The following is a 57,671-nucleotide window of genomic DNA, read 5'->3' on the forward strand; positions in this document are numbered from 1 at the left end:
GTTTGTTTATGGTGGGGGGGGGGGGCGGCGCACGGCGGGCCCCCCGACACGCCCGCCGGACCTTCGGGAATATCGCTAGGACGCGAGGCCTGCACCGTCTGCGGATACAGCACGAGCAACGCGCGCAGCACGCCATTGGTCCAACCGAAACCATCCTGCAGCGGATACTCGCCACCACCCGCCGAAACGCCGGGCGTGGCCGCGTCGATATCGTATTTCTCGACGAGCTTGCCGGTGTGCTGGTAGTACGACACATTGGTCTTGATCCAGCGCGTGGCGATGGTTTGCGCAAGCGCCGCTTCGCTGTAGCGCCGCAAGCCGATCACCGCCAGGTACTGCAATGGCGCCCAGCCGTTCGGCGCGTCCCACTGCTGGCCCGTCGCCGCCTGCGTGGTGGCGAGTCCGCCCGGGCGCAGCAATTCGCGCTGCAACGTAGCGGCGACCGTTTTCGCCTGCTGACGGCTGGCTATCCCCGTATACAACGGATAGACCGTCGCGGCAGTGAGCCTGTGCGTGAGCGTGTGATGCACGAAGTCGTAGTCGCCGAATGCCTGCAATTGCGGGTCCCACAGCAAGCGGCGAATGGCTTCGGCGCGCGAGGCGGCGCGCTGCTCCATATTTTCCGCATGCGTGACGTCGCCGCGCAGACGATAAGCCTTGGCCAGCGTGCGCTCAAGATCGGCGAGCAGGCAATTCAGATCGACGGGCACGAGTGAAGTCACCTCCACGGTAGCGAGCGTCTTGCCGTCCGCGAACCAGCGCGAGCTGAAATCCCAGCCGGTTTCGCCGCCGGCGCGCAGATTGCGCCAGAGATCCGCGGAATCCCGTTGTGGGGTCTGCTGCGCGGTGAGGACATCTTCGCGATACGACTCGTCGCGCGGCGTGGCGCGTTCGTCCCAATAGCGGTTGAGCAACGTGCCGTCAGGCATGCGCACCACATGCCGGTTGGCGTGGCCGGCGGCCAGGCCATCGCTGCCGTCCATCCAGTAGGCGTACTCGCGCTGCAACTCGGGCAAATACTGCGCGTAGACGGCGTCACCATCCTTTTCGGCGACGAGCCGCACCATCTGCGCGAAGAACGGCGGCTGCGAGCGGCTCAGGTAGTAGGTGCGATTGCCGTTCGGAATATGGCCGTAGCGGTCGATCAGGGTTGCGAAGTTCTTCAGTTCGTCGACGACCAGCGCATGCTGTCCGCTCTGTTCGAGGCCGAGCATGATGAAGTACGAGTCCCAATAGTAGATCTCATCGAAGCGGTCGCCCGGCACGATATACGCGTACGGCAGCGGCAGCAGCGAGGACCATGGGCTTGCGGTCGCATCCGGCTCGCGGCGCAGCACGTTCCAGAGTGTATCGATATGGCCCACCACGTCCTGATTCGGATCGGATACATAGACCTTCGCCGTGCGCGTGGGCAGCGTGAAATTGTGCTTCACGAAGTCGGCGAGATTGAAGTTGGGCTGTTGCCTGGCGGTGCTATACGCAGCCGCGATCTGCGCGGGCGCCGAAAGCGGCACCATGTCCGCGAAAGTTTTGCTGTCGGGATAGAGATGCGCGAGCTGCACATCACGATAGAGCGTCGGATATTGCTCGGACGGCGGGATGGGCACGACCGGCGAAGCTTCCGTGGGCGCCTCGACGTGCACGGTGGCGGCCACGATGCTGCCGTGTGCCGAGGGCGGCTCGGCAACCTGCGCCGCGCCGCTCAACGAGGCATGCCAGATGAACGCGGCGGCGAGGGCGATACGCAAGGGCGCGCGGGAGAAATCGGTGAGGGCGTGAGAAGGCATCGGCTACCGGAAGAGAGTGGACGGCGATCGGTTGATCGAAGAAAGCGGATTTGTATTCCTCGCACGATTGACCCGCGTGGGCGGCGCAAAGTTGCGTGAGTCGGCAACAGGCCCGTCCAGCAAGCCTGAACCGCTGACCCGCGCCTCAAAAACAACCCTCATCCTGTATGATTACGCGCGTCGCATCGCGACAAAATGAATCACGCGAAATACCCGAAAAATATTCCGAATCGACTCGATTCGGCAAGCCGAAGACAGAAAAAATGACCGCATCTCAGGCCGTCGACCAGAATCGTTTTCGCAGCATCATTCGCCGCAACATTGCCTTGCCTCTGGGTGTCGGCCTGGTCACGATGGCCGTCTTCGTTGGACTGATTGCCTACCTGGTCTCGACCATGAACTGGGCCGAGCATTCCGAACGCGTGATCGGCCAGGCCAATGAAATGCTGCGCCTCGCGGTCGACCGCGAGACCGCGATGCGAGGCTTCCTGATCACGGGCGACGAGAGCTTCCTCGCGCCTTATGAAGCCGGCGGCCCGCGCTTCAAGACGCAGATCGAGGCCTTGCAGGAGATGGTCGCCGACAACCCGCCGCAAGTCGAGAAGCTCAAGCAGATCGAGGCCATTCAGCAACGCTGGAGCCGTTTCGCTGAAGAGATGATCGACGCACGCCGTCGGAATCAGAATTTCGAGGACGCCTTGGCGAGCGGTCGCGGCAAGACCGAATTCGATGAAACGCGCCGTGAATTTGCTGAGTTTCTCGACGTCGAGTTGCGCTTGCGTCAGGAGCGCAGTGAAGCGACGCGCCGAGTCACCACCACGCTGGTGAGCGTGTTCCTGCTGTTCAGCCTGAGCGTGAGCGGCCTGCTCGCGTGGATGGGCCGGCGCGAACTGATGGGCTTGTCGACCACGTATGACGGCGCGCTGCGCCAGCAGGCCGAACAGACCGAGATGCTGCAAGGGCAAGTGTGGTTGCGCTCGGGGCAGCGCCTACTTGCGGAAAAGGTGGTCGGTCAGGCGACCTCGCCGCTGGTGGGCCGTGCGATGCTCGACTTTCTCGCGCAATATCTGGACGCCGCCGTGGCCGCGCTCTACGTGCGCGACAGGCAGCACGGCGCGCTACGGCGCATCGCGACATACGGTTTCAGCCGCGAAAGCGAGCAGGCCAGCGCGCGCAATTTTGCCGAAGGCGAGACGCTGATCGGCCAGGCGGCTCTCGCGCGCCGCACGCTGATCTTGCGCGACTTGCCGGCGAATTACGTGCAAGTGGTCTCCGCGACCGGCAGCAGCGCGCCGAAGAACCTGCTCGTCATGCCGATCGAAAACGACGGCGAGGTCAATGGCGTCGTCGAACTGGGCTTCATGCGCGAGTTGACCGCGCGTGACCAGGAGTTCATGGAACTGATCGCCAAGGGCATGGGCGACTTCGTCGAAGCCGCGTTGTATCGCGAGCGTCTGCAGGACGCGCTGGCCGAAACGCAGCAGTTGAACGAAGAACTGCAGGTGCAGCAGGAGGAATTGCGCGTCTCCAATGAAGGACTCGAAGAGCGCGGCCGCGCGCTGATGGAATCGCAAACGCGGCTCGAGGCGCAGCAGGCCGAGCTCGAACAGACCAACGTGCAGCTGGAGGAATACGCGCAACGTCTCGAGCGGCAGAAGTCCGATCTGCTGCGCGCGCAGGACGACCTCGCGGCCAACGCGGCGCGCCTCGAACAGTCGAGCCGCTACAAGTCAGAGTTCCTTGCCAACATGTCGCACGAACTACGTACGCCGCTGAACAGTTCGCTGATTCTCGCGAAGCTGCTGCAGCAGAACCGCACCGGCAATCTGACGGAAGAGCAGGTGCGCTACGCGGAAACGATTCATGCTTCCAACAGCGACTTGCTGGTGCTGATCAACGACATTCTCGATCTGTCGAAGGTCGAAGCCGGGCAGGTCACGGTCGAACTCGAAACGGTGTCGATCGACGCAACCCTGCAGGCGCTGGAGGAACTGTTCAGGCCGATGGCCAGCGCCAAGCATTTGCGTCTCGCGTTCGACCGCTCGCCGGGCACGCCGGATACCTTCATCACCGACGGCCAGCGCGTTACGCAAATTCTGCGCAACCTGCTTTCGAACGCGGTGAAATTCACCGAACGCGGCGAGGTGGCGCTCTCGGTGGCACCGGCCGAAGGCGACATGCTGCGTATCGACGTGCGCGACTCCGGCATCGGCATCGCGGCCGACAAGCTGGACATGATCTTCGAGGCGTTCCAGCAGGCCGACGGTTCCACCAGCCGTCAATACGGCGGCAGCGGCCTGGGTTTATCGATTTCGCGCGAGTTTTCGCGCTTGCTGGGCGGCCGGATCACCGTCGCCAGCGAAGTCGGCAAGGGCAGTGTGTTCACGCTGTGGTTGCCGCTCGATGCAGAGGCGGCCTTGAACGCAAGCCAGGGCGCGCACCCTGCGCCGGCGCCGGCCGTCGCCTCGGCTCAGACGTCAGCCGACGCACCGGCCGCGGCCGAATCGACGATGGAACCGTTGCTTGTGCGCCCGTCTTCGGGCGGCAGCCAGCCCACGGTGATCACGCCGGCCAATGGCCTGACGAGCGGCTTCATCAACGGCAACGCGCCCGAAACCACCAACGGCCCGATTGCCGACGACCGCGACAACCGCACGCGCGCCGGCCGTCTGATCGTCGCGGTGGAAGACGATCTCGCCTTCGCCGAAATCCTGCGCGATCTGACGCACGACCTCGACTTCGACTTCGTCCACGCCAGCAGTGCCGCCACCGGTCTCGCCCTCGTGCGCGACATGCGCCCGGCGGCGGTGTTGCTCGACGTCGGCCTGCCGGACCGTTCCGGCCTGACCGTGCTGGAATGGCTGAAGAACGATCCGCTCACGCGTCATATCCCGATCCACATCGTCTCGGCTACCGATCACGCCGACAAGGCGCTGCACCTCGGCGCCATCGGCTATACGCTCAAGCCGACCGCGCGCAGCACGATGGAAGCCGCGATCCGCCGCCTCGAAGCGCGTCTGCAGCAGCGCCTCAAACGCGTGCTGGTGATCGAGGACGACGCGCCGATGCGCGAAAGCATTCGCGCGCTCCTGCAAAGCGAGAACACCGAGATCGTTGCAGTCGCAACCTTGGCCGAAGCGCTGGAGTATCTGGGCAAATTCACCTTCGACTGCGTGGTGACCGATCTCGCGCTGCCCGACGGCACCGGCTACGATCTGCTCGAACGGCTCGCCGCGAACACCGCGCATGCCGCGCTGCCGGTGATCGTCTACACGGGCCGCATGCTGTCCGACGAGGAAGAGCACCGCCTGCGCCGCTATTCGAAATCGATCATCATCAAGGGCGCGAAGTCGCCCGAGCGCCTGCTCGACGAGGTGACGCTGTTCCTGCATAGCGTGGAGTCGTCGCTCGCGCCCGAGCAGCAGCGCATGCTGCGCACGGTGCGGCAGCGCGACAATGCCTTCGAGGGCCGCACGATCCTGCTGGCCGAAGACGACGTCCGCAATATTTTCGCGCTCTCGCACGTGCTGGAGCCGCTCGGTGCGAAACTGCAGATTGCGCGCAACGGCCGCGAAGCGCTCGAAGCGCTGGAAAACGGGCCCGAAGTGCATCTGATCCTGATGGACATCATGATGCCGGAGATGGACGGTTTGACCGCGATGGGCGAGATTCGCCGCAATCCGCGCTTTGCTCATCTGCCGATCATCGCGCTGACGGCAAAGGCCATGGCGAACGACCGCACGCGCTGCCTCGAAGCCGGCGCGGACGACTACGTCTCGAAGCCGATCGACGTGGACAAGCTGGTCGCGCTGTGCCGCGTCTGGTTGCGGCAACGGTAGCAGGAACACGGGAACAGAATGAGCCAGTCAGAATTCGACGCACCGCAACGCATCAGCGACTTCGACATCGAGTTGAAGCTGCTGCTGGAGGCGGTGTATCTCAAGTATCAGCACGACTTCCGGCACTACGCGATGTCGTCGCTGCGGCGCCGCCTGTCGCAGGCGCTCGAGGAATTCGGGCTGAAGACACTGTCGCAGTTGCAGGACCGCATCATGCGCAACGGCGACGAGTTTTCGCGGCTGTTCCAGTACCTCACGGTCCAGGTCAGCGAGATGTTTCGCGACCCGGCGTATTTCCTCGCGCTGCGCGAACACGTGCTGCCGCGCTTGCGCACCTATCCGTCGATCAAGGTGTGGGTAGCGGGATGCAGCACGGGCGAAGAACTCTGGTCGCTGAAAATCCTCTTCGACGAGGAGGGCCTGACCGAGCGCACGCTGTTCTACGCGACCGACATCAACCCGGACGCGCTGGCGCGCGCCGAGTCCGGCATCTACGCGCTGGACCGGATTCAGGGCTTCACGCAGAACTATCTGGCGGCCGGCGGCAAGCGTTCGCTGTCCGACTACTATCATGCTGCCTATGGCGGCGCGCGCTTTGCGGGCTCGCTGAAGGAGCGCGTGGTGTTCGCCGACCACAGCCTGTCCACCGACGAGGTCTTTCTCGAAGCGCATCTGGTGTCGTGCCGCAACGTGCTGATCTATTTCGATCGCGGCTTGCAGGATCGCGCGCTGGGTCTGTTCGAGAACGCGCTCGTGCGGCGTGGTTTTCTGGGCTTGGGCAGCAAGGAAAGTTTGCGTTTTTCCCGTCATTACGAAGCGTTCGACGAATTCCGTCCGAGCGAACGCATTTATCAGAAGCGCTAGCACGCTCACCATGCCACGCTCAACTGTCCAGCCAGCTGTCGATTCCGAACCGCGCGCCGAAGCGGCGCGCGGCTACGAGCTCGTCGTGATCGGCGGGTCGGCGGGCGGCATCGAAGTGCTGAACGTGCTGCTCGGCGCGCTGCCCGCGGACTTCGCGCCGGCCGTTTTGATCGTCACGCACCTGCCGCCCGATCCGCCGAGCTACCTGGTGGATGCGTTCGCGCATCGCTGCGCGTTGCCGGTGCTCGAGCCCGATGCGGGCGAACGCATCATGCCGGGCCGCGTGCACATTGCGCCACCGGGCTACCACATGCTGGTGGAGGTGGACCGCACCGTCGCGCTGTCGACCGACGCCGCCGTGCGCTTTTCGCGTCCCTCGATTGACGTGCTGTTCGAGTCGGCCGCCCCCGTGTATGGCGAACGCCTGCTGGCGCTGCTGCTCTCCGGCGCCAACGACGACGGCGCGCAAGGCTTGAAGCGCGTGCGCGCGTTCGGCGGCACGGCCTGGGTGCAGGCGCCGGACACTGCTGCTTCCCCCGAGATGCCGCGCGCCGCGATTGAACGCGGCGTGGCGGATTTTATTTACACTCCCGAAACCATGGCCCGGCGGCTTGCCGCATTGCCGGCCTCTTTCTGACCCGATGCCATGACGAACTCACCTGTGAACATTCTGATCGTCGACGACATCGTCCACAACATCACGGCGCTCGAAGCCTTGCTGGCACGGCCTGATCTCGCCGTGCTGGTGGCCGACTCGGGCACGGCGGCGCTCGACCTGCTGCTCAAGCACGAAGTTGCGCTGGCGATTCTCGACGTCAACATGCCCGGCATGAACGGCTTCGAACTGGCCGCGCTGATGCGTGGCAGCCCGCGCACCTCGCACGTGCCGATCATCTTTCTGACGGCGACCGCGCAGGATGCGTCGCGCACGTTCCGCGGCTACGAAGCCGGCGCGGTCGACTTTCTCTACAAACCGTTCGATCCGCGGATTCTGCAATCCAAGGTCGATGTGTTCGTGCAGCTCGAACAGCAGAAGCGCCAGCTCGCGGCGCAACTCGTCACCACGCGGCAGATGCTCGAAGCCAACGAGATGCTGATGGCGGTGCTGAGTCACGACTTGCGCACGCCGCTCGGCGCGGTGCTGGCGTCGGCGGAATATCTGATGCGCACGGCGGCCGACGAACAGTCGGTGACAGTGGCCGCGCGGGTGAAGAACAGTTCGCTGCGCATGGCGCGCATGGTCGACCAGTTGCTCAATCTCGCGCGTTTGCAGGGCGGGCGCCTGCCGTTGCAACCGCGCTCGATCGAGCTGGCGACGCTGTGCCGTTCCGTGATCGACGAATTCGCGTCGCGCGAGAACGGCAAGCAGATCGTGTTCGCGAGCCGCGGCAATACATCGGGCGCGTGGGACACGGACCTGGTCTGGCAGGCTGTGTCGAATCTGGTGAGCAACGCGCTGCATCATGGCGCGCCGGGCAGCGATATCGGCGTCGAGGTGGATGGCGAAGCGGTCGAGTCCGTGCGTCTGAAGGTCGCCAATCGCGGCACGATTCCGGCCGAGGTGTTTCCGCATCTGTTCAAGGCGTTTGGCCCGAACAACAGCGGTGCGCGCTCGCGCGAAGGGCTGGGGCTCGGCCTGCATATCGTGCAGGAGATCGCGCGGATGCACGGCGGCAATGTCAGCGTGCATTCCGACGAAGCGATAGGGACGATCTTTACGATCGAGTTGCCGAGAATGGTGACGTTCCAGCGCGGGTCGTTTACGGGCAAGTAAGCGCCCGATGTCACCGGCAGGGTCCGGTAATCAGCGGGCGAGATGCGTCACGGGGGCCGGCTTCACGGTAGGAAATGCCCAGGCCGTCGATCTCGATGCTGCGATAGCGCATGTCCGCGCATGTCGATGTGATGCCAGTGCTCCTTGCTCAGTCAGTGAGATCACGCGTTCTGGACAACTGTAGGCGTTCTTGCAGACCACCGGAAACAGTCCCGCGTTGCGCTGTGCTACGCTTGGCGAACCGAACCCCTTGCACAGCGACCCGACTCTCATCATGCGTTCCTGGCGCATCTCTGCACCGCACCGCAACGAACAGATCAGCACCTCGCGCGCGACCGAGCTCGTCATGTCGATCTCGCACGCGGATGCCGACGCGCTCGCCGCCAGCATCCTCAGAACCGTCGGCGATACGCTGCCTGTCTCGCAGTGCACCATCTTCGCCTATGAATTCGACGCGAGGCCGCGCACCGTGTCAGCCGCCGATCATCGCGGCGGCCGCTTTCTGCGCGACGTCGCCGATCGCTACGCCACGCACTTTTATGCCCTCGACGGCAATCGCGCGATTATCGGCCGTTCGCATGAAAAACCGGCGCGCGACGCGTTGGTGCTGCACCAGCAACAAAGCGAAGAGATCGAAAACGAAGCGTATCGCGCGGCCTGTTACGCGCAGCCGAATGTGTCCGACCGGCTATCGCTGCTCGTGCAGCCGATGGAAAGCGTCTGGCTGTCGATCAATCTGTATCGCGACCGCGCCTATGGCGTGTTTCAGCCGGGCGAGCTGGAACGCGTCGAAAGCCTCGCGCATCTGTTCGCGCACGCGGCGAAGAGTCATTACGCGCTGAATGGACAGCATCAGCAGGGTTCGGCCGCCGCGATGCTGGCGCGGGTCAGACGCGCTTGCCCGGCACTCACGCCGCGCGAACTCGATGTGTTGCGCGGCACGCTCGAAGGCGCCGGCGCCGCGGAAATCGCTGTGCAAATGGGCGTCAAGCCTGCCAGTGTGGTCACCTATCAAAAGCGCGCTTACGCGCGCCTTGGCATCTCTAGCCAGCGCCAGTTGTTCGCGCTGTGCATGGTGCCCGAGCGGGCTTGAGCCGACGCGTTCAGCAGTCGCCTGTCACGCACGCTTAGGCCGCACATCGGCCTGCGTCTCGCGATCCCAGCGCTTCAGCCACGGCATGATGAAATCCGCGAAACCATCGGCGGGCGGCGACAATGCGCGCTCGGTGGAACGATACACGCACACCTCGCGGATCGTTTCGGGATCGACGATGCGCTTCATTACCAGCCCGAAGGTCCGCGCCAGCGGCGCGACATAGGCGGGCGCGAGCGTAACGGCCAGCCCTTGCGAGGCCAGGCCGAACGCCGTGGTGACGTTGTCCACCACGTCCACCGGAATGATGCGCGCCTCCGCCGGCAGATTGGCCAGCATTTGACCGACCGCGCGTTCGTGGTCGCGGCCGGTGGCGACGATCGGCACCTCGCGCAAATGCGGCCACAGCACGCGGCGGCGCGCGTTCAACGGATGGCTCGGCGCGCACCACATCACCCACGGACTCGCGAACGCCGGGTCGCATCGCACGCGTGTGCCGCTTGGCCGGTCGGGGCCGATCGCGAGGTCCACGTCGCCGCTTTCCACGCGTTCCACCAGTTGCTCGACCACGGTGTCGCAAATGCGCACGACCACCTTCGGCTTGTCGCGCGCATATTCGGCGATGGCCGCGGGCAGCGCGGTCGCCGCCAGCACCAGCGGCGCGCCGATCCGCACGATGCCCGCGGCGCGGTTGCGGATATCGTCGGCGGATTGCGCGGCGGCGCGCACGTGGCGCAGCACCGATTCCGCCGACGATAGAAAATCCTGCCCCGCGCTCGACAGATTCACGCGCCGCGTGGTTCGGTCGAAGAGGCGAAAGCCGAGTTCCGCTTCGAGGTCGGCCAGCAACTGGCTGACCGCCGACGAAGTCAGGCCGAGCCGGTCCGCCGCCGCGCCGATGCTATGCAAATCGACGATGGCGAGAAACGCTTCGAACTGACGGATGGTGACGCGCGTGAGTGGCATTCGGCGATTCTAAAGAAAAACTAACGAATCGTGAAAAATCGATTGATTGTGCGCCGTGCGCCATGCGCGGAGACTTCTCCTAATCGACGCACCGAGCCAAACCCGCTTAGACTTCGGTCTCGCTCTGTCGACCAGAGTTGGCGCTTTCGTGCTTACTCCGGTCCCATGCAAGTGGATTGCCGTCTGAGCCAGGCCGGCACGCAAGCCGGTTCACGCCGGGCTGTCGTTACGCCACACCAAGCGTCACACCAAGGCCGCAGCGCGGCCGCATTCAAGGAATTGCCATGTTCGACCACATTCCCGCTTACCCAGGCGACCCGATTCTGAGCCTGAACGAAGACTTTCAACTCGACCCGCGCACCAACAAGGTCAATCTGAGCATCGGCATCTATTTCGACGACGCCGGCAAGCTGCCGGTGATGGACGCCGTGCGCCGCGCCGAAACCGCGCTGCTCGATTCGATCGGCCCGCGCTCGTATCTGCCGATGGCCGGCCTGCCGCTCTATCGCGACGCGGCGCAGGCGCTGGTATTCGGCGCGGACAGCGAGGCGCGCAAGGCGGGCCGGATCGCGACGCTGCAAACCATCGGCGGCTCGGGCGCGCTCAAGGTCGGCGCCGATTTCCTGAAGCGCTATTTCCCCAGCTCGCAGATCTGGATCAGCGATCCGAGCTGGGAAAACCATCGCGTCGTGTTCGAAGGCGCGGGGCTGACGGTCAACACCTACCCGTATTACGACGAACACACCGGCGGCTTGCGTTTCGCCGACATGATCGAGACGATCGGCCGCTTGCCTGAACAGAGCGTCGTGCTGCTGCACGCGTGCTGCCACAACCCGACCGGCGTCGATCTGAGCCCGGCGCAATGGGCCGAGCTGGTGCCGGTCTTGCAGCGCCGCAAGCTGATCGCTTTCCTCGATATGGCTTATCAGGGTTTCGGAGCCGGTCTGGAAGAAGACGCCGCCTGCGTGCGTCTGCTGGCCGACGCGGGCATTCCGTTGATCGCCGCGAATTCGTTCTCGAAGAATTTCTCGCTGTACGGCGAGCGCGTCGGCGCGTTGAGCGTGGTTTGCAAGAGCGCGGAAGAGGCCGGCCGCGTGCTCGGTCAATTGATGTCGACGGTGCGCGCGAACTACAGCAATCCGCCGACGCACGGCGCGCGGCTGGTCGCCAACGTGCTCGCGGATGCGTCGTTGCGCGCTTCGTGGGAAGCGGAACTCGCCACCATGCGCGAGCGGATTCTCGCCATGCGCGGAACGATTCACGCCGGACTCGCGGGCCGTGTGGACGAAGTGATGCGCGCGCGCTATGTCGCGCAGCGCGGCATGTTCACTTATACGGGTTTGAGCGAAAGCCAGGTGGAACGCCTGCGCAGCGAATACGCGGTGTATGTGCTGCGCTCCGGGCGCATGTGCGTGGCCGGTCTGAATGAACGCAATGCGGAGTATGTGGCGACGTCGATCGTGGCCGTGGTGTCGGGCGCATAAGCGCGTTTTTTCGATCAACAGAACGATAACAGCAACGATCTTGCATGGGACTGGAGTAAGGCGCTAAAGCGCCAACTCTGGTCGACCGCTTTGCATGGGACCGGAGTAAGCGCTAAAGCGCCAACTCCGGTCGACCGCTTTGCATGGGACCAGAGTAAGGCGCTAAAGCGCCAACTCTGGTCGACAAGGGAGACCCAAATGACCACCCTCGACATACAAGCGCCGAGCGCGCCGAAGGCCCACTCGATGCATCCGGACGAATGGCATGCACGCGTGCAGCTTGCGGCGTGCTATCGGATCTTCGACATGCTCGGCTGGACTGAGATGATCTATAACCACATCACGCTGCGCGTCCCCGCCAGCGTGAGCGGCGGCGAGCGGCAGTTCCTGATCAACCCGTTCGGGCTGCACTACAGCGAAGTGACCGCGAGCAACCTCGTGAAGATCGATGCACAGGGACGCGTGCTCGATCACTCGCCGTATCCGGTGAATCCGGCCGGCTTCGTCGTGCATGCGGCGATTCACGAAGGCTTGCCCGACGCGCACTGCGTGATGCACACGCATACCACGGCGGGCGTCGCCGTGGCCTGTCTGGAAGACGGTCTGCAGCAGACCAATTTCTACAGCGCACAATTGCACGACCGCATTGCGTATCACGACTTCGAGGGCATCACGGTTCACGCCGAAGAAGGTCCGCGCCTCCTGAAGCACATCGGTGACAGGCAGGCGGTGATCTTGCGCAATCATGGCCTGCTTGCGTGGGGGCACACCTTGCCGCAAACTTTCGCGGTCCTGTGGACGCTCAACCGCGCCTGCGAAATCCAGATGGCGACATTCGCGATGGGCCGCGCGCGGCCGGTGCCGGAAGACGTGGCGATTCGCTGCTCGCGCGACGCGCTGCAGTTCGATCCGCGTCACGGCGCGGGGCAAGACGTGTTCGATGCGTTGGTGCGGCGAGTGGACCGCATCGACGCCAGTTACAAGGATTGAAACAATGAAAGTAGCTATCTACGGAGCAGGCGCGATCGGCGGCTGGATGGGTGTGAAGCTCGCCCAGGCCGGCCACGACGTGAGCGTGGTGGCGCGCGGCGGGACGCTGAACGCGCTGCGCGAGCACGGCCTGCGTCTGATCGAAGGCGGCGTGACGCATGCCGTGAAGGTGATGGCGAGCGACAAGCCCGCGGACCTCGGCGTGCAGGATCTCGTCGTGGTCGCCGTCAAGGGACCGGCGATGGCGTCGGTGGCCGCGCAGATCGCGCCGCTGCTTGGCGCGCAAACGATCGTATTGACCGCGATGAACGGCGTGCCCTGGTGGTTCTGCGACGGGCTCGGCGCGGACTTCGCCGGCAAGCGCCTGAAGTCGATCGATCCCGACGGCGCGATTGCCGCCGCGATTCCGTCTGCGCAGACCGTGGGCTGCGTGGTGCACGCCAGTTGTCTGGTCGAAGCGCCGGGCGTGATCCGCCATCATCAGGGCAATGGGCTGATTATCGGCGAAGCGTCGGGGCAGTCGAGCGAGCGTGTCGCGGCGCTCATGGCCACGCTTGCGGCGGCGGGCTTCAATGCGTCGGTGTCGGCGCAGATCCAGCGCGACGTCTGGTACAAGCTGTGGGGCAATATGACGATGAATCCGATCAGCGCCATCACCGGCACGACCACCGACCGGATTCTCAGCGACGAGCTGGCGCGCAACTTCGTGACGAGCATCATGCTGGAGGCAAAGGAAATCGGCGCGCGCTTCGGCATTCCGATCGACCAGGAGCCGGCGGATCGCCACGAGGTCACACTGAAACTCGGCGCGATGAAAACCTCGATGCTGCAGGACGTGCAAGCGGGTAAAGCGGTCGAACTCGACGCGCTGGTGGCCGCGGTGCGCGAACTAGGACAACTGACAGGCGTAGCTACGCCATATACAGATGCGTTGCTCGGTCTCGCGCGTCTGCACGCGAGCACGCTGGGTTTGTATCCGAAGCAGTGACACCAGCCTCGATGAAAAGCCGCCGTGCCATGAGAGGCGCGGCGGCTTTTTTACGCCTTATGCCGTCACCGCGGTCGAAGCCGGCAGCCGTGCCGCTTCGATCAACGACAACGCGCGCCGCGGGTTGTCGAGTTCGGTCAGGCACAGCATCGCGAGGCGGGCCAGATACAACGGCGCCTGAGCTTCGCCTTCGTTCGTGAGGGTCTTGCAGAGCGTCGTGTAGACGAGATCGAGATCGCTATCGGTCATGAGGTGGGTCTCCTTTTGTTAAGTCGTCAGCGCCGTGCTGATGGCGCGCTGCGTGGCCGCGGCGCTGCCGTCCCGCCAGCGGGCGAGTACGTGGCCGTCGGGGCGGATCAGATAGACGGTGCCGGGCGTGGCGTCGAGCATGTCGTGCAGACGGCCGGTGTGGTCGATCACGTTTGAGCTCGTAGCGTTTTGCGTGTCGTTCCTGACCAGCATGACGGCTTTGAACGGAATCCCTTGTTCGGCCAGCGTGGTTTGCAATGGCTGCCACGCTGTGTGTTGCGCGGAGTCGTCGTTCGCGTTCGCGTTTGGACCGAAGCACAGCGCGGTGAAGCAAGGCCCGAGCAGATCCGTCAGATGAATATCGACGACCACGCCATCTTCCGTACGTTTGAGCCGGCATTCCGGCAACACCGTGCCGGGCACCGGGCCTTGCTTGAAAGCGTCGGCCACGTCGCCCGCGGCTTCGTTGAGCGGCGACTTCACATAGGCAATCGCATGTGTCTGCCGAGGATTGATCAGCGGACGCACGGCCGCATGATGCTCGGCGAGGCCAAGTACCGCGCGGCGCATCAGATCGAAGGCGAATGAGGGCGGCGCCATGAACTCCGTGCTCTTCATGCCGTAGCTCAGGTTCTCGCGTGCCGCGAACACGCGCTCGTCGCTGTAGCTGTCGAGCAGTCGCGGCGATGCCACGCCGTTCACCACCCAGGCCAGTTTCCAGCCGAGGTTGTCCGCGTCGTCGATACCGGAATTGGCGCCGCGCACGCCGAAAATCGGCACGAGATGCGCGGCGTCGCCCGCGAACAGCACCCGGCCGTGCCGGTAGCGTTCGAGCGTTAGCGCGTTGGCCTTGTAGACGGTGACCCAGATCGGCGACCATGCGCCGGTTTCGCCCATGGAGTCGAGCACGCTCTGTACGCGCGGCATGACGTTCTCGGGCTGCACGGCGGCTTCCGGATCTTCGTCGTCGCGAAGCTGATAGTCGATGCGCCAGACGTTGTCGGGCTGCTTGTGCACCAGCACCGTCGAGCCGGGGTTGGAGGGCGGATCGAAATACGCAAGACGCTCGGTGGCGCGTGCGCTGTCCAGTTCGATGTCCACGATCACGTAGCGGCCTTCATATGTGGTGCCGGTGAGCTTGAGGCCGAGCGCCTCGCGGATCGTGCTGCGGCCGCCGTCGCAGGCGACCACCCAGTCGGCGTGCATCTGCCATGCGGTGTCGCCGGTGCGCAGCGCGAGCGTCGCGCCGCTCGTGCATTCCAGGTTCCCGCGGCCGCCTTCCGCCGCGTGCTGTTCGATGCCGGTCACGCGCGTCTGCCAGCGGATCTCGATCAGATCGGCATGCCGTTCCACCTCGTCGAGCAGCAACTGTTCGATCTGGTATTGCGCGATGTTGATCATGGGCGGCAGCGATTGCTCGTCGTCCTGATGCATGGCGAAGCGGAACACTTCGGTGTCGCGGTAGAAGCTGCGGCCGCCCGTCCACGGCAAGCCTTTTTGCAGGAAGCCTTGCACGACGCCGAGTCGCTTGAATATCTCCAGACTGCGCCGCGAGATGCAGATCGCGCGGCTGCCGGTGCACACGCCGTCGTCGGCTTCGATCAGCACCGAGCGCACGCCCTGGCGAGCCAGCGCGAGCGCCAGCGTCATGCCGACCGGCCCGCCGCCGACGATCGCCACGGGCCGCTTGAGCGGGTCGCGCCCGTCGACGAGCGATGGCACCACGCCCTCATAGTGACGAGGCGAAAACGGATAGGGTTTGAAGGGGCGGCTCATGCGTGTCTCCTGGATCTTCGATGCCGGGAATTGCCCGCCGGGGCTGGTTAGCTCTTCAAGGCGGTGCGAATCGATAACGAAGTATGAAGGAGGGCGCGCGTGCGGCTGTCCTCATTTTGGGTACAAAGAGCGGGGCAAGGCCGTGGCGGCGAAGCAGGCTCTCAGTCCGCTCCGCCCACATGCGATGGCTGGCGCGCATGCTGCAGGCTCGAGGCCGCCTGGCATTCCTCGATCATCGCGCGGAAGGTGGGGGCCGCGTGCGAAGCGCCGGTTGCGCCCGCCTCCGGCCCGCCTTCCGGCGCGCCGCCGACGCCGACCACCAGCGTCGCCCGCGGCCGCCATTCGCGCGTGCGCCGCAGCATGTTGCGCAGATACGGCGGCGATTCCGGCGCATCGAGCGAGACGATGCAGATGATCGGCGCGTCCTTGAAGCTCGGTTCGTCGGCGCGTGCGCTGCGATAACCCGAGTGCGTGGCCATCATCGGCGCGAGGCCCTGGCGGCCGAGCAACTGCACGGCGATCGCGGTGGTGACTTCGTCGAACGAACCGCGTCCGGGTACGCACAGCACGGACGTTTTTTCGGTTTCACGGCGCATCTGTGGCTGCGCTGAAATGTGGCTATCGTGGCGCTCGGAAAGATCGGCCGAGGCCGAAGCGAGCAGCGCGCTCGCGGTGTCGGCGGGTTCGCTGCGCGCGAGGCGGTCCGGCAAGCCGTCGGCGATTTCCAGGTTTTCGACGATGTCCACCAGCGCGTCGTTGATACGCTGCAACTGGTCCGGCATCAGCACGCCGCGCATCGCGTCGTTGCGGGCGAGCTTGAGGCCTTCGAGCGCGACCTTGTCGTAGTAGTCGATCAGCGACATCTCGCGCAACAGGCGCTCCGCCTGCACGATGGCCTCGTGCGGATCGTCCGCGAGCAGCCGCTGATAGAAGTTCTGCGCGGGCGTGAGCGCGGGCTGATCGCCCAGCAGCACCGTGAGAAAGTTCAGGCGGTCGGCGTAGCGGCCCAGCGTGACCACGCACAACGTGAGCGGCGTCGACAGCACGAGGCCGACCGGCCCCCACAGCCAGCTCCAGAAAATCGCCGCCACCACCACCGCGAGCGGCGACAGGCCGGAGCGGTGGCCATACAGCAGCGGCTCGGCGATCTGCCCGGCCACCACGTCGACGACGATGAACAGGATCAGCGTATAGACCGCCATGGTCCATTGCGGCTGAATCGCGGCCGCGAGGAACACGGCGAGAATCGCGGCGATCCAGATGCCGATATACGGCACGAAGCGCAGCAACGCGGCGATCACCCCGAACAGCAGCGCACCCGGCACGCCGATGATGGCCAGACCGATAGCGATTACGCCGCCCGCGCTCAGATTCACACCGAGTTGCGCGACGAAGTAGCGGGAGAGGCGCACGGCGGCGTCGTTGATCGCAGTGGTGGTGCGGTGCAGATCGCGCGAGCCGAACAGGCTGATCAAACGGTCGCGTAAATCCTCGCGTTGCAGCAGGATGAAAATCGTCACGACCAGCACGATAAAGGTCGTTTCGATCGGCGCGATAGCCGGCGACAACGCGCGTTGCGCGAGTTGCATCGGCGTGGGCGACGGCTCGTGCACTTCGACCTGCTGCGGCACGGCGGGCGCGTTGCGCGCGGCGCGTCCGGTGGGACGCGGCGGGTTCGGCTTGGGCGGGGCCACGCGCTGCAAGGCGACGGCGGCGCGGCTCATCAGCGAATCGGCGCGGCCGACGGTTTTCTCCTGGACCGTTTCGATTTTCTGCTCGATCGCCTCCTGATACTGCGGCAGATCGGCCGCGAGTTGCACCAGTTGCGCACCGATCAGCGCACCCACCGCGAGCAGGCTGGCCAATGCGAACAACACGGCGATGAAGATCGACGGCAGTTGCCCCATATGGAAACGCCGCAACATCTGCACGAGCGGAGCGAGCAGGAAGCTGAGCAACACCGAGAGCGTGATCGGGATCAACACCGCGCGGCCGAAGTACAACCCGCACACCACCACCACGCCGGTAATCACCGACGCGAGGCCATGCAGACTGGGCGTGCCCGGCGGGTAAACGCGGTTTGGCCGCCCGTGCGGCGGTAAGGATATTTTCATGAGCACACTTTCCGATTGAGACGCGCTGTCGTTCTTATGCTCGCCGCTCGCGGACACATTGAGGGAGTCCGGGCCATACGCATGAGCAATTCATATGCCCGGATTGTAGGCGCTTTGACGCAGGACGGCCTATTGCTCAGCCCATGTGCAGACGCAGCAAGCCGAGCAATTGCGAGCTCGCATACAGCAGCAGGCCGATAAAGCCGCCGACAATCGTCCCGTTGATGCGGATGTATTGCAGATCCTTACCAATGTTCAGTTCGATCTGCCGTGACATCTCGTGCGAGTCCCAGTTCTTGACGGTGTCGCTGATATGGCGCGTCAGGAACTGCGCGAAGTCCGGCGCCATCGCGCGTGCGGCTTCCTCAAGGTGGTCATTGAGCGACTGGCGCAACGCCGGATCGTGCGCGAGTTCGCGGCCGACCCATTGGCCCATCGCCACCACGCGCGCATGCAGCGCCGAGTCGCTGCTTTGCAGATCGCGCTTGAGCCACGCGCGCAATTCGCCCCACATGTCTTTCACATAGGAACTGAGCGCGTCGCCTTCCACCAGATAGCGTTTCAGCTCCTCGCCTTTTTGCAGGAACGCGGGATCGGTTTTGAGCTTGACGATCAGCTTGTGCGCGGCGTCGTCGAACTTCTGGCGCAGCTGATGCGTGGGGTTCTCGCTGATCTGTTCGAGCATGCGGTTCACCGCCTTGGCGATGGCTTCGGCGCCTTTCTCGCCGAGCCATGCCGAAGGCAGAATCTTTTCGATCGTTGGGTACTCGCTTTTCACCCAGTCGACGATCCGTTCGGCGATGAACTCGCGCGCATGCGGTTCGCGCAGCAGCGCCACCACCTGTTCGATGCCGGCGTCGAGCAGTTCCTGATGACGGCCGTCTTTGGTGAGCGTGTCGAGAATCGCGCCCATCGATTGCGACAGATCCACCTTGGCCAGCACGTCGCGCAGCGCGTCCTTGATGAAGACCTGGATACGCACGTCGTCGGTCAATTCCAGAATGCCGCTGGTGAGCTTGACGACGTAGTCGCCCAAACGCGCGGTGTTGGCCGGCTGCGTCAGCCAGCCGGTGATGCTGCGCGCCGGATCGTGCTTCTGGATCAGGCCGACTAGCGAAGGCACATCCAGAAACTTGTCCTGCACGAACACCGCGAGGTTGTCGGCGATCTTGTGCTTGTTCCTCGGAATGATCGCGGTGTGCGCGGAGACGATCGGGATCGGCACGCGGCGAAACAGGGCGACCACCGCGAACCAGTCGGCGAGTGCGCCCACCATCGCGGCCTCGGCGATCGCCTTGATGCCGTCCACCCAGATGCCGCGCGGCATGAACGCGGTCACCACGAAAACGCAGGCGGCGGCGAGCAACAGCAGTAACGGCGTGCGCTTGGCCTTCTTCAGTTCGATTGCTTTGTTCATCGGCGGCAGGGCAGCGGGTCGAGGTCGATTGAAATAATGTGGAGCGCTTGGCTCGCGCTTCCGGAAACGCGAGTGTAGCGCCGCTCGTCAGCGCATGGGCCAGGCCGCGCTGGCCGTCAAGGGCTAGCTTTGCCGCGTGGGCACGGTAACATCTGCGGTTAGACTGCGCCGCCTTGCCCGGCGAGGCAGATTGCAATTGAATGGAAGGGAGGCACAGTGATCAGGTTTCTGCACACCGCGGACTGGCAGATCGGCACGCAATTCGGCCAGTTCGAGCCGGACGAAGCGGCGCATCTTGCCGAGGCTCGCTTCGAGACCGTGCGCCGGATCGCCGGAGAAGCCGCCGCGCGCAAGGTCGACGCGGTGCTCGTGGCCGGCGACGTATTCGATCTGCAAACGGTCTCGGACACGGTGATCCGCCGTCTGTTCGGCGCGCTGCAAGCCTTCACCGGGCCGTGGATCATGCTGCCGGGCAATCACGACGCCGCGCTCGTCGAGAGCGTGTGGACCCGCGCGCAGCGTCTGAACTGCGTCGCGCCGAATGTGCGCCTGGTGCTCGAACCCGGCGTGGTGCTGCTGGACGAGTGCCGCTGCGCGCTGCTATGCGCGCCGCTCACGCAACGCATCACGTATGACGACACCACCGGTTTCTTCGATACGACGGAGACGCCGCCCGGTTATCACCGCATCGGGCTCGCGCACGGCAGCGTGAGCGGGATTCTGCAGGAAGGCATCGACTCGTCGAATCCGCTCGCGCCGTCGCGTGCCGCGAGTGCGCGTCTGGACTATCTGGCGCTCGGCGACTGGCACGGCCATCTGCGTGTCGATGAGCGCATCTGGTATGCCGGCACGCACGAGCAGGACCGCTTCCGCGCCAACGATCCCGGTTTCATGCTCGACGTCACGCTGAACGAGCCGGGCGCGTCGCCGCTGGTCGAGCCGGTACGGGTCGGTCAATATCAATGGCATCGCTGGGACGAAACCATCGCCGTGCCGACCGATGTGGATGCGCTGAAGGCGCGCCTCGCCACGCTGGGCAGCCACGACGTGCTGCGCGTGACGGTCGAAGGCACGGCCGCGCTGGCCGACGCCGAAGCGCTTCACGTCGCGGTGGAAGAAGCGCGAGCCCGCGTGCGGGCCTTGCGCGTCGACCTGAGCGGCCTGCAAGTGCTGCCCACCGACGACGACCTCGCCGAACTCGGCGCGCAAAGCGGCTACCTCGCTAAGGTGGTGGCGCGTCTGCGTGGCTTGCAGGAAGACCCGCAGTGCGACCCGCAAGAGGTCAAGCGCGCGGCCGAGGCATTGCTGCTTCTGGCGCGTTTTCAACGTGAATTGCCGCGCGAAGCGAGGTCCGCATGAAGCTGCAAAGTATTGCGATTCAGGAATTCAAGCAGTTCACCGGCAAGCTCGTCATCGACGATCTGCAGCCTGGGTTGAATCTCTTTGTCGGTCCGAACGAGGCCGGCAAGAGCACCATTGCCGAAGCCGTACGCGCCGTGTTTCTGGAGCGCTACAAGGCCTCGCATCTGAAAGACCTGTTGCCGTGGGGCAAGGCGAGCGGACAGCCGTCGGTCGAAGTGAGTTTCGATCTGGACGGCACGGCGTGCCGATTGTCGAAGCAGTTCGTCACGCGGCAGCGCTGCGAGTTGAAGATCGGCCAGAGCGCGTTCGGCGAAGATGAAGCCGAAGACAGGCTCGCGGCTTTACTCGGTTTTTCACGCGCCGCGCGTGGGCCGTTGAAGGCCGAGAACGCGGGCGTTCCCGGTTTGTTGTGGGTGCAGCAAGGCAGCACGCAGGAGATGCGCGATTCCACCGGTCACGCGGCGCAGTATCTGCGCGATGCGCTGTCGCAACTCTCGGGCAGCCGCGAATCGGCGGGCGAAGATGCGCTGATCGCCGCCGTGCAGCGTGAGCTTCGGCAACTGCTCACCGCGCGCACGCAGAAGTCGACTGGGCCGCTGGCCGAGGCGGAGCAGGCGCTGGCCAGGTTGATCGAAGAGCGTGGGGATCTTGAACAGCAGCGTCAACAGTTCGAGGCGAACATTGCGAGTCTCGCCGCGCAGCAGCAAGCTTTCGACGATACACAGCGCAAGCGTCCGTGGGAGCTTCACGAGCAGAAGGCCTTGCAGGCGCAGTTACGCGCCGATGCCGTCGTGCAACTCGAGGGCAGCCTGCAAGGACTTGAGCAGTCGCTGAAGGCGAGCGAAGCCGAACTGGCGCTGCCGTTGCAACAGGAGCAGAACGCGCTCGAACTGGAAGCGGCCGTCGCGCGCGAGCGCCAGCAACTCGACGCACTGCGGGCGAGCGTGGCGGCGGTCCAGGCCGAGCACGGGCAAGCAGTCTCCAGCGTGACGCAATTCGAGCAGGCTTTCGCCGATGCCAGCCGCGCGCTCGAACTGGCCAACGCGGCAGTGACCGCAGCCGATCTGCGTAGCCAGATCGGACTCTATCGCGCTGAGAGCGAGCGGCTCGAAGCATCGATCGCCGCCGCCAGCAAAGCGAACGACGCCGTGCTCGAAGCCGCGCGCGAGGCGGCCACGCTCGAAATCGACGAGGCGAAACTGAAGCGGCTTGCCGCGCTCGGCAGCGAGCTGAGCGTGCTGCGCGCCCGCACCGAAGCCGCCATGACGCGCATCGAATACCGCCTGAACGGCGCGATCACGGTCAACGATGAGCTGCTGAGCGGCGCAGGCGTGCTGCGTCTGGACGAGGAGAAGCGGATCAGTCTCGGCACGTTAGGCGACTTGCAGGTGATTCCGGGCGTCTCCGATCTGCCGGCGCGCTTGTCCGAACTCGCGTCGCTCGAAGCCCAGCATGCGCAGTTGTTGCAGGCGCTCGGCGTCGCCTCGCTCGCCGAGGGCGAGTCGAGGCACGAGCGCTGGAAGGCTGCGGTCGCGCAGCAGAAAAGCCAGGCGAAGATTCTCGACGTGCACGCGCCGCAAGGCATCGAGGCGTTGCGCGCGGCGTCGGCAACGGCCGCGGCGCGCATGCAGGCCGCCAACGAGCGGCTCGCGGGTCTGCCCGACGTGTCGGCTGCGCCGCCGCTCGACGAAGCGCGCCGCAACGCCGAGATCGCGCGCGACGCGTTGGAGGCCGCGCGCAAAGTGCTGACCCACGCGGCCGATAAAAAATCGGCCGGCATGGCGAATGAGGAATCACTCGCGGCTCAGTTGCAGCGCAAGGAAGCGCAGTTGAACGACGAAGCGTTCCGCCGCAATCGCGCGCAGTGGCAGACGAAAATCGTCGAGCAACGCGTGCAGGTCGAGGCATTGCGCAAGCAGCGCGAAGGGCGCGAGCGCGAACTGGAAGCAGCGCGCCTCGACGATCCGGCGTCTGAGGCGAAGCGCTATCGCGCGTCGGCGGAACTTGCGCGCGGCGAGCAGAACGAGCGGCAAGTGAAGATCGCGGGATTGCGCAGTCAACTGGAGACGGTCGGCGCGTCCGGTCTCGGCGAGCGTCTGGCGGCGGTCGAGGCCAAGGTCGAGCAGGCCACGCGGCGCAAGGACGAACTTGGCTTGCGCGCGAGCGCGCTGAGTCTGCTCGACGAAGTGCTGGTCGACGAACGCGATGCCGCGGTGGCGCAATTGCGCGCGCCGTTGACCGAACGGCTGGGGCATTATCTGAAGCGGATTTTCCCGCAGTCGACGATCGCGCTCGGCGACGATCTGAGTCCCGCCACGCTGGACCGCTTCGGCCGCGCGGACACGCTCGATGCGCTGAGCTTCGGCACGCGCGAACAACTCGGCATTCTGACTCGGCTCGCGTATGCGGATCTGCTGAAGGCGTCGGGCCGGCCGACCTTGCTCATGCTCGACGATGCCGCCGTGCATACCGATGCCGCGCGGCGCGATGCGATCAAGCGCGCGCTGATCGACGCGGCCACGCGGCATCAGATCCTGGTGTTCACGTGCCACCCGGAGCTGTGGGACGATCTCGGTGTGAGGCAGCGGTCGATTGAGGATCTGAAGGTGGCGGCTTAGGCGCCGGGCCAGGCGAGCACGGTGTCGGGATGAACTAGCCAGACCGCATGAATCGTGGCATGCGGCCGATGAATTTGCGTAAATCCACGCACATTTGCAGAAAGATCGCATCTCCGTCAGTCGTCATTTCCCCCGACACTACTGATTCGAGTCTTCGCTGCGGTCTGCGCCTTTTGCCAACAGTAGTCAAATCTGCTTGTGTCGAATGCTTATGCCTGTCCGCGTGACGACCGTCTGAACAGTCGCAAATGTCACGGGGGTGGTCAATGGCTCAAGACACGTTCATCAAGATTAACGGCTGCGACGGCGAATCGCAGGACGCCTCGCATCTGAACGAAATCGACGTAATCGGTTGGCGCTGGAAGGTTTCACAGGATGCAACCATGATGTCGGGCTCCGGCGGTGGCGCGGGCAAGGCCACCGTTTCAGATCTGGAGTTCACGCACAAGCTGGACCGTGCGAGTCCGAATCTGGCCAGATATTGCTTCACCGGCAAGCATATTGACCAGGTGAAACTGACCGTGCGCAAGGCCGGGGGAGTGCCGTTCGAATACCTGATGATCACGATGTACGACGTGGTCATTACCCAGGTTGAGCCGATCGGCGGCGGCGACGAATGCCACGAAGATGTTCATCTGTCTTTTTCTACAATGAAGCATGAGTACTTCGTGCAAAACGCGCAGGGAGGAAGCGGCGGTGCGGTGACCGCGACGCTGTATATCAAGAACAACACTACGAATTGACCGGGCGGGGGAAGAGGAGATGCCGGTTAAATGTACTTTTGTTCTTAATGGGAAAGCAGACTCTGTTTTTTCGTGCGAGGGGACCGCGTCTGTTGCCGCCTTCTCGGGAACTGGTCATGGCAGAGATAACCCTGATGACACGGCCGTGGAAAACGTTGGGCCGATTCCGAAAGGGACCTATTATCTCGTCGACCGCCAGTCAGGCCGGTACATGGGTTTTCTTTACGATTGGTGGGATGCGCACGGCTTCAGTTCCACCGACCGTCAAAAATGGTTCATGCTCTGGAATCCAGCGACTGGGGACACGACCAACGTTAATGGCATCAAGCGCGGCAACTTCCGGTTGCATCCGGTCGGGCGGCTCGGGCTGAGTCACGGATGCATCACGGTTGAGCGTCAATACGAATTCGATCGACTTCAGACATTCATACGTTTGCGAGGACAGACCGTGCCTGTGCCAGGGACAGCTTTGCGAGCTTATGGAACTGTTGATGTGATATGAACAAGCGATTCGCAATCGATTTTTCGGCTTACATCGCTTTGATATTGATATCGGCAGTGGAAGGGTGGCGGTCAACATATCTTGTTGACTTCGTTCTTATCGAGACGCCGGACAGTGTGGAAGCGTTTATCAGTTTCTGGTTGCACTACACTCGCGCCGACTATCTCGCAAATCCTATCGATATGGAAGTGCTCGCGTTGCTGCTCTACTGGCTGATTGCTACATTGCTGTTTGCGTTGGGACTGGCCGGAGTCAAACGGTGGTTGTCTCGCTATTTCATGGCAAGAAAAAACGGTCAAGCAATTCCCAGACTGCCTTTTTTTGTCATGCTTGTCATGTCTTTACTCGCATTCGTGGTCAGTTGCGATCTTGGCTGGTACGTTTCGCTCCTGTTCACTAAATACACTGTCGACATCCCCGTTCCTGTCAAAGCGTTTATAAAATCGTATCAATCATTCAAGGGGCAAAGCGATGGTTCCGATATCGACGACGATTTGACGTACTTCGCCGTCAACCTTTATTGGGCGATAGCAACGCTATGCGTCGGCGTGCTTCTTATTTCGTGCTGTATCGCTACGCGCCGGTTCATACACAGAAAAACACCATAACCACCGCCTGCCCACTCACTCATACCACCGAGGCGTATAAACCCATTCACGACCTTCGGCCACGTTGCCAAACCGCCGCGTCGTCGACGACCCCACGATCACCATCGTGCGCATATCCACATCGGACGAGCGCAGTTCGCCTAGCGTGATCGTCCTCAGCGTGCTGCCGGGTCGACCGATGTCTCGGCCCAGCACCACCTGAGTCTGCGCCGCACGATACTCCCGCACGATATCCAGCGCTTTATCCAGCTGCCACGGCCGTGAGCGCGAAATCGGGTTATAGAACGCCATCACCAGGTCCGCTTCGGCCGCATGCCTGAGGCGCTTTTCGATGATCGTCCAGGGCTTCAGATTATCGGACAGCGACAGCACGCAGAAGTCGTGACCCAACGGCGCACCTGCTTGCGCCGCCGTTGCCATCGCCGCCGATACACCTGGCACGATCACCAGTTCGACCGCCGCCCAATCCGCGTTATCCGACGACTCCAGCGCTTCGAGTACCGCCGCCGCCATCGCGAACACCCCCGGATCGCCCGAGGACACCATGACTACCGCGCGTCCCTCGCTCGCCAGTTCGAACGCATGCCGCGCGCGTTGCATTTCCTCGCGATTGTCCGTGCCGTGAACGCGCTGGTCGGCGCGCAACGGGCCGGCCATCTTTACGTAGGTGTCGTAGCCGAGAATATCGGTGGCAACGTTGAGCGCCGTGCGAGCGGCCGGCACCATCAGATCGGCGCTGCCGGGCCCGAGACCGATCACGGTCAGGCGGCCACGCTTGCGGCCGATCGTGTCCGCATCGATGGCGAGCGGCGCCAACGCCAGCGCGACGCCTGCAACTGCATCGTTGTGCAACGTCTCGTAGGGAATGCGCAGCGCGGCGTGCAGCAGGTTGGCAGGCGGCTCGCCATCTTCGGGGCGTGCCAGCGCGAAACGCAACGGCACGTCCAGGTTCGCCGCGGCTTCGGCAAGTGCCGGGTCCGCCATGCGATCAGAGGATGCCAGCAAGGCCGCGAGCGACAGCGGCGCGAGACCATGCGAGTCCAGTGCCTCGCGCACGCGCGCCACGATGTCGCCATCCACGCCCGTCACCGCCGCGACCACGCTGCGAGGATGAATCACCAGTTCATCCTCGCGTCCGTCCCATGCTCGCGGCGTCACGCGAATCGCAAGACGCGCCGAGGCGGAGCGGGGTAGTTGCGTGTCGTCGAGCCACGGCGCTTCGCCTTCGATGCGCGTGCTTTCGCCGGCCAGAAGGTCCGACACGAAGCGCTTGCCTTGGCCGATGTCGGCGAGCGTATAGCCGTCGGGCGGATTGAGCACGCAGGTGCCGAAACGCAATTCGCCGCTCGTCGTGATGGCGGCCGGCACGGCCAGCATCGCGGCAATTTCGCGCGCCATCAGGTTGACGCCGGCGAGACCGCCGAGCAGCGGCACGACCGCGCTGCCGTCTTCGGCAGCGGCCAGCACCGGCGGCTCGACGCCCTTGTTCGACAACGATGGCGCGAGGCAACGAATCACGATCCCTGTCGCGCACAACGCGACGATCGGCGTGCCGCGCGCATACAGTTCCCGCAGATGCGCGCCGAGTTCGTTATACGACACGTCCGCTTCGACGCGTCCTTGCAACGCATGCACCTGGCTGCCGGCATACAACGCCTGAATGCGCCGCGCCGTCGCCAACGCGCCCGTGCCGAGAATCACGATCGCGGGCGCGCTTATCCTTGCCATTTTTCCCCCGGCACCACGAGCAACGAGAAATACGGCGACGCCATCGGATCCACTTCGGCGAGCGGCACGATGCGTTGATTGCCCATCGTTGCGCGTTCGACGTAGAGCGCGCGGTCCGCGAGACCGAGTTCGCCGAGCACGCGCCGCACCTTGTCGAAGTTGCGGCCGAGTTTCATCACGACGGCGGCGTCGGCATCGGCGAGACGCCGGCGCAGTTCGTCTTCCGGCAACACGCCCGAGAGCACCGACAGGCTCTGGTTGCGATACACCAGCGGTGCGCCGAGCACGGCGGCGCCGCCGAGCATCGAGCAGACGCCGGGCACCACTTCACTTTCGTAGCGCGCCGCAAGGCGATCGTGCAGATACATGTACGAGCCGTAGAAGAACGGATCGCCCTCGCAGATCACCGCGACGTCGCGGCCCGCATCGAGGTGAGCGGCGACGACTTCCGCGGCGGTGTCGTAGAAGTCGGCGATGATCGCTTCATACGAAAGCGGCGGTTCGAGCGCCTCCGTCGTGACGGGATACACCAGCGGCAGATGCTGTTGCGCGTCGTGCAAATGCGCCTCGATGATGCTGAACGCGTTGCCTCTCTTGCCCTTGGCGACGAAGTACGCGACCACCGGCGACGCCTTCAGCAAACGCAGCGCTTTCAGTGTGATGAGTTCCGGGTCGCCGGGGCCGACGCCGAGTCCGAACAAACGTCCTTGCGCCGTCATTTATTCGACCTCCGTGGCCAGCGCGTTCACCGCGGCTGCCGCCATCGCGCTGCCGCCGCGCCGGCCATGCACCACCACGTAGGGCACGCCGCGGCTGTCGTCCGCGAGCATGGCTTTGGATTCGGCCGCGCCGACAAAACCCACTGGAAAGCCGAGAATCAGCGCGGGTTTGGGCGCACCGGCGTCGAGCATATCGAGCAGATGAAAGAGGGCGGTCGGCGCATTGCCGATCACCACGACGCTGCCCCCCAGATGTGGCCGCCACAATTCGAGCGCCGCCGCCGAGCGTGTATTGCCGAGTTCGCGTGCGAGCGACGGCACGTCCGGATGCGCGAGCGTACAGATGACTTCGTTGTGCGCCGGCAGCCGCGCACGCGTGATGCCTTGCGCGACCATGCCGGCATCGCACAGGATCGGCGCGCCTTGCGCGAGCGCCGCGCGGCCCGCTGCGCCCGCGCCTGCGGACGATTGCAGATCGTCGATCACGTCGACCATGCCGCATGCGTGGATCACGCGCACCGCGAGTTTCTCGAGGTCGGCGGGAATGCGCGACAAGTCGGCCTCCGCGCGAATCGTCGCGAAGGATTGGCGATAGATCTCCTGACCGTCGCGAATGTAATCAAGCATCGGTGTCACTCCGGGCGAGGCGTTCGAGCATGTCGGCGGCCTGGCCGATCGTCAGTTGGCGCGCGACGCACTGGCCGAAACCGGGCTGGCCGTCGCGTCGATAAAGGTCATAGAGGCCGGGCGCCGCGGCGAGCAGCGTGTACGGCGCGCAATGCGCGGCGGCGCACGAGCGCGAGCAGCCGCTCAGATGCACGTCGACGTCCGCAGGCAGGCGGGCCGCGAGGCGCAGCGCGTCGGACTTGGTGTCGGCGAGGCCCTTCGCGCAGCCGCTCGATCCGGCGCAAGCGATCAGGCGCGTGATGGCTTGCGCGGGATCGCAGGCGAGACCGAGCGTGTTCAGACCGGACAGCACTGTCGGGACGGCGTGCGTGGCGATGTCGGGTAGCAGCACGCTTTGCCAGGGTGTTAGGCGAAGCGTGCCGTTGCCGTGCTGTTGCGAAAGTGTCGCGAGGCCGTTAAGGGTGTCGGCGTCGAGGCGTCCGAGCGACGGCTGGCCGCCGACGTGCCAGGTTTCGGGCACGCGTTGAGCGTGGGCGCCGAGGCGGAGGCTGGCGTCGGCCGGTGCAACGCGATGCCACTTGGCCAGCTTCGCGTTTTGCGTCAGTGGGAAGTCGAGATATCGCTGAGCGTGACTCAGTACAGCATTGACGGAATGCGCGGCTAGCAGATGGCGCATGCGCGTGGCGTCGGCGGAAGCGAGGTCGAGGAATGTGAGGAGCAGCGCGCGGACTAGTGCGGTGACTTGCGAAGGAAGTATCGCGGCTAATGCGCCTGTGCCGTCTGCGCGGGGCTTTTCCGGTGTGATGCGCTCGTTGTGTGCTAAAAAGCCAGCAGACTCGCTAACAGGCGGACAACCCGCCAACCCGAACACGAGCCGCACGCCATCCGCCTCTTGCGATACCGCCAGCCACACATCGTGCGGATGATCCACTCTCGCGAGCCGCTCGCCGCCGTCCAGCAGCAGCGCGAATTTCGGCGATAGCGCCGCGAAACGCGCTTCGCTTTGCAGCATCGTGAGCAACTCGGCGCATAGCGGGCGCGTGTCGAACAGGGCGAACGGATCGCGTCCGGCAGCGGGGCTGATCATTACGTTGCGCACGTCGTCGGCTGCGGCTGCGGCGAGTACGTCCGCAGCGCTCCCCGCGCCGGTCGCCGGCATCGGCCCGAGACCCGCATCGACCAAAGCCGCAATCAACGCCGCCTCGTCACCGCGCTTCACCCCACGCACCTGCACATTCGCCCGATTGGTCAGCTCGATCACCCCGGCCGCGTACCGTACGCTGGCCTGCGCGATCGCCCGAGCCTGCGCCGCGCTCAACTCGCCACCGGGCAACTTGATCCGGCAAATCCCGCCATCGCGCGCGGCGACGATGCGCAGCAGCCCCGGACACGCCGAGGGCCGCAGCGTGAGAGCCGCGTCGGACAAAACGGTGGAAGGCGAAGCTTGATTCAAGACGGACACCGGGTTTAGCGTCGCGCGACGGCCCGAGCATGCCGTGAGGCGGGCATTGCTGCGGCATCGGTACACCCCGCCCGATGTTGGCTGGCACGAACAGTCTCGCCGGCAGGTCTCCTGGCTGGCAGGTCGTGGTCCACCGCGGCCTTCCCGGTCGAACCAGTGGCGTGGAGCGCAGGCGGACTCGCTGCATACAGTTGCGGGGGCAGCCACAGCGGCACTGTGTTCCCTCTTCGGCCCCGAAGGGCACCGGCGGCTGTATTATGCCTTTTTTCGAACAGCACAACGAGGCTGGACGCTTTGATCGGCGTGGCACAGCGCATTATTTGAAGACACAGAATGAGGATGGATGCATGCCGGCGTGGCTGACGGTGGTGGGCATAGGCGACGACGGCTTCGCCGGTTTGGGAAGGCCCGCGCGGCGTGCTTTGCTGGAGGCATCAGTGGTGTACGGCGGCGAACGCCATCTGGCGATGCTGCCCGCGCGCTTCGCCGCGCGCCGTGCCGCGTGGCCGCGTCCGTTCGATCTCGCGCCGCTGCTCGCCGAGCGCGGTGGCGCCGTGTGCGTGCTGGCGAGCGGCGACCCGATGCTGTTCGGCGTCGGCGCGACGCTCGCGCGGCAATTGCCGGCGGGGGAGTTGCGGGTGCTGCCCGCGCCGTCGTCGCTGTCGCTCGCGGCCGCTCGCCTCGGCTGGCCGTTGCAGGACGTCGCGACGGTGTCGCTGGTGGGCCGGCCGTTGCCCACGCTGAACGCGCATCTGCACGACGGCGCGCGCCTGTTCGTGCTGAGCGCGGACGGCCGCACGCCCGCAGCGCTCGCGGAACTACTGAATGCACGCGGTTTCGGGGCGACCCGCATGAGCGTGCTGGAACACCTGGGCGGCGAGTTGGAACGGCGCATCGACGGCCGCGCGGATCAGTGGTCCGCGGGCGAGGTGGCCGCGCTGAACCTGATCGCGCTCGACTGCCGTGCCACCGAAGGCGCGCCGCGTCTGCCGCTGACCTGCGGTTTGCCCGACGACGCCTTTCGCCACGACGGCCAGTTGACCAAGCGGGACGTGCGCGCGATCACGCTCGCGCGCCTCGCGCCGACGCCGGGCGAATTGCTGTGGGACGTGGGCGCGGGCAGCGGCTCGATCGGCATCGAATGGATGCGCGCGCATGCCACCTGCCGCGCGATCGCTATTGAAGGACACGCGGAGCGGCAACGCTTTATCGAACACAATCGCGACGCGTTGGGCGTGCCGGGACTGCAACTCGTGGCGGGCCGCGCACCTGAAGCGCTGCAGGGGTTGCCGGTGCCGGACGCCGTGTTCATCGGCGGCGGCGCGACGGCGCCGGGCGTGCTGGAGGCTTGCTGGGCCAGTCTGCGCGAAGGCGGCCGGCTGGTCGCCAATGCGGTCACGTTGCAAGGCGAGGCGGCGTTGGCGGCATGGCGCGAGCGGCATGGCGGGACGTTGACGCGGATCGCGTTGGCGGATGCGCAACCGCTCGGCGGTTTCGACACGTGGCGGCAGGCGTTGCCGATTACGCTGTTGGAGGTGACGAAGCCGGTCGGGGGCGGGGACGTGAACGCCGCTGGAACCGCTAACGCGATTGACGCCGCGACTGCCGAGAGTTTCACGAACGCTACCAACGTTAAGACCGGCACGAACGCCAAGAACGACGCGAACGCCAAGAGTGCCACGAACGCCGTGAGCTCCACGAGTGTCACGAACGAAGCGAAAGCTACGAAAGGCACAATCACCACCAACACCGACTTACCGCAAAAACCCTGATGCGCGAAGAAACGCCCGAACACCCCGCGCCGCTGCGTAGCGGCTACACGACCGGCAGTTGCGCCACCGCGACGTCGCTGGCGGCGGCGCGCCTGTTGCTCGCGGGTGTCGTCAGCGAGGTCGCGGAGATCGTGTTGCCGAAGGGCCAGCATGTGCCGATGCCGCTGGTGTTCTGCCGCCTGATCGACAACGGCAGCGGCGGTGCCGAAGCCGGCACCGTCAAGGACGCCGGCGACGATCCCGACGTCACGCACGGCGCGGTCGTCTTCGCTCGCGTGCGCCTCGTCGCCGAACCGGGCGTGATATTTCGCGCGGGGCCGGGCGTCGGCACGGTGACGCGCGCGGGATTGACGCTGCCGGTCGGCGAACCCGCCATCAACCCGGTGCCGCGCAGAATGATGACCGAGCATCTCGCCGAACTCGCGGCGGAGCATGCGTATGGCGGCGGCTTCGAAGTGACGATCGGCGTGGAAGGCGGCGAAGCGCTCGCGCTGAAAACGATGAACCCGCGCCTCGGCATTCTCGGCGGGTTGTCGATTCTCGGCACCACCGGCATCGTGCGGCCTTTCTCCTGCTCGGCGTATATCGCGTCGATCCATCAGGGTATCGACGTCGCGCGCGCGAACGGCTACACGCATCTCGCCGCCTGCACCGGCAACGCGAGCGAGGACGCAATGCGCGCGCATTACGGCCTGCCGGATATCGCATTGATCGAAATGGGCGACTTCGTCGGCGCGGTGCTCAAGCATATGAAGCGTGCGCCCGTCGAGCGCCTGAGCGTGTGCGGCGGCTTCGGCAAGCTCAGCAAGCTGGCGGCGGGGCATCTCGACCTGCATAGCCGCAATTCGAGCATCGACCTCGAACGGCTCGCGCAATGGGCCGCCGAACAGGGTGCCGACGACGCGCTTCAGGCTGCGATCCGCGCGGCCAACACAAGTCAGCAGGCGGTTGCGCTGGCGCGCGCGCAGCAGGTGCCGCTCGGCGATATCGTCTGCCGGCATGCGCTGGCGGTGGCGCGCGAGATCGTGCCGCCGCAGGTCAACGTCGAAATGTTCGCGATCGACCGCCAGGGCTTGCTGATCGGAGCCGCGCAATGAAGCGGATTCTGCTGCTCGGCGGCACCGGCGACGCGCTGCGGATCGCGCGGCAACTCGGCGCTGATCACGTGTATAGTCTCGCCGGCCTCGGCAAGGTGCCGGACGATCTGGCGTGCACGGTGCGCGTGGGCGGCTTCGGCGGCAGCGAAGGCATGGCACGCTACATCGAAAGCGAAGGCATTGGTCTCGTGATCGACGCGACACATCCCTATGCCGCGCAGATCAGCGCGAATGCGGCGCAGGCGAGCCGCGCCATGCGCGTGCCGTATTGGGCGCTCCGCCGCCCGGCCTGGCAGCCGCAAGCCGGCGACGACTGGCGCATGGTCGGCAACTGGAACGAGCTCACGGATGCGCTCGCGCCGTTCAGAAAGCCGCTCTTCACGCTCGGCCGCGAGCCGCTCGCGCATCTCGACGAGATTCCCCCGCATCAGTTCTGGATCGTGCGTTGTCTCGAAGCACACGCAGACACACCGCGTGCGCGGATACTCGCGGCGCGTGGTCCGTTCACGCTCGAAGGCGAGCGCGCGTTGTTCGCGCTGCAAGCATTCGACGTGGTCGTCAGTAAAAACAGTGGCGGCAACGCAACCGAGGCGAAACTCGAAGTCGCGCGTGAACGCGGTTTGCCAGTTGTGATGCTGCGCCGACCTGAGTTGCCGGCGGCGGAGCGGGAATTCGAAAGCGTTTCAGATCTGCTCGACGCGCTGCAAGCCGCAGCCTGAATCGTGCATGCATGCCATGCGGCCTCAACGAATCATGGAGTAGTGAATGACGGTGTTTTTTATCGGTGCGGGTCCAGGCGACCCGGAACTGATCACGGTAAAAGGGCAGCGCCTCGTGCGCAGCTGTCCGGTGATCCTGTACGCGGGTTCGCTCGTGCCGGCCGCGGTGCTTGAAGGTCACGCGGCGCAGCAGGTCGTCAACACCGCCGAGCTCGACCTCGATCAGATCATCGCGTTGCTCGCGGCCGCGCATGCCAAAGGCCAGGATGTGGCGCGCGTGCATTCCGGCGATCCGTCCTTGTACGGCGCGATCGGCGAACAGATCCGCAGACTGCGCGAACTGAAGATTCCCTACGAGATCGTGCCGGGTGTCACCGCTACGGCGGCAAGCGCGGCGGCGCTGGGTTGCGAACTCACGCTGCCCGACGTTTCGCAGACGCTGATCCTCACGCGCTTCGCGAGCAAAACCAGCATGCCCGAAGGCGAACAGCTGGCCGACCTCGCCCGTCATCGCGCGACGATGGCGATTCACCTCGGCGTGCGGCACCTTGCGCGCATCGTCGACGAATTGCGGCCGCATTACGGCGGCGCGTGTCCGATCGCTGTGATCTATCGCGCGAGCTGGCCGGACGAGGAGAGGATCACCGGCACGCTCGACGACATCGTCAGCAAGGTGCAGTCGACATCCATCGAGCGGACCGCGTTGATTCTGGTCGGACAGGTGCTCGCCGCGGAAGGCTTCGCGGACTCGACGCTGTACGCGAAAGACTGAACCTGTCTACGTGAAAAAACCCATCCGCGCGACACGAAACAACGCACGGATGGGCGACCAACGCCAGATCAACGGCTGATCCTCTTAAGCCGTCAATGCATCCGGCTGCCTCGCCGCCAGCTTCGCACGCAATGCCTTGGCGGCCCGAACCATATTCGTCAGCGCCGCTTCCGTTTCCGGCCAGCCGCGCGTCTTCAGCCCGCAATCCGGATTGACCCACAGGCGTTCGGCCGGAATCACTTCGCACGCGCGTTCCAGCAGACGTTGCATGGCTTGCGCGTCCGGCACGCGCGGCGAGTGGATATCGTAGACACCCGGGCCGATTTCGTTCGGATAAGCGAAGGCGCCGAAGCCGTCGAGCAGTTCCATCGCCGAGCGCGAGGTTTCGATGGTGATCACGTCGGCATCCATCGCGGCTATCGACGGCAGTATGTCGTTGAACTCCGAATAGCACATATGCGTATGAATCTGCGTTTGATCGGCGACGCCCGCTGCGGAAATGCGGAACACACGCGTGGCCCATTCCAGATAGGCGGCCCAATCGGCTCGACGCAACGGCAAGCCTTCGCGGAAAGCCGGTTCGTCGATCTGGATGATGCGAATGCCGGCCTTTTCCAGATCCACGACCTCGTCGCGGATCGCGAGCGCGAGTTGCAGTGCGGTGCTCGAGCGCGGCTGGTCGTCACGCACGAACGACCATTGCAGCATCGTCACCGGGCCGGTCAGCATGCCTTTCATCAGACGCTGCGTGAGCGATTGCGCGTAACGCGTGGTCTCGACCGTCATCGGTTCGGGACGGTAGACATCGCCGTAGATGATCGGCGGTTTCACGCAGCGCGAGCCGTAGCTCTGCACCCAGCCGTTTTCCGTGAACGCATAGCCCCACAACTGTTCGCCGAAATATTCGACCATGTCGTTGCGTTCGGCTTCGCCATGCACCAGCACGTCGAGACCTAACTCTTCCTGTTTGCGAACGGCGATCTCGATCTCGGCGCGCATGCGCTGCAGATAGTCGAGCGCGCGCAGTTCGCCGCGTTTGTAAGCGGCACGCGCCTGGCGGATCGCCGGCGTTTGCGGGAACGAGCCGATCGTGGTGGTCGGCAGGAGCGGCAGACCGAGCGCTTCGCGCTGCAGACGAATGCGTTCGGCAAACGGGCTTTGCCGGTCGGCCATCGCACTGCTCACCGCGGCCACGCGTTTTTGCACGAACGCGTTGACCACCGCGCTGGAGTGGCGGCGCGCTTCGAGCGCGCGGTCAGTGGCGGCGAGCGTCGCTTCGGCTGCCGCGGGATCGCGCAAGGCGAGGGCGAGCGTGGCGACTTCGTCGAGTTTCTCGGTGGCGAAGGCGAGCCAGGATTTCAGATCGGCGTCGAGTTTCTTTTCCGCGTCGAGCGAGACCGGCACATGCAGCAACGAGCACGACGACGAAACCCACAGCCGTTCGCCAAATTCCGCATGCAATGCCTGCAACGATTCGACGATCTCGCCGAGATCCGCGCGCCAGATATTGCGGCCATCGATCACACCGGCCGACAACACCGCGTGCGCGGGCAAGGCCGCGCGCCACGCGTCGAGTTGCTGCGGGGCGCGCACCAGGTCGAGATGCACGCCGGCGACCGGCAGCGCGGCCACACGCGGCGCGTGCTCCGCGGCGCTTTCGAAGTACGTGGCCAGCAGCACTTTCACACCCGACGTGCCGAGCACGTCATAGGCGGCGGAAAACGCGTCGAGCCATTCAGCGGGCAGATCGACGCACAAGGCCGGCTCGTCCAACTGCACCCATTCGATGCCGCGCTGCTTGAGCTTGTCCAGCAGACGGCTGTAGCGGATCACGAGCTTCGGCAGCAACGACAAACGGTCGAAACCGGCGACATGGCTCTTCGACAGCCACAGGTAAGTGATCGGCCCGATCAGCACCGGCTTGACCGGCAGATTCAGCGCGAGCGCTTCATCGATCTCCTCGAACAGCCACTCGACGCCGCCGTCGAAACTCGTCTGCGGGCCCAGTTCGGGGACGAGGTAGTGGTAGTTCGTGTCGAACCATTTGGTCATTTCCATCGCCGGTTGCGCGGCGTTGCCGCGCGCGAGCTCGTAGTACTGCGCGAGCGACAGCGCCTTCGGATCGAAGCCGAACCGCTGCGGCAATGCGCCGAGCAGCGCGCTCAGATTGAGCATCTGGTCGTAGTAGGCGAAGTCGCCGACGGTGACGAAATCCAGCCTGGCATCCTGCTGCAATTGCCAATGACGGGCGCGCAGTTCGCGCGCGACGCCACGCAGATACTGTTCGTCGGATTCGCCGCGCCAGAACGATTCCTGCGCGAATTTCAGTTCGCGCTGCGCGCCGATGCGGGGAAAGCCGGGAATATGCGTGCGGGCCATGTGAAGTCCTGTTGTACGTTGTGTGAATTGGCGCCCAGTGTGAAAGTCACGCTATGATTCATCAAGCGACATGTTTTCACCAATGTATGAGCCAGATTCATATCCAACCTGATTCGTTTAACGCGGAGCCATCCCATGCTTGAGCTTCGCCACTTGCGTTCGCTGATTGCCATTGCCGATTCGGGCAAGCTGGTGGCGGCCGCCGAGCGCGTGCATCTGAGCCAGTCGGCGCTGTCACATCAGATTCGCGATATCGAGGCGCACTACGAGGTGTCGCTGTTCGAGCGCACCAAACAGGGCTTGCGCTTTACCGCCGCCGGCGAGCGGCTGCTGGCGCTCGGCCGCGAGACGATCGCGGCGGTGAGTGCGGCGGAGCGCGATCTCGTGCGTCTGAAGGGCGACACGCGCGGCGAGTTGCGCATCGTGCTGGAATGCCACACCTGCTTCGACTGGCTGATGCCGGTGATGGACGAGTTCCGCCGGCGCTGGCCGGAAGTCGAAGTGGATCTGGTCGCCGGCTTCCACGCTGACCCGTTGCGCTTGCTGAGCGACGGCAAGGCCGATGTGGTGATCGGCTCGAAACCGGCCACGCGGCGCAGCCTGCATATCGCGCCGCTATTCCGCTTCGAGATCCTGGTGGTGATGGCCAACGAGCATCGGCTGCGCAACAAGCGTCGCGTGGTGTCGGACGATCTGCGCGACGAGACGTTGATTACCTATCCGGTGCCCGAGGCGCGCATCGATCTGATTCGCCAGGTGCTGGAGCCGGCCGGTATCAAACTCGAACGACGCACGGCGGAGCTGACCATCGCCATCATGCAACTGGTAGCGAGCCGCCGCGGGATCGCGGCGCTGCCGAACTGGGGCGTGAAAAATTACGTCGACCACGATTACGTGCTGGCCAAACGCGTGGGCACACAGGGACTGTGGAGCGAGCTGTACGCGGTGGCCGCGAAAGGCTTCGCGAGCCGGCCTTATTTCGATGATTTCGTCACGATCGTGCGCGATACCTGCGCGGCGCAACTCGACGGCATCGAGTTGCTAACGGCGGAAGGCCAGCCGGCCTGACGGCCGCCCGGTTACTTCAGCGGTACATCACGAACCCGATTTCAGCTGCGCCCACAAGCGGCCTTCCAGACGCTTGATCTGCGCGGGCAAGGGCTTGAGCAGAAACAACGTTTTCAGCACGGGCTCAGGCGGATACACGGTCGGGTCGTTGAGAATTTCCGGCCGCACGAATTTGCGCGCGGCGGCATCCGCGTTCGGATAGAACACGGTGTTGGTAATGTCGGCGTGCACTTCGGGGCGCTCGATATAGTTGATCCAGTCGAGCGCCGCTTCGGGGTGCGGCGCATCTTTCGGGATCGCCATCATGTCGAACCAGACCGGCGCGCCGCCTTGCGGAATGAAGTACTTGACCTCGTAACTCTTGCCGGCTTCGCGCGCGCGATGGCTCGCCATCGAAACATCGCCCGACCAGCTCAGTGCGAAGCAGACGTCGTCGCCGGCCAGGTCGTTGATGTAGCTCGTCGCGTTGAACTGCGTGATATACGGGCGAATCCTTTTCAGCGCGTCGTACGCGGCCTGATAGTCGGCGGGATTCTCGCTGTTCGGGTCGCGGCCGAGATAGTGCAGCGTGACCGCGAACACATCGGACGGCGCATCGAGCACAGAGACGCCGCAACTCTTCAGCTTGCTCAGGTACTCGGGCTTGAACAGGATGTCCCAGTTATCGAGCGGCAGCTCGCTGCCGAGAATCTTTTTCACGCGGGTGACGTTGTAGCCGAGCCCCGTTGTGCCCCACGCCCACGGCACCGCGTACTGATTGCCGGGGTCCGCGTCGGCGACGAGCTTCAGCAGGTTGCGGTCGAGGTTCGTCAGATTCGGCAGCTTCGATTTGTCGAGCTTCTGATAGATGCCGGCTTCGATCTGCTTCGCGAGAAAGTTCGAGGTCGGCACCACGACGTCATAGCCGGTGGATCCGGTCAGCAGTTTGGCCTGCAGGGTTTCGTCGCCGTCGTACACGTCGTAACGCACATGAATGCCCGACTCTTTCTCGAAGTTCGGCACGGTGTCTTTCGCGATGTAGTCCGCCCAGTTGTACAGGTTGAGCTGTTTTTCGTCGGCGTGCGAGGCGGCGCTGAATGCACCGAGCAGCAAGGCGGCCAGAAGCGGTTTCATCGTGGTGCGGGGCATGGTGGGTCATCTCATCCGGAAAGGGTTCAACGGGGCGAGGGCGCGCCTATTGACGCGCGAGGCGTTGCAGCTTCTGATTGCGCATCAGGCACAGCATGTCCGCGGCGAGATGCGCCGCGGCGAGCGCGGTCACGTCGCTGTGGTCGTACGGCGGCGACACTTCCACCACGTCCGCGCCGATCAGATTCACGGCGCCCAGGGCGCGCACGATCTCCAGCGCCTGCGCCGAACTCAGGCCACCTGCCACCGGTGTACCCGTGCCGGGCGCGAAGGCGGGATCGAGACAGTCGATGTCGAAGGTGAGGTAAGTGGGCGCACTGCCGACGACGGACAGCACTTCGTCGATCGTCGCTTGCGTGCCGTTGCGATGGACCCACGGCGCGTCGAGAATGCGCACGCCCATGAAGTCGTCGTTCCGGGTGCGAATGCCGATCTGCACCGAACGCGCGGGATCGATCAGCCCTTCGCGGATCGCCTTGTAGAACATCGTGCCGTGGTTCAGCGAATCGGGGTTGTCGTCCGGCCAGGTGTCGCAATGCGCATCGAAATGGATCAGGCTCAGCGGCTTGCCGTATTTCTCGGCGTGCGCGACCAGCAGCGGATACGTGATGTAGTGGTCGCCGCCGAACGTCAGCATGCGCGTGCCGGTGGCGAGAATGCCGCGGGCGTGTGCGATGATCGCGTCGCGAATGCCCAGCGGGTTGTGCGCGTCGAACCAGCAGTCGCCGTAGTCGACCACGTTTAGATGGTCGAAAGGATCGACGCCCCACGGAAACGCGCCGAGTTCCGCCAGTTGTACCGAGGCGGCGCGCACGCCCGCCGGACCGAAGCGCGTGCCGGGGCGGAAGGTCGTGGCGAGATCGAGCGGAATGCCCGACACGGCCACATCCACGCCGCTGAGGTCGCGCGAGTAGGGGCGGCGCATGAAGGACAGCACGCCCGCGTAGGTTGGAGCGGCAGGCTGGCCGCCGTCCTGGCCGGGGCTTTTCAGATACGGGTGCGGCGCGTTCAGATTCAGGGTCATGCGGAGTAATCCAATCGGTTTTATGGGGTGCCCATCACACCAATATTTCTCATATCTGCAGAACCGCAATTACGAGGGATGGGCAACTGGGTCTATGATTGCGGGGAAAAATTCCGCCGAAAAGCGAAGAATCTTGCTGGAAGTATCGAAATATCTAATATCTGACCCTGACCGAACGATGCGCAGACTTCCGCCCTTGCAAGCCTTGCTCGCCTTCGACGCCGCCGCGCGGCTCGGCAGCTTCACGCGCGCCGCGCAGGAACTGGCGCTGACGCAATCGGCGATCAGCCATCAGATCCAGCAACTCGAGGAGTGGACCGGGCAGCCGCTGTTTCGCCGGATCGGCCGCGGCGTGGCGCTGACGGCCGCCGGCACGCTGTACGCGCAAACCGTGGCGACGGCGCTCGCCACGCTTGCCGACGGGCGCGATCGCATCGAGCCGTACGGCAATCCGGATTCGGTGATTCTGGTGTGCGCGCCACAATTCGCTTCAGGCTGGCTGATGCCGCGCATGGGCGCGTTCGCCGAGGCCTTGCCCAATCTGGAGCTCTGGCTCGTGACCGGCGAGGAAGTCAACGAGATCGATCGTGTGGATGTCGACCTGGTGGTGTCGGCGAAGGCGATCCGTACGCCCGAAGTCGTGTGCGAGCCGTTGCTCGAAGAAGCGGCCGTGGCGATCTGCGGACCGATGACGGCGCGCCGTCTGCGCGACGCGCCGTTTCCCGGGGTGCTGACGCAGGCGCCGTTGCTGGTTCACGAGGCGCATCCCGAATGGGCGCCGTGGCTGCCCGAACTGAAGCGCGGCGGCTTGCGCACACGCCGGGCGATGACGGTCAGCGATCCACGTTTTCTCGTAGCCGCTGCGGAACAGGAAGCGGGCATCGCGATGGTGTCGCGACTCGACGCGGGCGACGCGCTGACAAGCGGCCGCGTCGAAGTCCTGCCGCAAGTGCCGGGCTTCGCGCTCGCGCCGCTCTTTTTGATGCGCTCCGCGCAGCCGGCGCGCTCGGCCGCGGTGGATGCGGTTCATGCGTGGATGATGGCGCAATGCCGCGCCGGAGCTTGACCGAACGGGCTGCCGACCCGAACGGGAATGAGTGTGAAACATCACATGGCACGCGCCGCCTAAAATTTCGCAAGCTCTGCACCGTCTTGCGGCAGCGACGCCGCTATCCTAGCGCCATGATGAAGCCCAGCACCGAACGTGACTACCGCCGACGGATCGCCCGCGTGGTCGAGGCGATTCTGCTCGAACCCGGCGCGCACCACACGCTGGAGAGCCTCGCCGCGGTGGCGCATCTGTCGCCGTTTCATTTTCATCGCGTCTACCGCGCGCTGACGGGCGAAAGCGTCGTGGAGACCGTGCAACGCCTGCGGCTTGCGCAAGCGGCGCAACGGTTGACCGATGCCGCCGCGTCGGTCACCACGGTCGCGCACGATGCCGGCTACAACAGCCCGCAGGCTTTCGCGCGGGCGTTTCGCGGCTTCACCGGTGTTTCGCCGAGCGAGTTCAAGGCGCGCCAGAAACGTCTGGCGGCGCCATGCACGGGCAGGTCGGCGGACGCACCGCTCGCCGCGTCACGGAGCAACGTCCCGGTTCCGGCGTTGCCTGCCGTCGAACTCACGGAGATCGCGCCGTTCGACGTGCTCAGTCTTCGGCATGACGGGCCGGTCGCGACCATCGGCCAGACCTTTCGCTCGCTCATGACGATGCTGCATTGCGACGAAAACGCGGCGATGGATCAGCGCGTGGGCATCTGCGTGCGCGATCCCGCGGTAAAGGACAGCTTCAGCTATCGCGCGGCGATTGTCACGGGGCCGCATGCCGTGGCCGTCGAGATGGACGACGCCGTCGAACCCTTGCGGCTCGAAGGCGGACTGTATGCGGTGCATCGGCTGATCGGCCCGTATGCGCTGATCTCACCGACCTTTCGCGCACTTTACGGCGGCTGGCTGCCGCAAAGCGGCTTTCTGCGCGACCGGCGTCCCGCGCTCGAGTTGTATCGCAGTCCACTGGTCGCCGGTTTGCAGCAGACGTGCGTGACCGACCTGATGATTCCAATCCGCAAGGACTGACCATGTTTCGTGTGAGTTGTGCCGTCATCGCCAGGCTGGCGTGTGCGGCGGCGTTGTGCTGGGCGGGTGCCGCGTCGGCGGATCAGGCCGACTTGCATGTGGGCGAGACGACGCGGGTGTTTCATCCCGCCGTAGCCCGCAATTGGCGCGGGGCGAAGACCGAGGCGCTGGTGACGCGCATCTGGTATCCGGTCGATACGTCGGTGCCGCAGACGCCGCGCGAGATCGGCGCGCCCGGTCATCCGATCTTTCGCGGCTACGCCGCCGCCGACGATGCACCGCTGTCCACCGCGCGCACAAGCTACTCGCTGCTGGTGCTCTCGCACGGCACGGGCGGCACCGCGGACAGTCTCGACTGGCTGGCCGCGGCGCTCGCCGCGCAAGGCTATATCGTGGCCGGCGCCAATCACCCGGGTAACACCGCGGCGGCGCCGCTGACCCGCGACGGCTTCATGCTCTGGTGGGAGCGCGCCACCGACGCGAGCGAAGTGCTCGACGGCGTGCTCGCCGATCCGATGCTCGGCCCGCATGTGGACCGCGAGCGGATCGGCGCGGTGGGGTTCTCGCTGGGCGGTTACACGGTGCTCGAACTGGCGGGCGCGCGGACCAATCTGCAGGCGTTCGAGCGCTTCTGCACGTCACCCCAGGCCGACGCCATCTGCCATCCACCAGAAGCGGTGCGGATCAGCGACGCATCGGGCGCGGCGCCCTTGACGCTCGACGATCTTTCGCCGGAAACCAAGGCGTCGCGCGCTCGGTCCGGCGCATCGTATCGCGATCCACGCGTTAAAGCCGTGTTCACCATTGCGCCCGCGCTCGGTGAAGCCTTCGACAGCGCCTCGTTCGCCGACGTGACGATTCCAGTCTCGCTGCTCGCGGGCGAGGCCGACGTCACCGCGCCCGTGGCCACCAACATTCACCGCATCGCGGGCTTGATGCCCAATGCGCATGTCGAGATGGTGCCGGGCGCGTCGCACTACACATTCCTGGATACGTGTCTCGCCGATGTGGTCGCGCATCTCGCGGGCATCTGCGAGCACGGGCCGGGCGTCGATCGTGATGCGGTGCATGCGCTGGCTGCTGATCGTGCGATCCGCTTTTTCGCGGCGACGTTGCCCGCGCGCTGACGCTAGCAACAGCGCCGTCGCGCTATCGAACCGAGCGTGGCAGCGCGCTGCGGCGCCGCGCTCACCACGCATTTCAATCTTCCAGCGGCGACAACGCCTCGAGCGGCATCTTCTTCTCCGCCCCGATGCTGATCGACGGCACGAACAACAGCAGCGCGACCACGAAGATCGCGATGACGAAGAGCGAGATGAACGTGAGGTGCAGCGACTGATGCAGTACCGCGCGGATCATGTCGCTCTCGCCGAGATTGACGGCCTGATTCTGCAGCAGCGCCCTCAACTGATCCGAGGTGACCACGGCCGCGCCATTCGAATGACTAAGCCCGAAGTTGAGCACCGCGCCGAACAGCGTCGCGCCCAACGTGCTGCCGAGATTGCGCGAGAAGAGGTTCGACGCGGTGGCGCTGCCGCGCTCGTCCATGCCGACGATCTCCTGAATCAGCACCAGCGAACTGACGCTCGACGTGCCCATGCCGAAGCCCATGATGAGCGAACCGAACGCGGCGACGAGCGGCGAGCCGCCGGGCGACAGGAACAGCAGCAGCACCGCGCCGAGCGGAATGAACGTGCTGCCGCCGATCAGAATGCGCCGCAAGCCGAGGCGATGAAACGACTTCGCTGCGAACGTGGCGCCGGTCGGCCAGCCCACCATCATCATCGTCAACGCAAGGCCGGCGATCACCGGCGAGCGATGCAGCACGCCCTGCACGTACATTGGCAGGAACGTGGTGGCGCCCATCAGGATCATGCCGGACAGCAAGGTCGAGCCGTTGCAGGCGGCGATCGGCCGGCGGCTCCACAGCGCGAAGGAGATCATCGGTTCAGCCGCGCGGCGCTCCTGCCACACGAACAGCAGCACGCACAGCACGAAGGCTCCGCCCGCCATCGAGGCTTGCGCGACCTGGTCGTCGCCGGCGTAAGTGAGCGCCATCATGAGCGCGGCGATTGCCGCCATGAACAGCGCCGCGCCGCCGAAATCGATCGAAGGGCGCGCATGCCGTTCCGATTCGCGCAGGAACGCGATGAAGCCGGCCGCGGAGGCGAGTCCGATCGGCACGTTCATCCAGAAGATCCAGGCCCACGACATGTTGTGAATGATGAAGCCGCCGACCATCGGACCCACCACCGCGGAAATTGCCCAGACGCTCGCGAGATAGCCTTGCACCTTGCCACGTTCGCGCGCGGGATAGAGGTCGGCGACGATGGTCAGCGTGACCGGCTGGATCGCGCCCGCGCCGACGCCCTGAATCAGACGGAACGCGATCATCGCCGGCATCGACCAGGCAAAGCCGGCCAGCACCGAGCCGATCAGAAAGATCGCGATGCCGGCCAGCACGATCGGCTTGCGGCCATACAGGTCGGCGAGTTTGCCGAAGACCACGGTCATCGCGGTCTGGGTGAGCAGGAACGACGAGAAGACCCAGCTATACAGATGCAGATCGCCGAGTTGCGCGACGATCTGAGGCATGGCGGTGGAAACGATGGTGGCTTCGATGGCGACCATCGCCATGGACGCCATCACGGCGGCAATGACGAGAGGACGCGACGATTGCGGGTTGCGGGACATGGGCCAGGAGTTAGTATTAGGATATAAGGCACGTCGGGCGGCGTGGCCATAAGCGGGCACACCGTGACGCATCAGCACGACCGTACGAGGACGGCCGGTGTCGAGTATGCACCCTGCTGAGAATGTGCGCTGACCCTGGGCGGCCTTGCGGACCACGCCGCCTTGGCACAGCGTTTGCGCGTTCGAAGCTTTCTTTCGACAAATGGAGGGTCATCATGAGGATCGAATTCACCGGACGCCGTGAAGTCGTAGCAGCGGCACGCGTCGCCTTCGAAGCCAATGTCGACGGGGCCGACGTCTGGTGTAGCGTGTCGCTGGATGCGCTGAACGACCATTTCGGCAACGACGGCCCATCGGCCCACAACCTTGTCAATACCTTCGAGGCGAATCGCACGCGGATTGAAAACGCTACACGCCGGGTCCTCGAAAAAAACGGGGGACAGTCCGTGGAACTCGAGACTGGCGATTTCAACAGGGCCTGAGCGGCCCGGTTTCTGATTGACGATGAGTCCGGCGCGCGCGCCGGGCTCGCAAGCCACTCGACGGTTGTTGTTCACACGCAACCCGTTCACTTCGCGCACACCCATCGCCGCGCGTCTTTACCTTCCAAAACACCTCGTCAAAGCGCAGCGCATCGCGATTGCTGCGTTTAGATGACCGATTCTTCCAGATTCCATAAAGGACTGCTCCAGGCCACGGGCATTCGTTTTCGAATGCCCGCGTTTCTATACTCGCGTCGCTGTTCAACCTGACATTTCAGCTACGCAGGAGCATTGACGTGAAAAAGATTTCCGCCGCGGTCGCGGCGTTCGCAGGACTCGCCGCCGCCACCGCGCATGCGCAAAGTTCGGTCACGCTGTACGGCCTCATCGACGCCGGCGTGATGTACACCAACAACGTGAAGAAGGGCAACTCGCAGGGTCCGCTGGTTCAGGCGACGAGCGGCAACATCAACGGCAGCCGCTTCGGCTTGCGCGGCGCCGAGGATCTCGGCGGCGGAATGCAGGCGATCTTCGTGCTGGAGAACGGCTACAACGTGCAGAACGGCAAGCTCGGCCAGAATAACCGGCTGTTCGGCCGTCAGGCATTCGTCGGCTTGAGCAGCAAGCAGTACGGCACGTTCACGCTCGGCCGCCAGTACGACTCACTGGTCGACTTCGTCGCGCCGCTCTCGGGCACGGCGGGCACCTTCGGCGATACCGGGTTCGCGCATCCGTTCGACAACGACAATCTGAACCACTCTGTGCGCATGAGCAACGCCGTGAAATACACGAGCGCGAATTATGCCGGTCTGAAGTTCGGCGGGATGTATGCGTTTTCGAACAACACGGACTTTGCGGTCAATCGTGCCTATAGCGCCGGCGTGAGCTATGCCAACGGTCCGTTCAAGGCGGCTGCAGGCTATTTGCAGATCAACGGTTCGAACTCGACTACCAATACGGCCGGCGCGGTCGATCTCGGCGAATCCGCGGCCAACGGCACGGGCGGCTTCCAGCTCGGCGCCGATGTGCAACGCACTGCCGGCGCCGCGTTGAGCTATGGCTTCGGTCCCGTGACGGCCGGCTTCGTCTATACGCATAGCCAGTTCCAGAACACCGCGTCGTTCGGCGCCACGCATGGTTCGATGCGCTTCGACAACTACGAGGTGAACGGCAAGTACACCGTGACGCCGGCGCTGAGTCTCGGCGCGGCCTACACGTATACGAACGCGCATGTGGGCGGCACGTCGAGCTTCGGCTCCGAGCCGAAATGGAATCAGGTGAACCTGCAGGCCGTCTATGCGCTGTCGCTGCGCACCGACGTGTATGCCGAAGCGATGTACCAGCACGTGAGCGGCAAGGGCTACACCGCGTTTATCAACACGGCGGGCGGCGCGTCGTCGACGGGCAATCAGGTGGTCGGCACGGTGGGGATCCGCACGCGCTTCTAAGCGTGATTTCTCCAGATTCAGGAACAATCCCTTCGACGGGCGGCCATTATTCTCTGAGGAATCGGCGCCTATATTGAGTTCACTGGTTGCACGGAGAGTGATTCGAAGTGTCGCTGACCATCAATTCCCGGAGGTTGTTTCCATCATGAAGTCCCTGATCAAGGCCGTCGTTATCGTTGCATCGCTGGCTGCTTCGGCCACCGTATTCGCCCAATCGAATTCCCGCATCACGCGCGAGCAGGTGCGCGCGGAACTGGTTCAACTGCAACAGGCCGGCTATCACGTCGGCGACGGCGATCAGACGCGTTATCCGGAAGCGATTCAGGCCGCGCAAGCGCGCGTCGCCGCGCGCAACGGCGAGACCAGCGGTTATGGCGGCAGCGTGGTGGGTTCGTCGCAAAGTGGCCGCCCGGCTGTGTCCGCAGCGGACTGGAACGCAATGTATAGCCGTTGATTCGACGGGCCCGACGTAGTGTGTGTTGGGCCACGTTGGAAAGGACTCTTCCAGCGCGGCGTATAGATAGGCTTCGTCGGTATCGGTAAAGTAGTCATGCACGCACGGTTTCCGGTGTGCGAGCGAGAGAGTTGGCCCCGGCTGGTAACAGCCGGGGCTTTTTTTTGTTGCGCTTCAGTGAGGCATGAAGATGTCGTGATGAAGGCGCCTCGTTGCTGCTCGCGCCTGCAGGTTCGTCGAGTTCGTGGTTGCGGCTGCGGTATAGTCGCGCGAATAGATCGCCTGCGTGCTCCCGGCTTTCGTATTGTCGCGGGCACCGCAGGCTCATTCTTTGATTTATCTGGAGAACAACCGTGCAGGAAATCATCGAAGGCTTCATCCGCTTTCAACGAGAAGTCTTTCCGCAGCAGAGCGCATTGTTCAAGCGTTTGTCGATGGCGCAAAGTCCCAGTACGCTTTTCGTGACGTGCTCGGACAGCCGTGTCGTGCCGGAGCTGCTGACGCAGACCGAGCCGGGTTCGCTGTTCGTGATCCGCAATGCGGGCAACATCGTGCCGTCTTATGGTCCGGAGCCGGGCGGCGTGTCGGCGACCGTCGAGTACGCGGTGGCTGTATTGGGTGTTCGCGATATCGTGATTTGCGGCCACTCGAATTGCGGCGCGATGACGGCGATCTCGACGTGCAAAAACCTCGACCATCTGCCGGCGGTGGCGGGTTGGCTGCGTCACGCGGATGCGGCCAAGGCCATCAACGCATCACGCACTTACCATTCGGACGCGGAGTGTCTCGAAGCCCTGGTCAAAGACAACGTGATTGCGCAACTTGCGAACATTCGCACGCATCCGTCGGTGGCAGTCGGGCTCGCGAACAAAACGCTGCGGCTGCACGGCTGGATCTTCGATATCGAAAGCGGTGCGATGCTCGCGCTCGACGGATCTACCGGCAAGTTTTTGCCGCTGGCGGACAACCCGGACATTTACGCCGTCTAACTTGATTGATGTTTGAACGTGAGAGGCGCACGATGAGGCGTCGCGTGCGCGACCAACTTTCACGGCTCATGCCCGTTCGAACGGCACCGCTGGGGCGTTGCTCATGACATAGGAGGCGAGCCATGTGGGGCCGTCATCTGTCTTCCCCCATGCGGCGCAATCTGCTGCTGGCTGGTGCGTCGTCGATCACGCTGGCGGGTTTGTCGCGGCACGTTGCCGTGGCGGCGCAGCCCGCGTCCGGCAATGCGCCGAATTCGATTCCACCTGCTGAAGCGCTCGACCGCCTGATGCAGGGCAACGCCCGCTACGCCGCGAATACCCCTTCAAACAAGGACTATTCCGCTGACCGCGCGGCGCGTGTCTCGGCGCAGTATCCGATTGCCGCCATCGTCGGCTGCGCGGATTCGCGGGTCGCGCCGGAGCTCGCCTTCGATCAGGGGCCGGGCGATCTGTTCGTGGTGCGCGTGGCAGGCAATTTCGTCAACGACGATATTCTCGCGAGCCTCGAGTATGGCGTCGAGATTCTCGGCGTGCCGCTTATCATGGTGCTCGGGCACACGCAGTGTGGCGCGGTAACCGCCACGGTCAAGGCGCTGAAGGACGGAACGCGTTTGCCCGGCCATCTGCCGGAACTGGTCCGTGCGCTCAAACCCGCCGTGCAATTGGCGAAAGTGGGCCACGGCGAGGATCTCGTCGAGCAAGCCACGATCGAAAACGTCAAGTTGAATACCAACCGGCTGATCGTATCCAGACCGCTCATCGGGCCATACGTGAAGAGCGGCAGGGTCAAGATTGTCGGCGGCGTTTACGATCTGGCGACGGGCAAGGTCACGCTGCTCTGACTCGCTTCTCGCTCGTCAGCCGCTGAAGCATCGAAACGCGAGGCTGATGCGCGGCTCCGTCATGCCCGCAAGTTTGGGAATGCCGTGCTCATGGGTAAATTGCGACGCGTAGCTCATGACAAGACAACTGCCGGGCTCCAGTTCGACATGCACGATTCGTCCGGCACCGGCGCCAGCCTTGGGCCGGATCGACATGCGCCGGGTCGCGCCGAGCGAGACGATGGCAATCGGCTGGGCGGGCACCAGCTTCTCTGTCTTGTCGCTGTGAAGCGCGACGCTGTCGCTGCCGTCGCGATAGAGATTGAGACCGACGCGATTGAACGGCGCGCCCACGAGCGCGCGCACGGCTTCGAATGCTTCGCCCAACGGCGCGGGCAGATCGTCTGCTTCGCGCGCGAAGGTGGCGAGCAGACGCGGCACGGCGACCTCGCGCTCGTACATCATGCGCTGCTGACTGAGCCAGCCGACATTGCGCAGCGCCGCGTCGAACCACGCCTGGGCCGTGTCGGCCGGGATCGACTCGGGTAGATAGCGGATGCCGCCTTCCTCGTCATGGAGGAGAGCGACGGGCTCGGGCGCGAAGAGGGCTTGCTGGGACACCATGATTCCGACGTGGGCTGGGCGCCGCCGGTCAGAAAACGAAGGGCGGCTCGGGCAAATCATTATACTGTGTTTTTATACAGTATTCATGACCTGCCACGACCGCACGACCGCCCTTCGTGCAGCTTCACTCGCCTGGGCTATACAGGTCGAGCAGCTTGAGCGTCACGCCATTGGTCCAGCCGAAGCCATCCTGCAACGGATATTCGCCACCGCCGCCGCCGCCCGTTCCCGCGCCTTCCACCACGTATTTCTCGACCAGTTTCTGATCGGACGCATAGACGCCTTTGACGTCGGTGAGAAAGCGCGTGCCGATCTGTTGGGCGAGCGCGTCCTGGCCATAACGCTTCAAGCCCTGAAGCGCCGCCCAGTGCAGCGGCGCCCAGCCGTTCGGCGCGTCCCATTGCTGCGTCGTGTTGTAGGTCGTCGTGACGAGGCCGCCGGGTTGCAGCAAGGTCGACTGCACCTGTTTCGCCGTCTTCAGCGCGCGATCCGGCCACGCCGCGCCGACGAACAGCGGAAACACCATCGCCGCGGTCTTGTTGTCGCGCGGTTTGGCGAGCTGCCAGTCATAGTCGCCGTAATAGCCGTTGGGATTCCACAGATAGCGGTTGATGCCGAGCGCACGCTTCGCGGCGCGTTGCGCGAATTCGCCGACGCAGCGGAAATCCCGCGTCTCGCCGCAACCCTTGGCGATGGTGATCTCGAGGTGGAACATCAGGCTGTTCAGGTCGACCGGAATGATCGACGTGGTGCGCACCGTCGCGAGCGTCATGTTGTCGCCGAACCAGCGCGAGCTGAAATCCCAGCCGCTTTCGGCGGTCGCCCGCAATTCGCGGTAGACATCGTTCGGATTGCGGCCGCTCGCCTGTTTCGCGGTCTGGATGTCCTCCAGATATGATTCGTCGCGCGGCGTGTCGAGCTCATCCCAGTAGCGGTTGAGCACCGTGCGATCCGGCATCACGACGACATTGCGCGTGGCCGAGCCGGGTTGCGTGGTGTTCTCGCCCTGCATCCAGTACGCGTATTCCTTGCGCAACGCGGGCAGGTACTTCTGGTAGACGCCGTGGCCTTCCACCTTCGCGGCGAGTTCCACCATGTGCGAGAAAAACGGCGGCTGTGAACGGTCGAGGTAGTACGTGCGATTGCCGTTTGGAATGTGGCCGAAGGTTTTGATCTCGTACGCGAAGTTGTCGAGCATGTCGTCGACGAGATTTTCGTTGCCTGATTCCTGCAGCCCCAGCATCGTGAAATAGGTATCCCAGTAGTAGCCTTCGCGGAACCGGCCGCCCGGCACCACATACGGTTTCGGCAACGGGATCAACGAGCTGTTGGGTGGCGCGCTCGTGGTGGTGCGGGTCAGTGCGGGCCATAGCCAGTTGATGTGTTCACGCAGCGTCTGGTTGGCGGGCGGCGTGATGACCGGCTCGCTCGGCGGCGTGAAGTACTGGTTGACGAAGTTCGCCAGCGAAAAACCGGCAGTGTTCTTCTGTTGCTCGTACAACTGCACGATCGTGGCGGGATCGGCGTTCGGCGTTGCATCGACGAAGGTCTTCTGGTCCGGATAGATCTGCGCGGTTTGCACGGCCACGAAGAGGTCGCCGTAGAGTTTGTCGGGCGCGGGCGGAAGCGTGCCGCCGACCTGGGTGTCGGCGTGGCAGACGCCGGCGAGACTGATCAGGAAAACGAAGCTTGAAGCGGCCGCTATGCGGTGCAGCCTGATGGATTCAGTGGTGCGGAAAGAGGTGCGAGATGCGATGTCGGCGCGCCCGAAGCTGCGCAATTGCGATGACTCAATCATGTCTCCTCCAGAGGAATGGACAACAGGATTGGTCTGCCTCGCGCCCACGGTTTCTTCTTGGGATGACCAGGGCGTGGCTAGCATCGCACAAATTACAGGGCGTTACAAACGGCTATGCAAACGGCATGCGCGAGATGCGCATGCCGCTGCACTGCACAACCAGCCGCGCCGGCGGTTTTACTTTTGCTGCCGGCCCGCTGAGTTCGACTTCCTCTAGTTCGACGTCACGAGCGAATCGGACGGCACGATCCGCAGCGTGTTCGGATTGCTCGCCGCCGGGTTCGACCACAGCAGATGCATGCTGGCCGCACCGGTGCCGTGCACATACTCGACCTTGATCGACGCGCGTTGCTTCGCGGCGAGCCAGGTCTTGCCGCTTACGGTGGATTGCGTCGAGGTCTTTTTGTCGATGATCTTAACGCCGTTGATCCACAGGCGCGCAACGTTGTCGCTGTCGATCGAGAACGTATAGAGGCCGTCCTGCGCCGCCTGGATCGCCCCGGTCCAGCGCACACCGTAGTGAGTCGCGTTGATGCCCGCGGAGGCGTCAGGCGAATCGGTGCCGCGCTCGGTGTTCAGATCGAAGTCGATCAACGGCGTAATCGAAGTCTTGACGGGCGCGCTCGCGAACGTCGGATCGTTGTAGTACCCGACTTGCAGCACCGGCAGCTTCACGTTGAAGCCACCTGTCAGCGCCTGCGTCTCCGAGGTCTGCCACGGATGGCCGTCCGGATAGATCGTCCCCTGGAAGGGCGTCGCCGGTTCGATCGTGGCGGGCGCGCCCGGCACCTGGCCCCAGTGGAAGCGCGTGTTGGTGCGGCCGATCATCAGCTCCCACACGATGAACCCCGTCGTGCCGCCGTAGTTCGACACGATGCCCGGCATGGTTTGACCCGTGGTGCCGGGGAAGCCGCGTTGCAGCGTTTCGGAATTCAGCGCGCTGACATTGCTGCCGTTCGCCGGACCCGTGTACGGGTTGCCGTACGGATGGAACGCATAGAAGTCGGAGAAGTACGTGCCTTCGTCCTCCTGCACTTGCGGCGCGTTGATCGGCTGCGTCGCGCCCGCGTTCAGGATGGCGATGCGCGCATCGTTCATCAGCGCCGCGCGGGTTTCCTGCAATGCACCATTGTCGCTGCAACCGGGTTCGTTCATCGTTTCCCAGAAGATGATGCGCGGGTCCTTGCGGTGTGGCGCGACGAAGTCGGTGATGTAGCTCGCGAGACTCGCCTTATATGTGATGGCGGAATTGGACGCGGTCGGCTGGAAATACGCCTGTTCCACCGGCGTACCCGGCGACTGCACCCACCGGCTGTTGTGCACGCCCCAGACCGGCGCCGGCTGCGGGCCGAATTGCGGCGTCGGGTTCCAGCAGTCGTCGTAGAAGATCGGCGAGACCTTGATGCCGTGGCGCGCGGCGATTTTCAGCAGGTTCTCGAACTTGCTCAGGAATGCCACACGATCGTTCGCCCACACCAGGTAATGCAGATAGACCGCGATTGTGTTCATGCCGTAGGTCTGCGCGTACGTCAGTTCGCGATTGACGATCTCCGGATCGTAGTTCTCCCAGAAGTCGATCGCGTTCACCGCGTTGGAAGGCGTGTAGACCGCGCCGACCACCTTCGAGAAATCGTAGCTCGGCGATGTCACGGTCGGATACGTGCGGATCGTGATGTTGCTGAAGGTCGCGCCGACGCCGAAGCGCCGCAGCCCGAAGCTGCCCGACTGGAAGGCGGCGGGCAGGGCGTTGGTGGCGTCGTTCACGCTGATCACGCGCTGCTGGTCGAGGTCGACGGTGATGGCCGTGCCGCTCGTCGTGACCTTCAGATGGTGCGTGCTGCCGCCGACGATCGTGCTGACCGGATACGAGATGAAGTTGGTCCAACTGTTGTTCTGACGGCCGACCACCAACGAATGCGTACCCGTGTCGAGGCCGATGAAGTAGCCGGTCAGGCTGTCGGGGCCGCCGGCCGTCGGGTTCGTGACGCGCACGATAAAGCCCGCGTTCGCGGCGCCGCTGCCGACCGGCGCGCTGACCGTCACGTCCGCTTCATACGACGCGCTCGCGTAGGTGCTGGCGAGCGCCACCGTTTTGTCGCCCGCGCCGGTGCCGTTGGTGGCCGGTGCGGGAATGGTGATGGTGGAATTGGTGGCGCCCGGCGCCCAGCCCTGGGTCGATCCCGGCGCGAGGTAGTTCGTGAGGTCGCCGAACGAAAGGGTGGTAGTGGAGACCGGCGCGGGGGGCGCCGGCGGTGTGTAGGGCGGAAGGTTGAGGGTGGGGTCGGCGATCACGAGCGGCGGGGTCGTCGTCTTCATGCCGACCGGAATGGCCTTCGCGGCCTTGAATTCGCTTTCGACGTTGGCCGTGTCGGCCGCCGAGGCCGCCAAAGCTGCCGAAGCGGCAGAGGAATCGACTGCGGCCACCTGCTTGTCCGCCGACGCTGACGCGTTCGGCGAACCGTCATTGCCACCGCAAGCGCCCAGCATGGCGAGCGCCGCAAGCACAAGGTAATTGCGCACCTGTATCTCCTGATGTCCCCGCTTAATTGATGGTCATAATTATTATTAATTCTGCATAGGGCTAGAGGCAGTGAGTCGTAGCCTTATGAAGATGGAAATAGATATGAATAATATTATTAGTTTGACGGACCTGTATCCGTACTTACCCCGAATTGTTGAACGGCAAAGATTGCGCTAGGCGAAGTGGAAACCGGTGGCGAATGCGAGGCGGACCGGGTCAATGTCTTGCGCGCCCGTCGATCCTTCACGGAGCCGCAGGCATAATCCGTTTTTCCAACATTGCGAGCCGCGTAGCCGGCACGCAAAACCGGGGCGAAGCGTCGTTTTGCTCGCTCCCAGGACACTCCATGCCGCCCATCACCGCTGTCCGCACGAGCGCCGCGCCCTTGCGCAGCGTTGCGCTGATCCTCGTGTCGATGTTCTGTTTCGCGCTGGTCGATGCGCTCGCCAAATCCGTGGCGCTTGCTTATCCGGCTAACGAGGTGACGTTCTTCCGCATGCTGTTTGGCCTGCTGCCCGCCGTGGCGGTGTGCCTGCGCGGCAAGCCGATCGTCGAGCGGATCAGGCATATGGACGTGCGCGGGCAGACCATTCGCGCGCTGACGTTGCTCGGCGCCTCGGGTCTCTTCTTCGCCGGTTTGCCGTACATGCCGCTTAGCGAAGCGGTGGCGATCGTCTACTCGGAAACTTTGCTGGTGATCGTGCTCGCGCCGCTGTTGCTGAAGGAGGCGCTGAAGCCGCGCGATGCCGTGGCCGCGGCAGTCGGCTTTGTCGGCGTGCTGTTCGTGGTGCGCCCCGACGGCTCGCATTCGAGCTGGCTCGGTCCGGTCCTGCTGATGTCGAGCGCCTTCTTCGGCGCGCTATCGATCATTCAGATCAAGCGCATTCGCGCCTCCGACGATTCGGGCACCACGGTGCTGTATTTCACGGTGATCGGCACGATCGTCACCGGCGCGTCGCTGTTTTTCGCATGGCGCACGCCTTCGCTCCATGCGCTTGCGGTGATGGCCTTGCTGGGTGGCTTCGCCACCGCCGGACAATTGCTGATGACCATGGCGTTTCGCCAGGCCGACGCCGGCGCGCTCGCGCCGTACAACTACACGAGCATCGTGTGGGCGGCACTGTTCGGCTATGTGGCATGGGGCGAGACGATCGGCGCCATGTCGCTGCTCGGCATTGCGTTGATTGTCGGCAGTTCGATTGCCGTTGCGATGCGTGGGAAGCAGGAAGAGGGGCCGCTCGTCTAGGCGTGCGCGCTGCGCTCCGGCACTGCTTCGCAGTTCCAAATAGTCGCCAACGGAAAGCGTGCCTCGGAGCTGGCTTTTTCGGCCAACGAGGCAGGCACAATCGGACGATTCGACGCCTGAAGAATATAAATAGAAAATGGGCGCATCCAGTTCGCGTGCGACATCGTACGTGACTTGATTCCGCGGACGCGCACGTACCACGGCTGGAAGGGGGAGACGTCATGCATAGCGAACCCAGGAAGATCGTTCTCACGGGCCTCGTCGTCAGTGCTGTTGCAATCGCCGCGTATGTTTCGCACGCCAGCAAACCCTGGACGTCGACGGACGAATTCGGCTCGGCGCGCGGTGACACGCCGGCTTACCGCACGCGCGGCGACACCATCAGCGGTGCGGTCATATCCGGTCCGGTCACCGCTCGCAGCGATTCGAGCAGTGCGATGGCCGGCAGCCTGCAGGCGGCGCGCAATAGCCTGCAACGCAACGATCTTGCCGCCGCACAGGCGCAATTGGACGCGGTCCATTCGGCCCATCAGGATGACGATCAGGTTCGCGCGCTGCAAAAGGAAGTGCAGACGCGCACGGATAACGAGCAGCGTGCAGTGAACGCGGCGCAAGTCGAGAAGACGCCGCAACCTGCCGCGAAGCCAGCACGGATGTCTTCGACGAAACATGCGCGGTCGCGTGAGGGCCGCGAGCGCACGCACCGTTCATCGAGTTATGCGAAGAGTCAGGCGGCGTTGGACAAGCTGGTGGCACGCCTCGACAGCAATAGCGTGCCGGACGTGAGAACGCCAGCTACCGGTGGACCTGCTATGGCAAGTCAACCGGCGTCGATTCAGACCGGGCTCAAGGTGATGCAGAGCACGAGCAGCGCGCCCGTCGGCGTGCCGGCACCGCCGGTCCAACAGCGGGAGCAAAAACCGCCAGCGGTATCAATAGTGCCAGCGCTGCCGCAAGCCGACCTGACCACGCAAGCCACGCTGCCGTCACCGCCGTTGGTTCAGTCCACGCCGTCCGCCGCCACGGGGGTGAAAACGGACGACGGCCCGAAGACACGCTCGCAGGTGCGCGCGGAGCTCGCCCGCGCCCGGGAGACCGGCGGCCTTCCCGCGTTCGGCAATCCCGATCCCGCGGGGCCAGGCGGGGCGCCGAGCCTCACCGGCGCGCCGCGTCCGTGAGGCTGCGCAAACTGGCGATCGGCAAAGGCTGACCAGAGGCTTAACTCAGCGAAGCCGTGAGACGCGCGAAGGTAGGTTCGTCGGTGCGATCGAAGGCGAGCGGCGTGACCGACACGCGCCCCGAAGCCACCACGGCCGTTTCGCTATCGGGATCGTTTGCGCGTGTGCCGCGTTGAAAGCGCAACCAGTGATAGGCCATGCCGCGCGGATCGACTTGCGGCAACACGTCGATATCTTCGACGAGTCCAACGCCCTGGCGGGTCGGCGTGAGCGGACCGGCAAGCGCCGCATCGACATCGGGAAAGTTGATGTTCAGACAGGTGGGCGCGGCATGCTCGATGGCGAGCAACTGGCGGATCACGCCCGGCGCAAGCGCACGCGCGGTGTCCCAGCACACGTTGTCGCGGTTGCTGAAAGTCTGGCTCAGCGCGAACGACGGCAAGCCGAGCAGCAGGCCCGTCATGGCGGCGCCGACGGTGCCCGAAAACATTGTTTCCACGCCGAGATTGCCGCCGCGATTGATGCCGGAAAGAATCAGCGTGGGCGGCGTGTCGCGCATCAGGTGGCGCACGCCCATCACGACGCAATCGCCGGGCGTGCCGGCCACGCCGAAACGCCGCTCGCCCTGGCGGCTCACGCGCAGCGGCGAATGCAGGCTGATCGAATGCGACGTGCCGCTCTGATCGTGCTCGGGCGCGACCACCCAGACTTCGTGCGCGAGCTCGGCGGCAACGGCTTCGAGCACGGCGAGGCCGGGCGCGTCGATACCGTCGTCGTTCGTCAACAGTACGCGCGGCACTTTGAATTCATAGGCAGACATCGCGGCAAACTCCTCTCGGTGGGTAAGGGAAGGCAAGCCTCATTATCCAGTCATCGGCTCTCGCGTGCCTCGATGCAATCAGAGCAGCGCCTTTCAGGCCGGAATCAATTTGCTTTGCGCGCTGCGCGGCTCGGAAGGATCCGGGCAGCGGACTGAAGGCGATCTTCGTCCTCGAGAACGGCTTCAACCTCTCGACCGGCAAGCTGGGTCAGAACAGCCGCGAGTTCGGCCGCCAGGCATTCGTCGGCCTGTCGAACGACCAGTAAGGCGCGGTCACGCTCGGCCGCCAGTACGACAGCGTGGTCGACTATCTCGGCCCGCTCGCGCTGAACGGCACGCAATACGGCGGCACGCTCGCCTCGTATCCGTACGACAACGACAACCTGAACAACTCGGTGCGTATCAACAACGCCGTCAAGTTCCAGACCGTCGATTACGGCGGCTTCAAGGTCGGCGCGCTGTATGGCTTCTCGAATGCGGCGGGGAGCTTCGCGGACAGTCGCGCGTATAGCATCGGCGCATCGTATGTGTTCGGCGGCCTGAAGGTCGCGGTCGCGGCAGGCTACCTGCAGATGAACGGCGGCGGTTCGAGCACCAACAGCAGCGGCGCGGTCGCGAGCGGCGACTCCACCTTCAACGCGGCACGTCAACGCACCTATGGCGCGGGCGTCAACTACGGCGCCGAATACACGGTCGAAATGACGAGCACGGCGGTCAAGGATGGAATGCCGCCGATCTCGGAAGCGACCGCCATCGCGATCGGCGTGGTCGCCGATCTGGGTGCGAGCGACGCTATCGTTTGATGCGATGCGCAGCAGCGGGCAGCGCAGCGAGCGCTTGAAGCATGGCGG

48 protein-coding genes, 1 pseudogene and 1 riboswitch (1 of these 50 running past the window's edge) are annotated in these 57,671 nt (G+C 64.4%); of the genes and pseudogenes, 30 read left to right on the forward strand and 19 right to left on the reverse strand.

Translation table 11 applies throughout. The features are described 5' to 3' along the window. Positions 1–1,787: alpha,alpha-trehalase TreF (gene treF, locus P0D73_RS21545; RefSeq protein WP_408432775.1), on the reverse strand; the 1,787-nt coding region annotated here is incomplete at its 3' end. A gap of 31 nt (positions 1,788–1,818) precedes the next feature. On the opposite strand from treF, the gene P0D73_RS21550 reads away from it, so the two are divergent. From P0D73_RS21550 to P0D73_RS21575, 6 genes are all read left to right on the forward strand, one after another. Continuing rightward, complete coding sequence (locus P0D73_RS21550; protein WP_408432777.1) at positions 1,819–1,986, forward strand: hypothetical protein; 168 nt, start codon at positions 1,819–1,821, stop codon at positions 1,984–1,986. A 64-nt stretch (positions 1,987–2,050) separates the two neighbouring features. After that, entirely contained in the window at positions 2,051–5,626 is a 3,576-nt protein-coding gene (locus P0D73_RS21555) for a response regulator (protein ID WP_408432779.1), read from the forward strand. Positions 5,627–5,644: 18 nt separating this feature from the next. Next, on the forward strand, positions 5,645–6,490 hold the full coding sequence (locus P0D73_RS21560; protein WP_408180985.1) for a CheR family methyltransferase: 846 nt from the start codon (positions 5,645–5,647) through the stop codon (positions 6,488–6,490). 10 nt (positions 6,491–6,500) lie between these two features. Further along, positions 6,501–7,127: a chemotaxis protein CheB gene (locus tag P0D73_RS21565; protein ID WP_408180984.1), complete on the forward strand. Its 627-nt coding sequence runs from the start codon at positions 6,501–6,503 to the stop codon at positions 7,125–7,127. 9 nt (positions 7,128–7,136) lie between these two features. After that, positions 7,137–8,264 carry a hybrid sensor histidine kinase/response regulator gene (locus tag P0D73_RS21570; protein WP_132377348.1) on the forward strand — a complete coding sequence of 376 codons (1,128 nt, stop codon included), beginning with the start codon at positions 7,137–7,139 and terminating at the stop codon, positions 8,262–8,264. Between the two features lie 274 nt (positions 8,265–8,538). Continuing rightward, the gene (locus P0D73_RS21575) at positions 8,539–9,357 is read left to right on the forward strand and encodes a helix-turn-helix transcriptional regulator (protein WP_132377347.1); all 819 of its coding nucleotides are present in this window, start codon (positions 8,539–8,541) and stop codon (positions 9,355–9,357) included. A gap of 24 nt (positions 9,358–9,381) precedes the next feature. Here P0D73_RS21575 and P0D73_RS21580 read toward each other — a convergent pair whose 3' ends face one another. Further along, complete coding sequence (locus tag P0D73_RS21580; RefSeq protein ID WP_408314444.1) at positions 9,382–10,323, reverse strand: LysR family transcriptional regulator; 942 nt, start codon at positions 10,321–10,323, stop codon at positions 9,382–9,384. A gap of 284 nt (positions 10,324–10,607) precedes the next feature. Between P0D73_RS21580 and P0D73_RS21585 the strand changes: the two genes are divergently transcribed. The 3 genes from P0D73_RS21585 to P0D73_RS21595 all read left to right on the forward strand — a co-directional run bounded on the left by P0D73_RS21585 (position 10,608) and on the right by P0D73_RS21595 (position 13,785). After that, positions 10,608–11,807 carry an amino acid aminotransferase gene (locus P0D73_RS21585; RefSeq protein WP_408432782.1) on the forward strand — a complete coding sequence of 400 codons (1,200 nt, stop codon included), beginning with the start codon at positions 10,608–10,610 and terminating at the stop codon, positions 11,805–11,807. 198 nt (positions 11,808–12,005) lie between these two features. Beyond that, positions 12,006–12,797: a class II aldolase/adducin family protein gene (locus P0D73_RS21590; RefSeq protein ID WP_132377344.1), complete on the forward strand. Its 792-nt coding sequence runs from the start codon at positions 12,006–12,008 to the stop codon at positions 12,795–12,797. A gap of 4 nt (positions 12,798–12,801) precedes the next feature. Further along, entirely contained in the window at positions 12,802–13,785 is a 984-nt protein-coding gene (locus tag P0D73_RS21595) for a 2-dehydropantoate 2-reductase (protein ID WP_408432784.1), read from the forward strand. Positions 13,786–13,842: 57 nt separating this feature from the next. Here P0D73_RS21595 and P0D73_RS21600 read toward each other — a convergent pair whose 3' ends face one another. The 4 genes from P0D73_RS21600 to P0D73_RS21615 form a co-directional block, all read right to left on the reverse strand. Beyond that, entirely contained in the window at positions 13,843–14,034 is a 192-nt protein-coding gene (locus P0D73_RS21600) for a hypothetical protein (protein WP_132377342.1), read from the reverse strand. 18 nt (positions 14,035–14,052) lie between these two features. Beyond that, positions 14,053–15,810, reverse strand: coding sequence for an FAD-dependent oxidoreductase (locus P0D73_RS21605; protein WP_408432786.1), 1,758 nt, complete (start codon positions 15,808–15,810; stop codon positions 14,053–14,055). A 161-nt stretch (positions 15,811–15,971) separates the two neighbouring features. Next, positions 15,972–17,924: an AI-2E family transporter gene (locus P0D73_RS21610; protein WP_408180977.1), complete on the reverse strand. Its 1,953-nt coding sequence runs from the start codon at positions 17,922–17,924 to the stop codon at positions 15,972–15,974. Positions 17,925–18,060: 136 nt separating this feature from the next. Beyond that, the gene (locus P0D73_RS21615) at positions 18,061–19,341 is read right to left on the reverse strand and encodes a DUF445 domain-containing protein (protein ID WP_408314450.1); all 1,281 of its coding nucleotides are present in this window, start codon (positions 19,339–19,341) and stop codon (positions 18,061–18,063) included. A 216-nt stretch (positions 19,342–19,557) separates the two neighbouring features. Here P0D73_RS21615 and P0D73_RS21620 point away from each other — a divergent pair, with 216 nt between their 5' ends. The 5 genes from P0D73_RS21620 to P0D73_RS21640 all read left to right on the forward strand — a co-directional run bounded on the left by P0D73_RS21620 (position 19,558) and on the right by P0D73_RS21640 (position 25,174). Then, positions 19,558–20,700, forward strand: coding sequence for a metallophosphoesterase family protein (locus tag P0D73_RS21620; protein WP_408432788.1), 1,143 nt, complete (start codon positions 19,558–19,560; stop codon positions 20,698–20,700). Next, positions 20,697–23,321 (forward strand): AAA family ATPase, encoded by a 2,625-nt coding sequence (locus P0D73_RS21625; RefSeq protein WP_408432790.1) that lies wholly within the window; start codon positions 20,697–20,699, stop codon positions 23,319–23,321. Before P0D73_RS21620 ends, P0D73_RS21625 begins: the two co-directional genes overlap by 4 nt. Before the next feature lie 266 nt (positions 23,322–23,587). Beyond that, on the forward strand, positions 23,588–24,064 hold the full coding sequence (locus P0D73_RS21630; RefSeq protein ID WP_408180973.1) for an Hcp family type VI secretion system effector: 477 nt from the start codon (positions 23,588–23,590) through the stop codon (positions 24,062–24,064). Positions 24,065–24,083: 19 nt separating this feature from the next. After that, positions 24,084–24,566, forward strand: a complete 483-nt coding sequence (locus P0D73_RS21635) for a DUF2778 domain-containing protein (RefSeq protein WP_408432792.1) — start codon at positions 24,084–24,086, stop codon at positions 24,564–24,566. Beyond that, positions 24,563–25,174: a hypothetical protein gene (locus P0D73_RS21640; RefSeq protein WP_408180971.1), complete on the forward strand. Its 612-nt coding sequence runs from the start codon at positions 24,563–24,565 to the stop codon at positions 25,172–25,174. The genes P0D73_RS21635 and P0D73_RS21640 overlap by 4 nt, the downstream gene beginning before the upstream one ends. Before the next feature lie 15 nt (positions 25,175–25,189). On the opposite strand, the gene cobJ is transcribed toward P0D73_RS21640, so the two are convergent. Genes cobJ through cobG form a run of 4 tightly spaced genes read right to left on the reverse strand, consistent with a single transcriptional unit; the run spans position 25,190 to position 29,710 of the window. Beyond that, a complete protein-coding gene (gene cobJ, locus P0D73_RS21645; RefSeq protein WP_408432794.1) occupies positions 25,190–26,902 on the reverse strand; it encodes a precorrin-3B C(17)-methyltransferase in 1,713 nt (570 codons plus the stop codon). Then, a complete protein-coding gene (locus tag P0D73_RS21650) occupies positions 26,890–27,621 on the reverse strand; it encodes a precorrin-2 C(20)-methyltransferase (RefSeq protein WP_408180969.1) in 732 nt (243 codons plus the stop codon). The genes cobJ and P0D73_RS21650 overlap by 13 nt, the downstream gene beginning before the upstream one ends. Further along, positions 27,622–28,248, reverse strand: coding sequence for a precorrin-8X methylmutase (locus tag P0D73_RS21655; RefSeq protein ID WP_408180968.1), 627 nt, complete (start codon positions 28,246–28,248; stop codon positions 27,622–27,624). Beyond that, entirely contained in the window at positions 28,241–29,710 is a 1,470-nt protein-coding gene (gene cobG / locus P0D73_RS21660; protein ID WP_408432797.1) for a precorrin-3B synthase, read from the reverse strand. The genes P0D73_RS21655 and cobG overlap by 8 nt, the downstream gene beginning before the upstream one ends. A gap of 84 nt (positions 29,711–29,794) precedes the next feature. Next, positions 29,795–29,973: riboswitch (cobalamin riboswitch) on the reverse strand. Positions 29,974–30,057: 84 nt separating this feature from the next. Between cobG and cbiE the strand changes: the two genes are divergently transcribed. Genes cbiE through cobM form a run of 4 tightly spaced genes read left to right on the forward strand, consistent with a single transcriptional unit; the run spans position 30,058 to position 34,070 of the window. After that, complete coding sequence (cbiE, locus tag P0D73_RS21665) at positions 30,058–31,482, forward strand: precorrin-6y C5,15-methyltransferase (decarboxylating) subunit CbiE (RefSeq protein ID WP_408432799.1); 1,425 nt, start codon at positions 30,058–30,060, stop codon at positions 31,480–31,482. Next, a complete protein-coding gene (locus P0D73_RS21670) occupies positions 31,482–32,579 on the forward strand; it encodes a cobalt-precorrin-5B (C(1))-methyltransferase (RefSeq protein WP_132377329.1) in 1,098 nt (365 codons plus the stop codon). The genes cbiE and P0D73_RS21670 overlap by 1 nt, the downstream gene beginning before the upstream one ends. Beyond that, positions 32,576–33,298, forward strand: coding sequence for a cobalt-precorrin-6A reductase (locus P0D73_RS21675; RefSeq protein ID WP_408290696.1), 723 nt, complete (start codon positions 32,576–32,578; stop codon positions 33,296–33,298). Before P0D73_RS21670 ends, P0D73_RS21675 begins: the two co-directional genes overlap by 4 nt. Positions 33,299–33,344: 46 nt before the next feature. Then, complete coding sequence (gene cobM / locus P0D73_RS21680; RefSeq protein WP_408432801.1) at positions 33,345–34,070, forward strand: precorrin-4 C(11)-methyltransferase; 726 nt, start codon at positions 33,345–33,347, stop codon at positions 34,068–34,070. Positions 34,071–34,154: 84 nt separating this feature from the next. Here the strand turns inward: cobM and metE are convergent, their stop codons facing one another. Further along, on the reverse strand, positions 34,155–36,449 hold the full coding sequence (metE, locus tag P0D73_RS21685; RefSeq protein WP_408314468.1) for a 5-methyltetrahydropteroyltriglutamate--homocysteine S-methyltransferase: 2,295 nt from the start codon (positions 36,447–36,449) through the stop codon (positions 34,155–34,157). Between the two features lie 135 nt (positions 36,450–36,584). On the opposite strand from metE, the gene P0D73_RS21690 reads away from it, so the two are divergent. After that, positions 36,585–37,517 (forward strand): LysR family transcriptional regulator, encoded by a 933-nt coding sequence (locus P0D73_RS21690; RefSeq protein ID WP_408314470.1) that lies wholly within the window; start codon positions 36,585–36,587, stop codon positions 37,515–37,517. Positions 37,518–37,544: 27 nt separating this feature from the next. Here P0D73_RS21690 and P0D73_RS21695 read toward each other — a convergent pair whose 3' ends face one another. Further along, positions 37,545–38,630, reverse strand: a complete 1,086-nt coding sequence (locus tag P0D73_RS21695; protein ID WP_408314586.1) for a polyamine ABC transporter substrate-binding protein — start codon at positions 38,628–38,630, stop codon at positions 37,545–37,547. A gap of 61 nt (positions 38,631–38,691) precedes the next feature. Beyond that, complete coding sequence (speB, locus tag P0D73_RS21700) at positions 38,692–39,669, reverse strand: agmatinase (protein WP_408432803.1); 978 nt, start codon at positions 39,667–39,669, stop codon at positions 38,692–38,694. 178 nt (positions 39,670–39,847) lie between these two features. Here speB and P0D73_RS21705 point away from each other — a divergent pair, with 178 nt between their 5' ends. From P0D73_RS21705 to P0D73_RS21715, 3 genes are all read left to right on the forward strand, one after another. Then, positions 39,848–40,735, forward strand: coding sequence for a LysR substrate-binding domain-containing protein (locus P0D73_RS21705; RefSeq protein ID WP_408180960.1), 888 nt, complete (start codon positions 39,848–39,850; stop codon positions 40,733–40,735). A 116-nt stretch (positions 40,736–40,851) separates the two neighbouring features. Continuing rightward, the gene (locus tag P0D73_RS21710) at positions 40,852–41,745 is read left to right on the forward strand and encodes an AraC family transcriptional regulator (RefSeq protein ID WP_408432805.1); all 894 of its coding nucleotides are present in this window, start codon (positions 40,852–40,854) and stop codon (positions 41,743–41,745) included. A gap of 2 nt (positions 41,746–41,747) precedes the next feature. Then, positions 41,748–42,872, forward strand: coding sequence for an alpha/beta hydrolase family protein (locus P0D73_RS21715; protein ID WP_408432807.1), 1,125 nt, complete (start codon positions 41,748–41,750; stop codon positions 42,870–42,872). Positions 42,873–42,945: 73 nt separating this feature from the next. Here the strand turns inward: P0D73_RS21715 and P0D73_RS21720 are convergent, their stop codons facing one another. After that, complete coding sequence (locus P0D73_RS21720) at positions 42,946–44,439, reverse strand: MDR family MFS transporter (protein ID WP_408432809.1); 1,494 nt, start codon at positions 44,437–44,439, stop codon at positions 42,946–42,948. A gap of 215 nt (positions 44,440–44,654) precedes the next feature. Between P0D73_RS21720 and P0D73_RS21725 the strand changes: the two genes are divergently transcribed. The 5 genes from P0D73_RS21725 to P0D73_RS21745 all read left to right on the forward strand — a co-directional run bounded on the left by P0D73_RS21725 (position 44,655) and on the right by P0D73_RS21745 (position 48,654). After that, complete coding sequence (locus tag P0D73_RS21725) at positions 44,655–44,921, forward strand: DUF1488 family protein (RefSeq protein WP_132377321.1); 267 nt, start codon at positions 44,655–44,657, stop codon at positions 44,919–44,921. A gap of 296 nt (positions 44,922–45,217) precedes the next feature. Then, a complete protein-coding gene (locus P0D73_RS21730; protein ID WP_408180956.1) occupies positions 45,218–46,369 on the forward strand; it encodes a porin in 1,152 nt (383 codons plus the stop codon). Between the two features lie 145 nt (positions 46,370–46,514). Beyond that, positions 46,515–46,823 carry a DUF4148 domain-containing protein gene (locus P0D73_RS21735; protein ID WP_132377319.1) on the forward strand — a complete coding sequence of 103 codons (309 nt, stop codon included), beginning with the start codon at positions 46,515–46,517 and terminating at the stop codon, positions 46,821–46,823. A gap of 353 nt (positions 46,824–47,176) precedes the next feature. After that, a complete protein-coding gene (locus P0D73_RS21740) occupies positions 47,177–47,812 on the forward strand; it encodes a carbonic anhydrase (protein WP_408180955.1) in 636 nt (211 codons plus the stop codon). Positions 47,813–47,934: 122 nt separating this feature from the next. Then, positions 47,935–48,654: a carbonic anhydrase gene (locus P0D73_RS21745; RefSeq protein WP_408180954.1), complete on the forward strand. Its 720-nt coding sequence runs from the start codon at positions 47,935–47,937 to the stop codon at positions 48,652–48,654. Positions 48,655–48,669: 15 nt separating this feature from the next. Here the strand turns inward: P0D73_RS21745 and P0D73_RS21750 are convergent, their stop codons facing one another. The 3 genes from P0D73_RS21750 to P0D73_RS21760 all read right to left on the reverse strand — a co-directional run bounded on the left by P0D73_RS21750 (position 48,670) and on the right by P0D73_RS21760 (position 53,575). Beyond that, on the reverse strand, positions 48,670–49,257 hold the full coding sequence (locus P0D73_RS21750; protein ID WP_408432812.1) for an alpha-ketoglutarate-dependent dioxygenase AlkB family protein: 588 nt from the start codon (positions 49,255–49,257) through the stop codon (positions 48,670–48,672). Positions 49,258–49,381: 124 nt separating this feature from the next. Further along, a complete protein-coding gene (gene treA, locus P0D73_RS21755) occupies positions 49,382–51,055 on the reverse strand; it encodes an alpha,alpha-trehalase TreA (RefSeq protein WP_408314480.1) in 1,674 nt (557 codons plus the stop codon). A 213-nt stretch (positions 51,056–51,268) separates the two neighbouring features. After that, positions 51,269–53,575, reverse strand: coding sequence for a PA14 domain-containing protein (locus P0D73_RS21760; protein WP_408432814.1), 2,307 nt, complete (start codon positions 53,573–53,575; stop codon positions 51,269–51,271). 347 nt (positions 53,576–53,922) lie between these two features. Between P0D73_RS21760 and P0D73_RS21765 the strand changes: the two genes are divergently transcribed. Both P0D73_RS21765 and P0D73_RS21770 read left to right on the forward strand, forming a co-directional pair. After that, positions 53,923–54,822 (forward strand): DMT family transporter, encoded by a 900-nt coding sequence (locus P0D73_RS21765; protein WP_408314482.1) that lies wholly within the window; start codon positions 53,923–53,925, stop codon positions 54,820–54,822. A gap of 221 nt (positions 54,823–55,043) precedes the next feature. After that, positions 55,044–56,000 carry a DUF4148 domain-containing protein gene (locus P0D73_RS21770; RefSeq protein ID WP_408314484.1) on the forward strand — a complete coding sequence of 319 codons (957 nt, stop codon included), beginning with the start codon at positions 55,044–55,046 and terminating at the stop codon, positions 55,998–56,000. A gap of 40 nt (positions 56,001–56,040) precedes the next feature. On the opposite strand, the gene surE is transcribed toward P0D73_RS21770, so the two are convergent. Further along, on the reverse strand, positions 56,041–56,820 hold the full coding sequence (gene surE, locus P0D73_RS21775; RefSeq protein WP_408432816.1) for a 5'/3'-nucleotidase SurE: 780 nt from the start codon (positions 56,818–56,820) through the stop codon (positions 56,041–56,043). A gap of 134 nt (positions 56,821–56,954) precedes the next feature. Here surE and P0D73_RS21780 point away from each other — a divergent pair. Continuing rightward, a pseudogene (locus tag P0D73_RS21780) lies at positions 56,955–57,587 on the forward strand (porin); the annotation flags it as partial. Here P0D73_RS21780 and P0D73_RS21785 read toward each other — a convergent pair. Continuing rightward, positions 57,494–57,671, reverse strand: the 3' portion of a protein-coding gene (locus P0D73_RS21785) for an LrgB family protein (protein WP_408180947.1). The gene runs 41 nt beyond the window's last position; only the last 178 of its 219 coding nucleotides appear in the window; its start codon lies off the right edge, out of view — the gene reads right to left on this strand; it ends in the stop codon at positions 57,494–57,496. The pseudogene P0D73_RS21780 and the gene P0D73_RS21785 sit on opposite strands and share 94 nt — an antisense overlap.

Source organism: Paraburkholderia sp. RL18-101-BIB-B (assembly GCF_046026985.1).
GTDB lineage: Bacteria > Pseudomonadota > Gammaproteobacteria > Burkholderiales > Burkholderiaceae > Paraburkholderia.

Bases quoted from the DNA above. Each gene is read 5' to 3' on its own strand.
- P0D73_RS21555 (WP_408432779.1), top strand. From the start codon at position 2,051: ATGACCGCATCTCAGGCCGTCGACCAGAATCGTTTTCGCAGCATCATT.
- P0D73_RS21560 (WP_408180985.1), top strand. From the start codon at position 5,645: ATGAGCCAGTCAGAATTCGACGCACCGCAACGCATCAGCGACTTCGAC.
- P0D73_RS21565 (WP_408180984.1), top strand. From the start codon at position 6,501: ATGCCACGCTCAACTGTCCAGCCAGCTGTCGATTCCGAACCGCGCGCC.
- P0D73_RS21570 (WP_132377348.1), top strand. From the start codon at position 7,137: ATGACGAACTCACCTGTGAACATTCTGATCGTCGACGACATCGTCCAC.
- P0D73_RS21575 (WP_132377347.1), top strand. From the start codon at position 8,539: ATGCGTTCCTGGCGCATCTCTGCACCGCACCGCAACGAACAGATCAGC.
- P0D73_RS21580 (WP_408314444.1), bottom strand. From the start codon at position 10,323: ATGCCACTCACGCGCGTCACCATCCGTCAGTTCGAAGCGTTTCTCGCC.
- P0D73_RS21585 (WP_408432782.1), top strand. From the start codon at position 10,608: ATGTTCGACCACATTCCCGCTTACCCAGGCGACCCGATTCTGAGCCTG.
- P0D73_RS21590 (WP_132377344.1), top strand. From the start codon at position 12,006: ATGACCACCCTCGACATACAAGCGCCGAGCGCGCCGAAGGCCCACTCG.
- P0D73_RS21595 (WP_408432784.1), top strand. From the start codon at position 12,802: ATGAAAGTAGCTATCTACGGAGCAGGCGCGATCGGCGGCTGGATGGGT.
- P0D73_RS21600 (WP_132377342.1), bottom strand. From the start codon at position 14,034: ATGACCGATAGCGATCTCGATCTCGTCTACACGACGCTCTGCAAGACC.
- P0D73_RS21605 (WP_408432786.1), bottom strand. From the start codon at position 15,810: ATGAGCCGCCCCTTCAAACCCTATCCGTTTTCGCCTCGTCACTATGAG.
- P0D73_RS21610 (WP_408180977.1), bottom strand. From the start codon at position 17,924: ATGAAAATATCCTTACCGCCGCACGGGCGGCCAAACCGCGTTTACCCG.
- P0D73_RS21615 (WP_408314450.1), bottom strand. From the start codon at position 19,341: ATGAACAAAGCAATCGAACTGAAGAAGGCCAAGCGCACGCCGTTACTG.
- P0D73_RS21625 (WP_408432790.1), top strand. From the start codon at position 20,697: ATGAAGCTGCAAAGTATTGCGATTCAGGAATTCAAGCAGTTCACCGGC.
- P0D73_RS21630 (WP_408180973.1), top strand. From the start codon at position 23,588: ATGGCTCAAGACACGTTCATCAAGATTAACGGCTGCGACGGCGAATCG.
- P0D73_RS21635 (WP_408432792.1), top strand. From the start codon at position 24,084: ATGCCGGTTAAATGTACTTTTGTTCTTAATGGGAAAGCAGACTCTGTT.
- P0D73_RS21640 (WP_408180971.1), top strand. From the start codon at position 24,563: ATGAACAAGCGATTCGCAATCGATTTTTCGGCTTACATCGCTTTGATA.
- cobJ (WP_408432794.1), bottom strand. From the start codon at position 26,902: ATGGCAAGGATAAGCGCGCCCGCGATCGTGATTCTCGGCACGGGCGCG.
- P0D73_RS21650 (WP_408180969.1), bottom strand. From the start codon at position 27,621: ATGACGGCGCAAGGACGTTTGTTCGGACTCGGCGTCGGCCCCGGCGAC.
- P0D73_RS21655 (WP_408180968.1), bottom strand. From the start codon at position 28,248: ATGCTTGATTACATTCGCGACGGTCAGGAGATCTATCGCCAATCCTTC.
- cbiE (WP_408432799.1), top strand. From the start codon at position 30,058: ATGCCGGCGTGGCTGACGGTGGTGGGCATAGGCGACGACGGCTTCGCC.
- P0D73_RS21670 (WP_132377329.1), top strand. From the start codon at position 31,482: ATGCGCGAAGAAACGCCCGAACACCCCGCGCCGCTGCGTAGCGGCTAC.
- P0D73_RS21675 (WP_408290696.1), top strand. From the start codon at position 32,576: ATGAAGCGGATTCTGCTGCTCGGCGGCACCGGCGACGCGCTGCGGATC.
- cobM (WP_408432801.1), top strand. From the start codon at position 33,345: ATGACGGTGTTTTTTATCGGTGCGGGTCCAGGCGACCCGGAACTGATC.
- metE (WP_408314468.1), bottom strand. From the start codon at position 36,449: ATGGCCCGCACGCATATTCCCGGCTTTCCCCGCATCGGCGCGCAGCGC.
- P0D73_RS21690 (WP_408314470.1), top strand. From the start codon at position 36,585: ATGCTTGAGCTTCGCCACTTGCGTTCGCTGATTGCCATTGCCGATTCG.
- P0D73_RS21695 (WP_408314586.1), bottom strand. From the start codon at position 38,630: ATGAAACCGCTTCTGGCCGCCTTGCTGCTCGGTGCATTCAGCGCCGCC.
- speB (WP_408432803.1), bottom strand. From the start codon at position 39,669: ATGACCCTGAATCTGAACGCGCCGCACCCGTATCTGAAAAGCCCCGGC.
- P0D73_RS21705 (WP_408180960.1), top strand. From the start codon at position 39,848: ATGCGCAGACTTCCGCCCTTGCAAGCCTTGCTCGCCTTCGACGCCGCC.
- P0D73_RS21710 (WP_408432805.1), top strand. From the start codon at position 40,852: ATGATGAAGCCCAGCACCGAACGTGACTACCGCCGACGGATCGCCCGC.
- P0D73_RS21715 (WP_408432807.1), top strand. From the start codon at position 41,748: ATGTTTCGTGTGAGTTGTGCCGTCATCGCCAGGCTGGCGTGTGCGGCG.
- P0D73_RS21720 (WP_408432809.1), bottom strand. From the start codon at position 44,439: ATGTCCCGCAACCCGCAATCGTCGCGTCCTCTCGTCATTGCCGCCGTG.
- P0D73_RS21725 (WP_132377321.1), top strand. From the start codon at position 44,655: ATGAGGATCGAATTCACCGGACGCCGTGAAGTCGTAGCAGCGGCACGC.
- P0D73_RS21735 (WP_132377319.1), top strand. From the start codon at position 46,515: ATGAAGTCCCTGATCAAGGCCGTCGTTATCGTTGCATCGCTGGCTGCT.
- P0D73_RS21745 (WP_408180954.1), top strand. From the start codon at position 47,935: ATGTGGGGCCGTCATCTGTCTTCCCCCATGCGGCGCAATCTGCTGCTG.
- P0D73_RS21750 (WP_408432812.1), bottom strand. From the start codon at position 49,257: ATGGTGTCCCAGCAAGCCCTCTTCGCGCCCGAGCCCGTCGCTCTCCTC.
- treA (WP_408314480.1), bottom strand. From the start codon at position 51,055: ATGATTGAGTCATCGCAATTGCGCAGCTTCGGGCGCGCCGACATCGCA.
- P0D73_RS21765 (WP_408314482.1), top strand. From the start codon at position 53,923: ATGCCGCCCATCACCGCTGTCCGCACGAGCGCCGCGCCCTTGCGCAGC.
- P0D73_RS21770 (WP_408314484.1), top strand. From the start codon at position 55,044: ATGCATAGCGAACCCAGGAAGATCGTTCTCACGGGCCTCGTCGTCAGT.
- surE (WP_408432816.1), bottom strand. From the start codon at position 56,820: ATGTCTGCCTATGAATTCAAAGTGCCGCGCGTACTGTTGACGAACGAC.